This window comes from Bradyrhizobium sp. SZCCT0231 (genome assembly GCF_018130245.1).
Taxonomy (GTDB): domain Bacteria; phylum Pseudomonadota; class Alphaproteobacteria; order Rhizobiales; family Xanthobacteraceae; genus Bradyrhizobium; species Bradyrhizobium japonicum_F.
Genome location: NZ_JAFCKP010000001.1, coordinates 1,531,816 through 1,587,743, shown reverse-complemented (window position 1 = coordinate 1,587,743; position 55,928 = coordinate 1,531,816). Strand labels below are relative to the sequence as shown.

General features: G+C 64.2%; 54 protein-coding genes, 1 tRNA gene and 1 pseudogene (2 of these 56 only partly in view). 17 read left to right on the top strand and 39 right to left on the bottom strand.

Annotated features, from left to right (window positions below; all coding sequences use genetic code 11):
- From JQ566_RS07330 to JQ566_RS07310, 5 genes are all read right to left on the bottom strand, one after another.
- Positions 1-41, bottom strand: the 5' portion of a protein-coding gene (locus JQ566_RS07330; RefSeq protein ID WP_212371364.1) for a F0F1 ATP synthase subunit B family protein. Its footprint begins 445 nt before the window's first position; 41 of the gene's 486 nt are visible here — the first part of the coding sequence; the start codon lies at positions 39-41; its stop codon lies off the left edge, out of view.
- A 5-nt stretch (positions 42-46) separates the two neighbouring features.
- Positions 47-613, bottom strand: a complete 567-nt coding sequence (locus tag JQ566_RS07325) for a F0F1 ATP synthase subunit B family protein (RefSeq protein ID WP_212371362.1) — start codon at positions 611-613, stop codon at positions 47-49.
- A gap of 61 nt (positions 614-674) precedes the next feature.
- Positions 675-902, bottom strand: a complete 228-nt coding sequence (locus tag JQ566_RS07320; protein WP_018643436.1) for a F0F1 ATP synthase subunit C — start codon at positions 900-902, stop codon at positions 675-677.
- A 53-nt stretch (positions 903-955) separates the two neighbouring features.
- Positions 956-1,705 carry a F0F1 ATP synthase subunit A gene (locus JQ566_RS07315; protein WP_212371360.1) on the bottom strand — a complete coding sequence of 250 codons (750 nt, stop codon included), beginning with the start codon at positions 1,703-1,705 and terminating at the stop codon, positions 956-958.
- A 112-nt stretch (positions 1,706-1,817) separates the two neighbouring features.
- Entirely contained in the window at positions 1,818-2,192 is a 375-nt protein-coding gene (locus tag JQ566_RS07310) for an AtpZ/AtpI family protein (RefSeq protein WP_183246108.1), read from the bottom strand.
- Between the two features lie 359 nt (positions 2,193-2,551).
- Here JQ566_RS07310 and JQ566_RS07305 point away from each other — a divergent pair, with 359 nt between their 5' ends.
- Positions 2,552-3,067 carry a hypothetical protein gene (locus JQ566_RS07305; RefSeq protein WP_212371357.1) on the top strand — a complete coding sequence of 172 codons (516 nt, stop codon included), beginning with the start codon at positions 2,552-2,554 and terminating at the stop codon, positions 3,065-3,067.
- A gap of 156 nt (positions 3,068-3,223) precedes the next feature.
- Complete coding sequence (locus JQ566_RS07300) at positions 3,224-3,697, top strand: secondary thiamine-phosphate synthase enzyme YjbQ (protein WP_212371355.1); 474 nt, start codon at positions 3,224-3,226, stop codon at positions 3,695-3,697.
- Between the two features lie 164 nt (positions 3,698-3,861).
- Here JQ566_RS07300 and JQ566_RS07295 read toward each other — a convergent pair whose 3' ends face one another.
- The 6 genes from JQ566_RS07295 to JQ566_RS07270 form a co-directional block, all read right to left on the bottom strand.
- On the bottom strand, positions 3,862-5,487 hold the full coding sequence (locus tag JQ566_RS07295) for an MFS transporter (RefSeq protein WP_212371532.1): 1,626 nt from the start codon (positions 5,485-5,487) through the stop codon (positions 3,862-3,864).
- Between the two features lie 463 nt (positions 5,488-5,950).
- Positions 5,951-6,319 carry a hypothetical protein gene (locus tag JQ566_RS07290; protein ID WP_212371353.1) on the bottom strand — a complete coding sequence of 123 codons (369 nt, stop codon included), beginning with the start codon at positions 6,317-6,319 and terminating at the stop codon, positions 5,951-5,953.
- Positions 6,320-6,415: 96 nt separating this feature from the next.
- Positions 6,416-6,739 (bottom strand): hypothetical protein, encoded by a 324-nt coding sequence (locus tag JQ566_RS07285; protein WP_212371351.1) that lies wholly within the window; start codon positions 6,737-6,739, stop codon positions 6,416-6,418.
- The gene (locus tag JQ566_RS07280) at positions 6,736-7,056 is read right to left on the bottom strand and encodes a hypothetical protein (protein ID WP_212371349.1); all 321 of its coding nucleotides are present in this window, start codon (positions 7,054-7,056) and stop codon (positions 6,736-6,738) included. The genes JQ566_RS07285 and JQ566_RS07280 overlap by 4 nt, the downstream gene beginning before the upstream one ends.
- Before the next feature lie 145 nt (positions 7,057-7,201).
- Positions 7,202-9,181 (bottom strand): sodium:solute symporter family protein, encoded by a 1,980-nt coding sequence (locus JQ566_RS07275; RefSeq protein WP_212371347.1) that lies wholly within the window; start codon positions 9,179-9,181, stop codon positions 7,202-7,204.
- Between the two features lie 13 nt (positions 9,182-9,194).
- Positions 9,195-9,473 (bottom strand): DUF4212 domain-containing protein, encoded by a 279-nt coding sequence (locus JQ566_RS07270; RefSeq protein ID WP_212371345.1) that lies wholly within the window; start codon positions 9,471-9,473, stop codon positions 9,195-9,197.
- Between the two features lie 291 nt (positions 9,474-9,764).
- Here JQ566_RS07270 and JQ566_RS07265 point away from each other — a divergent pair, with 291 nt between their 5' ends.
- The 3 genes from JQ566_RS07265 to JQ566_RS07255 all read left to right on the top strand — a co-directional run bounded on the left by JQ566_RS07265 (position 9,765) and on the right by JQ566_RS07255 (position 11,821).
- Positions 9,765-10,373 carry a hypothetical protein gene (locus JQ566_RS07265; protein ID WP_212371343.1) on the top strand — a complete coding sequence of 203 codons (609 nt, stop codon included), beginning with the start codon at positions 9,765-9,767 and terminating at the stop codon, positions 10,371-10,373.
- A gap of 17 nt (positions 10,374-10,390) precedes the next feature.
- Complete coding sequence (locus JQ566_RS07260) at positions 10,391-10,963, top strand: exonuclease domain-containing protein (RefSeq protein WP_212371341.1); 573 nt, start codon at positions 10,391-10,393, stop codon at positions 10,961-10,963.
- 177 nt (positions 10,964-11,140) lie between these two features.
- Positions 11,141-11,821 (top strand): response regulator transcription factor, encoded by a 681-nt coding sequence (locus JQ566_RS07255; RefSeq protein ID WP_212371339.1) that lies wholly within the window; start codon positions 11,141-11,143, stop codon positions 11,819-11,821.
- Positions 11,822-12,189: 368 nt separating this feature from the next.
- Here the strand turns inward: JQ566_RS07255 and JQ566_RS07250 are convergent, their stop codons facing one another.
- Positions 12,190-12,402: a hypothetical protein gene (locus tag JQ566_RS07250; protein WP_036013403.1), complete on the bottom strand. Its 213-nt coding sequence runs from the start codon at positions 12,400-12,402 to the stop codon at positions 12,190-12,192.
- Between the two features lie 342 nt (positions 12,403-12,744).
- Here JQ566_RS07250 and JQ566_RS07245 point away from each other — a divergent pair, with 342 nt between their 5' ends.
- Positions 12,745-13,197, top strand: coding sequence for a DUF4279 domain-containing protein (locus JQ566_RS07245; RefSeq protein WP_212371336.1), 453 nt, complete (start codon positions 12,745-12,747; stop codon positions 13,195-13,197).
- 811 nt (positions 13,198-14,008) lie between these two features.
- Here JQ566_RS07245 and JQ566_RS07240 read toward each other — a convergent pair.
- The gene (locus tag JQ566_RS07240; protein ID WP_212371334.1) at positions 14,009-17,518 is read right to left on the bottom strand and encodes a hybrid sensor histidine kinase/response regulator; all 3,510 of its coding nucleotides are present in this window, start codon (positions 17,516-17,518) and stop codon (positions 14,009-14,011) included.
- A gap of 190 nt (positions 17,519-17,708) precedes the next feature.
- Positions 17,709-18,938, bottom strand: coding sequence for a 5-aminolevulinate synthase (gene hemA / locus JQ566_RS07235; protein ID WP_212371331.1), 1,230 nt, complete (start codon positions 18,936-18,938; stop codon positions 17,709-17,711).
- A gap of 326 nt (positions 18,939-19,264) precedes the next feature.
- Between hemA and aroQ the strand changes: the two genes are divergently transcribed.
- Positions 19,265-19,696, top strand: coding sequence for a type II 3-dehydroquinate dehydratase (gene aroQ / locus JQ566_RS07230; protein WP_028178139.1), 432 nt, complete (start codon positions 19,265-19,267; stop codon positions 19,694-19,696).
- A 59-nt stretch (positions 19,697-19,755) separates the two neighbouring features.
- Here aroQ and JQ566_RS07225 read toward each other — a convergent pair whose 3' ends face one another.
- The 4 genes from JQ566_RS07225 to JQ566_RS07210 all read right to left on the bottom strand — a co-directional run bounded on the left by JQ566_RS07225 (position 19,756) and on the right by JQ566_RS07210 (position 24,606).
- Positions 19,756-20,817 carry an MBL fold metallo-hydrolase gene (locus tag JQ566_RS07225; protein ID WP_212371328.1) on the bottom strand — a complete coding sequence of 354 codons (1,062 nt, stop codon included), beginning with the start codon at positions 20,815-20,817 and terminating at the stop codon, positions 19,756-19,758.
- A gap of 188 nt (positions 20,818-21,005) precedes the next feature.
- The gene (locus JQ566_RS07220) at positions 21,006-23,174 is read right to left on the bottom strand and encodes a methyl-accepting chemotaxis protein (protein WP_212371326.1); all 2,169 of its coding nucleotides are present in this window, start codon (positions 23,172-23,174) and stop codon (positions 21,006-21,008) included.
- Positions 23,175-23,334: 160 nt separating this feature from the next.
- Positions 23,335-24,060, bottom strand: a complete 726-nt coding sequence (locus JQ566_RS07215) for an outer membrane protein (protein WP_212371325.1) — start codon at positions 24,058-24,060, stop codon at positions 23,335-23,337.
- A gap of 225 nt (positions 24,061-24,285) precedes the next feature.
- Positions 24,286-24,606, bottom strand: a complete 321-nt coding sequence (locus JQ566_RS07210; RefSeq protein WP_212371323.1) for a hypothetical protein — start codon at positions 24,604-24,606, stop codon at positions 24,286-24,288.
- Positions 24,607-24,794: 188 nt separating this feature from the next.
- On the opposite strand from JQ566_RS07210, the gene JQ566_RS07205 reads away from it, so the two are divergent.
- Positions 24,795-25,079 carry a hypothetical protein gene (locus JQ566_RS07205; protein WP_212371322.1) on the top strand — a complete coding sequence of 95 codons (285 nt, stop codon included), beginning with the start codon at positions 24,795-24,797 and terminating at the stop codon, positions 25,077-25,079.
- Between the two features lie 34 nt (positions 25,080-25,113).
- On the opposite strand, the gene JQ566_RS07200 is transcribed toward JQ566_RS07205, so the two are convergent.
- From JQ566_RS07200 to JQ566_RS07170, 7 genes are all read right to left on the bottom strand, one after another.
- Positions 25,114-26,055, bottom strand: a complete 942-nt coding sequence (locus tag JQ566_RS07200; protein WP_212371321.1) for an AEC family transporter — start codon at positions 26,053-26,055, stop codon at positions 25,114-25,116.
- A gap of 292 nt (positions 26,056-26,347) precedes the next feature.
- Positions 26,348-26,557 (bottom strand): hypothetical protein, encoded by a 210-nt coding sequence (locus tag JQ566_RS07195; protein ID WP_080133401.1) that lies wholly within the window; start codon positions 26,555-26,557, stop codon positions 26,348-26,350.
- On the bottom strand, positions 26,554-26,730 hold the full coding sequence (locus tag JQ566_RS07190) for a hypothetical protein (protein ID WP_212371320.1): 177 nt from the start codon (positions 26,728-26,730) through the stop codon (positions 26,554-26,556). The genes JQ566_RS07195 and JQ566_RS07190 overlap by 4 nt, the downstream gene beginning before the upstream one ends.
- Before the next feature lie 354 nt (positions 26,731-27,084).
- Positions 27,085-28,704, bottom strand: a complete 1,620-nt coding sequence (locus JQ566_RS07185; protein ID WP_212371319.1) for an ABC transporter ATP-binding protein — start codon at positions 28,702-28,704, stop codon at positions 27,085-27,087.
- A 2-nt stretch (positions 28,705-28,706) separates the two neighbouring features.
- Positions 28,707-29,546 carry an ABC transporter permease gene (locus JQ566_RS07180; protein WP_212371318.1) on the bottom strand — a complete coding sequence of 280 codons (840 nt, stop codon included), beginning with the start codon at positions 29,544-29,546 and terminating at the stop codon, positions 28,707-28,709.
- On the bottom strand, positions 29,543-30,514 hold the full coding sequence (locus JQ566_RS07175; RefSeq protein ID WP_212371316.1) for an ABC transporter permease: 972 nt from the start codon (positions 30,512-30,514) through the stop codon (positions 29,543-29,545). Before JQ566_RS07175 ends, JQ566_RS07180 begins: the two co-directional genes overlap by 4 nt.
- A gap of 207 nt (positions 30,515-30,721) precedes the next feature.
- Positions 30,722-32,272, bottom strand: coding sequence for an ABC transporter substrate-binding protein (locus JQ566_RS07170; RefSeq protein WP_212371311.1), 1,551 nt, complete (start codon positions 32,270-32,272; stop codon positions 30,722-30,724).
- 216 nt (positions 32,273-32,488) lie between these two features.
- Between JQ566_RS07170 and JQ566_RS07165 the strand changes: the two genes are divergently transcribed.
- From JQ566_RS07165 to irr, 4 genes and pseudogenes are all read left to right on the top strand, one after another.
- Positions 32,489-33,127, top strand: a complete 639-nt coding sequence (locus JQ566_RS07165) for a TetR/AcrR family transcriptional regulator (RefSeq protein WP_212371310.1) — start codon at positions 32,489-32,491, stop codon at positions 33,125-33,127.
- Positions 33,128-33,396: 269 nt separating this feature from the next.
- Positions 33,397-34,070, top strand: a pseudogene (locus tag JQ566_RS07160) (DUF3313 domain-containing protein).
- A gap of 30 nt (positions 34,071-34,100) precedes the next feature.
- On the top strand, positions 34,101-34,670 hold the full coding sequence (locus tag JQ566_RS07155; RefSeq protein ID WP_212371309.1) for a DUF2147 domain-containing protein: 570 nt from the start codon (positions 34,101-34,103) through the stop codon (positions 34,668-34,670).
- A gap of 238 nt (positions 34,671-34,908) precedes the next feature.
- On the top strand, positions 34,909-35,388 hold the full coding sequence (gene irr, locus JQ566_RS07150) for a Fur family transcriptional regulator Irr (RefSeq protein ID WP_212371307.1): 480 nt from the start codon (positions 34,909-34,911) through the stop codon (positions 35,386-35,388).
- Positions 35,389-35,392: 4 nt separating this feature from the next.
- Here irr and JQ566_RS07145 read toward each other — a convergent pair whose 3' ends face one another.
- Complete coding sequence (locus JQ566_RS07145) at positions 35,393-36,940, bottom strand: winged helix-turn-helix domain-containing tetratricopeptide repeat protein (protein ID WP_212371306.1); 1,548 nt, start codon at positions 36,938-36,940, stop codon at positions 35,393-35,395.
- A gap of 133 nt (positions 36,941-37,073) precedes the next feature.
- On the opposite strand from JQ566_RS07145, the gene mddA reads away from it, so the two are divergent.
- A complete protein-coding gene (gene mddA / locus JQ566_RS07140) occupies positions 37,074-37,862 on the top strand; it encodes a methanethiol S-methyltransferase (RefSeq protein ID WP_212371305.1) in 789 nt (262 codons plus the stop codon).
- Positions 37,863-37,951: 89 nt separating this feature from the next.
- Positions 37,952-38,374 (top strand): GFA family protein, encoded by a 423-nt coding sequence (locus JQ566_RS07135; protein WP_212371300.1) that lies wholly within the window; start codon positions 37,952-37,954, stop codon positions 38,372-38,374.
- A 156-nt stretch (positions 38,375-38,530) separates the two neighbouring features.
- On the opposite strand, the gene JQ566_RS07130 is transcribed toward JQ566_RS07135, so the two are convergent.
- A complete protein-coding gene (locus tag JQ566_RS07130; protein ID WP_094895875.1) occupies positions 38,531-38,755 on the bottom strand; it encodes a hypothetical protein in 225 nt (74 codons plus the stop codon).
- 234 nt (positions 38,756-38,989) lie between these two features.
- Here JQ566_RS07130 and JQ566_RS07125 point away from each other — a divergent pair, with 234 nt between their 5' ends.
- Complete coding sequence (locus tag JQ566_RS07125) at positions 38,990-39,274, top strand: hypothetical protein (protein ID WP_212371299.1); 285 nt, start codon at positions 38,990-38,992, stop codon at positions 39,272-39,274.
- 137 nt (positions 39,275-39,411) lie between these two features.
- Here JQ566_RS07125 and JQ566_RS07120 read toward each other — a convergent pair whose 3' ends face one another.
- The 6 genes from JQ566_RS07120 to JQ566_RS07095 all read right to left on the bottom strand — a co-directional run bounded on the left by JQ566_RS07120 (position 39,412) and on the right by JQ566_RS07095 (position 46,897).
- Positions 39,412-41,349, bottom strand: coding sequence for a sensor histidine kinase (locus JQ566_RS07120; RefSeq protein WP_212371298.1), 1,938 nt, complete (start codon positions 41,347-41,349; stop codon positions 39,412-39,414).
- Positions 41,346-42,029: a response regulator gene (locus tag JQ566_RS07115; protein WP_212371293.1), complete on the bottom strand. Its 684-nt coding sequence runs from the start codon at positions 42,027-42,029 to the stop codon at positions 41,346-41,348. The genes JQ566_RS07120 and JQ566_RS07115 overlap by 4 nt, the downstream gene beginning before the upstream one ends.
- A gap of 117 nt (positions 42,030-42,146) precedes the next feature.
- Positions 42,147-44,810 carry a DUF2235 domain-containing protein gene (locus JQ566_RS07110; protein ID WP_249139213.1) on the bottom strand — a complete coding sequence of 888 codons (2,664 nt, stop codon included), beginning with the start codon at positions 44,808-44,810 and terminating at the stop codon, positions 42,147-42,149.
- 327 nt (positions 44,811-45,137) lie between these two features.
- Positions 45,138-45,371 (bottom strand): hypothetical protein, encoded by a 234-nt coding sequence (locus JQ566_RS07105; protein ID WP_212371291.1) that lies wholly within the window; start codon positions 45,369-45,371, stop codon positions 45,138-45,140.
- A 956-nt stretch (positions 45,372-46,327) separates the two neighbouring features.
- Complete coding sequence (locus tag JQ566_RS07100) at positions 46,328-46,630, bottom strand: hypothetical protein (RefSeq protein ID WP_212371289.1); 303 nt, start codon at positions 46,628-46,630, stop codon at positions 46,328-46,330.
- A 182-nt stretch (positions 46,631-46,812) separates the two neighbouring features.
- Positions 46,813-46,897: transfer RNA gene (locus tag JQ566_RS07095), tRNA-Leu, on the bottom strand.
- A gap of 155 nt (positions 46,898-47,052) precedes the next feature.
- On the opposite strand from JQ566_RS07095, the gene JQ566_RS07090 reads away from it, so the two are divergent.
- Complete coding sequence (locus JQ566_RS07090) at positions 47,053-47,595, top strand: disulfide bond formation protein B (protein ID WP_212371287.1); 543 nt, start codon at positions 47,053-47,055, stop codon at positions 47,593-47,595.
- Between the two features lie 97 nt (positions 47,596-47,692).
- Here JQ566_RS07090 and JQ566_RS07085 read toward each other — a convergent pair whose 3' ends face one another.
- The 6 genes from JQ566_RS07085 to JQ566_RS07060 all read right to left on the bottom strand — a co-directional run bounded on the left by JQ566_RS07085 (position 47,693) and on the right by JQ566_RS07060 (position 54,993).
- Positions 47,693-48,661, bottom strand: a complete 969-nt coding sequence (locus JQ566_RS07085) for an ABC transporter ATP-binding protein (protein WP_212371285.1) — start codon at positions 48,659-48,661, stop codon at positions 47,693-47,695.
- Complete coding sequence (locus JQ566_RS07080; protein WP_212371283.1) at positions 48,658-49,653, bottom strand: ABC transporter ATP-binding protein; 996 nt, start codon at positions 49,651-49,653, stop codon at positions 48,658-48,660. The genes JQ566_RS07085 and JQ566_RS07080 overlap by 4 nt, the downstream gene beginning before the upstream one ends.
- Positions 49,653-50,570, bottom strand: coding sequence for an ABC transporter permease (locus tag JQ566_RS07075; protein WP_212371281.1), 918 nt, complete (start codon positions 50,568-50,570; stop codon positions 49,653-49,655). The genes JQ566_RS07080 and JQ566_RS07075 overlap by 1 nt, the downstream gene beginning before the upstream one ends.
- Entirely contained in the window at positions 50,536-51,495 is a 960-nt protein-coding gene (locus tag JQ566_RS07070) for an ABC transporter permease (protein ID WP_212371279.1), read from the bottom strand. The genes JQ566_RS07075 and JQ566_RS07070 overlap by 35 nt, the downstream gene beginning before the upstream one ends.
- Positions 51,496-51,521: 26 nt before the next feature.
- Positions 51,522-53,312: a peptide ABC transporter substrate-binding protein gene (locus tag JQ566_RS07065; RefSeq protein ID WP_212371277.1), complete on the bottom strand. Its 1,791-nt coding sequence runs from the start codon at positions 53,310-53,312 to the stop codon at positions 51,522-51,524.
- 262 nt (positions 53,313-53,574) lie between these two features.
- On the bottom strand, positions 53,575-54,993 hold the full coding sequence (locus tag JQ566_RS07060) for a M20 family metallopeptidase (RefSeq protein ID WP_212371275.1): 1,419 nt from the start codon (positions 54,991-54,993) through the stop codon (positions 53,575-53,577).
- Between the two features lie 279 nt (positions 54,994-55,272).
- Here JQ566_RS07060 and JQ566_RS07055 point away from each other — a divergent pair, with 279 nt between their 5' ends.
- Positions 55,273-55,928 carry the 5' portion of a S1C family serine protease gene (locus JQ566_RS07055; RefSeq protein WP_212371273.1) on the top strand. Its footprint extends 316 nt past the window's final position, so the window shows 656 of its 972 coding nt (coding positions 1-656); the start codon lies at positions 55,273-55,275; its stop codon lies beyond the right edge, outside the window.

Sequence of the window (55,928 nt, the reverse complement as noted above, 5' to 3'; positions counted from 1 at the left end):
ACGAAGGCGACGGCGACCCAGGTTTCAGGATCGAAAAACATCTCGACTAACCCTTCAAGGACGCGTCAACGGCGGCATTGACCGACGCGGCATCCGGTATGACGCCGGTGAGCTGCTGCACGATCTGGCCTGCGGCATCGGCCGCGATGCCGCGGACGTTGCTCATGGCGGTCGTGCGGGTCGAGGCGATGGTCTTCTCCGCCTCAGCGAGCTTGGCCGCCAACTGCCCTTCCAGCGCCTTGCGTTCGGCGTCCGCCTGCGCATTCGCCTTGTCGCGGGATTCGTTGCCGATCGCCTGTGCACGCGTGCGCGCCGAAGCGAGCTCGCTTTCATAGGCCTTCAGCGCGGCCTCGGACTGGTCCTTCAGCGCCTGCGCCTCAGTGAGGTCACCCTCGATCTTGTTCTGGCGCGCTTCGATCGCACCGCCGACCTTCGGCAGAGCGAGCTTGGACACGATCACATAAAGCACGACGAAGAAGATCGCGAGCGACACCAGCTGCGAAGCAAAGGTGCTGCTCTCGAACGGCGGAAAGCCGCCACCGTGGTGACCACCGTCAGCCTCGGTGTGAGCGCCCGCCGCCGGACCTTTTGCGCCGCCATGACTCTCAGCCATGGAGTACTCCCGTTGCTGTCACGCGCCGCTTCGGATGAAGCGGCGCGAAAAGAAGTCGTTCTCAGAAAACGAACAGCAGAAGCAGCGCAATCAGCAGCGAGAAGATGCCGAGCGCTTCGGTCACGGCGAAGCCGAAGATCAGGTTGCCGAACTGGCCCTGAGCGGCCGAGGGGTTGCGTACGGCTGCGGCGAGGTAGTTGCCGAAGATCACGCCCACGCCGACGCCCGCACCGCCCATGCCGATGCACGCGATGCCCGCGCCGATAAGTTTTGCTGCTGCCGGATCCATTTTAGACTCCTTGGAAGAAAGATGGGGTTGTGGGTGGAAATTCCCCGGACCGCTCAGTGTCCCGGATGAATGGCGTCGTTGAGGTAGATGCAGGTCAGGATCGCAAACACATAGGCTTGCAGGAACGCGACCAGAATCTCGAGGGCGTACAGCGCGACCGTGAGCGCCAGCGGCAGCACGCCGCCAACCCAGCCGATGGTGCCGAGCGAGAAGCCGAGCATGGCGACGAAGCCTGCGAACACCTTCAGCGCGATGTGGCCGGCCAGCATGTTGGCGAACAGACGAATGCTGTGCGAGACCGGCCGCAGGAAGAATGACAGGACCTCGATGAACATGACCAGCGGCAGGACGTAGCCGGGGACGCCGTGAGGAACGAAAATCGAGAAGAATTTCAGGCCGTTCTTGGCGACGCCGTAGATCAGCACGGTGAAGAAGACCAGCAGCGCCAGCCCTGCGGTGACGATCAGGTGGCTCGACACCGTGAAGGTGTAGGGGATGATGCCGACCAGGTTCGAGACGCAGATGAACATGAACAGCGAGAAGATCAGCGGGAAGAACTTCATGCCTTCCGCGCCGGCCGTCGAACGGATGGTGCTGGCCACGAATTCGTAGGAGATCTCGGCGACCGACTGCAGGCGTCCGGGAACCAGCCGCGTGCCGCTGGCCAGCATCAGGATCGAGATGATCGCCACCGCCACCAGCATGTAGAGCGACGAATTGGTGAAGGCGATCGTGTGATTGCCGATATGGCCCAGGGTGAAGAGAGGCTCGATGTTGAACTGGTGGATCGGGTCGATTTTCATCAGCGCGGCATCTCTTGGTCTGCCGGGCGATGCCGGCTGGTCTCGGTCTGCCGGCCGGGCCGGCCCGTACCGGCAAGGCCGGCACGATCATTCCTCTCCTGTGCGGACCGACTTACGAGCCACCGCGCCTGTTTTGACCCGCGCCCGCCGATCTCACCACATTCACCACGCCGGCCACGAAGCCCAGCAGCAGGAACACGATAAATCCGAAGGGCGACGTCGACAGCAAGCGGTCGAACCCCCAGCCAATCCCCGCTCCGACAGCGACACCGGCGACCAACTCGGAGGATAACCGAAAACCAAGCGCCATCGCCGAGGCTCTGGCCGCTCTGTCCTCACCGTCACCTGCGGGTTGCTCGGTCTTGATCCGGCGGTCGCGAAATTCGGACAACCGCTGATCGAGATTTCCGAGCCGTTCGGAAAGCGCAGCTTCCTCGGACGATCTATCGCGATCTCCATTCTCACCGTGTCCCGTGCTCTGTGCCATGCGACAAAGACCCGAAACGCTGCGGCCAAATGGAAATTACGCCCGCCACCCTCAAAAGCCGCGCGGACCATACTGATGGCCCATAATCAAGTCAAGCCAAGTCACGATTGCGTCGCTTTCAGTCAAGTATTTGATTTATATTATGATATTGGCGCACGCGGCAGCGCTGCACACAGCGTGACGCCGCACCGCAGCAGGTCTACTCACGATCGGCGGATACAGCTGTCCTTTCGCCACACTGCCGGGATCAAAGAAGCCATCGCGTTCGTTTATTTCAGGGGCGGGTTTTTGGCGGCGGATTGCCCGATGGGGGTGTAGAATTGCCTGGAAGCCGCAGCAGCGCCCTGGCGGAGACAGCGATGAGACCAGCGATGTCATCCACAACATCATGGCTAGCGGCGGCTGCCGCGGTGGTGATCGTCGGCGGCGGCCTCGTGGCTGCGCAATCGGCGCCCGACGGCGAAAATGGTCGCTACAGCATGACACCCATCCCCGAGGGCGTGCTGCGGCTCGACACTCGCACCGGCACGGTATCGACCTGCACCAAGAACGGCGCCGGCTGGGCCTGCTACGCGGTGCCTGACGAGCGGACCGCACTCGACGCCGAGATCGGCAGGCTCCAGGCCGAGGTCGAGAGGCTGAAGGGGCAGCTCGCGGCGGGGCCGACGGTGTCGGGCAAGATCGACGAGGCGCTGCCGAAATCCGACCAGCTGAAGAAAGCCGAGCCGAAGGTCGCCGAGGGCGAACGCAAGATCGAGATCCCGCTGCCGAGCGACCAGGACGTCGATCGCGTGATGTCGTTCCTGGAGAAGGCTTGGCGGCGGCTGATCGACATGGCCAACCGCGTGCAGAAGGACGTGTCAGGGAAGATTTGACGGTCCCTTCGCGCGGTCAAGGCATTGAGCTCTTGTAGGGTGGGCAAAGGCGCTCTTGCGCCGTGCCCACCATGTTTCCACGATGACAAGAAGACGTGGGCACGGCGCTTTGCGCCTTTGCCCACTACGATAGCGTCCGGAGTTGAGGGATTTTTGATGGCATCAGGCAAATCCGTCACGCGTTCAGCGCCATCCTCGGTTCAGGCCACCACGATCGCATCGTCGCTGCTCACGGTGCAGACCCCCGGTCGCGGTTTCACCGACCTGACCAGCGAGGCAGCAAAATTCATCGCCGAGGCGCACGCGCGCGAGGGCGCGCTGACGCTGTTCATCCGCCACACCTCGGCCTCGCTGACGATTCAGGAGAACGCCGATCCCTCCGTGCTGGTCGATCTCACCACCGCACTGTCACGGGTCGCACCGGAGAACGCCGGGTGGACCCATGACACCGAGGGACCCGACGACATGCCGGCACACATCAAGACGATGGTGACGGGGACCTCGCTCCAGGTCCCGGTCCTGAACGGCAAGCTTGCGCTCGGCACCTGGCAGGCGATCTATCTGATCGAGCATCGCAGTCGCCCGCACAGCCGCGAGATCGTGCTGCAGTTCATCGGCAGCAATCAGTAAGCGCTCAAAACAAAACCGGCCGCGGAGACCGCGGCCGGTTCGTGTCGTCGATCGCTGCTAAAGCATGATCCGGAAAAGTGCGAAGCGGTTTTCCGGAAAGATCATGCGTAAACAACAACCTGAAGCGCGATGACGATTCATCCAAATCGCATCGCGCTTTAGGATCAGGTCGCCTTGATGTCGACCTCCTTGGTCTCCGGCAGGAACAGGAAGCCGATCACGACGGTGATCGCCGCGAAGATGATCGGGTACCAGAGGCCGGCATAGATGTCGCCGGTCGAGGCCACGATGGCGAAGGCGGTGGCGGGCAGGAGGCCGCCGAACCAGCCGTTGCCGATGTGATAAGGCAGCGACATCGAGGTGTAGCGGATGCGGGTCGGGAACAGTTCGACCAGCATCGCCGCGATCGGGCCGTACACCATGGTGACGTAAACCACGAGGACGAACAGCAGGCCGATGATCGCCGCCACCTGCGGGCGGAAGATGTCGAACGGATGCGCCATCTTCACGATGCCGGCGTCACCCGCCTTCGGATAGCCAGCCGCCTGCACCGCGGCGAGAACCGCCGGGTTGCTGTCCTTGGCGTTCGTGTAGGACACGTCCTTGCCGTTGACCACGACCTTCACGCCTGACCCGGCGGCGCCGTAGCTCGTCGAGTACTTGACGGACGACTGCGACAGGAAGGCGCGCGCAGTATCGCAGGGCGCGCTGAAGACGCGGGTGCCGACCGGGTTGAACAGGTCGCCGCAGCCCGCGGGATCGGCCACCACCTCAACCTTGACCTGCTCGATGGCCTTTTCCAGCGCCGGGTTGGCATTGGAGGTGATCATCTTGAAGATCGGGAAGAAGGTCAGCGCCGCGATCAGGCAGCCGCCGAGGATGATCGGCTTGCGGCCGATCCTGTCGGACAGCATGCCGAACACGATGAAGAAGCCGGTGCCGAGCAGCAGCGACCAGGCGATCAGCAGGTTGGCGGTGTAGCCGTCGACCTTCAGGATCGATTGCAGGAAGAACAGCGCGTAGAACTGGCCGGTGTACCAGACCACGCCCTGGCCCATCACGCCGCCGAGCAGGGCGAGCAGCACGAGCTTGCCGTTCTGCCAGTTGCCGAAGGCCTCCGTCAGCGGCGCCTTCGAGCCTTTCCCTTCTTCCTTCATCTTCTGGAAGATCGGCGATTCATTGAGGCGAAGCCGGATCCAGACCGAGACGCCGAGCAGCAGCACCGACACCAGGAACGGAATGCGCCAGCCCCAGGCGGCGAAGTCGGCTTCGCCGGTCGCGGTGCGGGTGAACAGGATCACCAGCAGCGACAGGAACAGGCCGAGCGTCGCCGTGGTCTGGATGAAGGAGGTATAGTAGCCGCGCTTGCCGTGCGGCGCGTGCTCCGCGACATAGGTCGCCGCTCCGCCATACTCGCCGCCGAGCGCAAGGCCCTGGGCGAGTCGCAGCGCGATCAGGATGATCGGAGCTGCGATGCCGATCGTCGCCGCGCTGGGCAGCAGGCCGACGATGAAGGTCGAAAGACCCATGATCAGGATGGTGACGAGGAAGGTGTATTTGCGGCCGACGATGTCGCCGATGCGGCCGAACACGATGGCGCCGAAGGGGCGGACCAGGAAGCCGGCGGCAAAGGCAAGCAGCGCGAAGATGTCGCGGGTTGCCGGCGGATAGGCCGAGAAGAACTGCGCGCCGATGATCGAGGCCAGCGATCCGTAGAGATAGAAGTCGTACCACTCGAAGACGGTACCGAGCGACGAGGCGAGAATGACGAAGCGTTCGTCCTTCGTCATGCCGGCGCTGGCAGGTGATACCGATGATGCAGTTATTGTCGTCATTCCGATTCGCTCCCGCTTGCTTTTTTGGATTCAAAACTGATCTGCCGCCATGCAGGCGCGCAATTCGTCGAGGGGACCACTTACATGCTTGCCGCGTCCGGCCCAATAGTACTTTCGACGCGAACCGACTTCTGGATGAGACGCAAGCGGCGAGTGCGCCTAAAAAATTGTCAGGAATCGGAAATTGCGGAGCTATCCTGTCAAAAAAGCGACGGGCTGCGGGAGTGAAATACCGTCGCCGATCTGCAGGCTCAGACTAAAGTCCACATGCTGAAAAACCCAGCGCGACGGTCAGATCAGACGGTCAGATCACCTGGGCACCAGCGCAATCCGGTGCGCAAACACCAGGCAGGTCTTCTGCAGTCTCTTGCATCAGCGTCGAGATTGTCTTCTTGCACATGCGACGGGCGGCTGGAGACTAAAGTCCAATGAAGGAGAAGACCAAAGCGACCGTCCACATCGCGATGGAGATGATCGCGGTCCAGCCCGCGAACAGGAGATAGGTTTCCCGCATGACCGCAGAGATCGTTTGCTGCGCATGAGCTTGAGGCGGACGGCGCTCCTTGGGAAGATAAAGCCACATCTCCGTCCGGCGGTGATCCTTGGTCCGAGCTTCGCGCGCCTTGAAAGCGAGCACGAGCGTCATTGTCATGCTCAGGAAACCTCCCGCCTGAAACGCGGCGCGCGGGAGGAAGGACAGGCCGATCATGACGCAGAAGATGGCCAGCGAGGCGAACCCGCATGCACGCAACACAATCTCATAGGCGAGACGGCGAACCTCTTCCATGGCCACTCCGTCGATCGAGTATGATCCGCCCCATCAGATCGAGAGACCGGCCCAGCGTAGCGCCGGCGCGGCCTGTCCTCAACTCTGCATCGGCCGCTACAGTCCGACCCTGAGAAAGTTCCCGACAGCCGGGAGCGCCAGAATTGCGGTGCCTGCAAGCCATATCCAGAGTGTGACCGTGCTCGACTCCGGAGCGCCGGTGACGCGCTCATAGATGGCGGCGGGAATGCCGCCAAGAATGACGGTGGCGGTCGAAACCATCAGCGATGCGAACATCAGCGTCAGCGACAGGCTTCCGAACAGCAATGGGCCCGCGAGCATCTGGACGTACACGAGCGCGAAGATCAGGGCGAGCTGGTTGAATATGCCGTTGATCATTCCGAAAAATGCAATTCCGATGAAGTAGAAATTGCGGCTCATGATGCCGCTCCGCCCAGCCGGGGAGCGAGATTGAACAGGAGCAATGTGTAGTGAAGCGCGACGCGCAGCCAGAACAGCCAGACGAAACCGAACAGCCAAAGCACCACCGGTGGCGTTACCTTCGGCGTCACTACCGCGAAAAGCACGATGACGGGATCGGTGATCCGGCAGAAGAATCGCCAGATGTAGTTGGGCGAGTCCGCGTCGACGAACAGACCAAGCAGGACCCGGCCCAGCAATGTGTACATCAGCGCGGCCAGAACAAAGTTGGGCAGGTGGAAGTACCAGTATGCGGCAAGCGAAGTCGCCAAATCCAAGCGCGTTTCTCCTTGCAGGCAATCCGAAGAGGCAGGCGCACAACAATGGCAAGGCCGATGCGTTCCGGCAAGGCGGACATTGCGGCCGCAAACAAGGACGGGGCCGCAAAGGGCCCCGTCCTACGTCATCAGGTATTGCGAAGCCTCAGGTGGTCTTTTCTTCGAGCACCGTCCTGCCTCGCGGCTTCCGGATGTCGTCGACAAAGGCTTGCATTTCCGCCGACGGTGCCCTGCCCATGAGACTGACAATGTAGATGACGGCGAAGCCGAGCGGCGCTCCCAACAATCCGCAGGCGATGTTGGTCAGGTCGAACCAGCCGACCTTGTTGGCCAGCGGGTGCGCGAGCGTCGGGAAGCTTTCCATGGCGTTGGGCAGCGCCATCGCCTTGGCAATATCGACCAGCGGCGCTCCCGTCAGCGGGCTGGTCAGCGACGTCATGCCGAAATACTTCACGCCCGCGCCCGGGAAATACCGCGTTGTCACGAGATAGAACAGGCACAGTCCGAAGCCGGCAATGATGCCGCAGATCGCACCCGTCGCCGTCGTGCGTTTCCACCAGACACCCATCACGAGGGCCGGGAAGTTGCCCGCCATTGCAAGCGAGAACGCCCAGCCGACCATGGCCAGGATGTCTGCCGGCTTGGTAGCGGCCGTCGCAGCCGCGACCAACGCGACGCCCACCAGAAGGACGCGCGCCACGGTGAGGCGGCGAATGGTGGGCGCGTTGGGGTCGATCATCTTGTAGTAGATGTCGTGCGACAACGCGTTCGCGATGGCGAGCAGCAGCCCGTCAGCGGTGGACAAGGCTGCTGCGAGACCGCCGGCCGCCACGAGACCCGAGATCACATACGGCAGGCCCGCGATTTCCGGCGTGGAAAGCACGATCACGTCCGTGTTGATCACGAAGTCTTGCAGCCGCACGACGCCAGGATGTCCGGCGATCGCCTTGCAGGCCGCGACGACGGCATCGATGCTGGCTGCGTTCTTGCCGCAGATCTGGATCAGCCCGAGTTCACCCCAGTTGAACAGCCATGGGCGAATGGCCGCCAGGTCCCTGCCGATGATGTTGGTATAGACCTCCAGCTTTGAAAAAGCCGCATAGGCCGGCGCCGAGAAGTACAGCAGGAAGATGAACAACAGCGACCATGCCACAGACTGGCGCGCCTCACGCACCGATGGGGTGGTGAAATAGCGCATCAGGATATGCGGCAGCGAAGCCGTGCCGACCATCATGCACATGATGATCGCGAAGAAGTTGAGCGGGCTATAGTTGATGAAGGGCTGGATATGCGGCTTAAGCGCCGCGGCTGTCGCCAGACCCGACGCCAGCATCCCCTGCTCTCGCGCCGTGATGTCCGCGATCGCCTGCCCGTAAGTGAGTTGCGGGATCGGAATTCCGTAGTTCTTGGTGGATAGAATCACGATCGGGGTCAGGTAGGCGATGATCAGCACGATGTATTGCGCGATCTGCGTCCATGTCACCGCGCGCATGCCGCCGAGCATTGCGCAAAGCAAGATGCCGACAAGACCGGCGAACACCGCGAGCTCGAACTGCATGCCGAGGAATCGCGATGCGATAAGGCCGGTGCCGTAGATCTGCGCCGTCACATAGGTGAAGGAGCAGGCAACCAGCACGATCACGCCGAGGAAGCGGGCGAAATTGCCGCCGTAGCGGAACGACAGGAAGTCGGGCACCGTATAGGCACCGAACTTGCGCAGATACGGTCCGATCAGGATCGACACCAGCACAAACCCGCCGGTCCATCCGAGCACCCAGGCGAGGCCGTCGTAGCCAAGCAGGAACAGGGTGCCGGCCATGCCGACGAAGGACGCCGCCGACATCCAGTCGGCGCCGGTTGCCATACCGTTGTAGAAAGCGGGGACGCGCCGGCCGGCGACGTAATATTCCGAGACCTGCGCGGTTCGCGTCATGATGCCAATAATGGCGTAGACCGCGAGCGTAAAGAACACGAACAGGTAGCCGAGGATCTTGTTGGGAACGCCGATCTGCTCGAGAATCGCAAGAAACAAGATGAAGCCGATGAACCCACCCGTGTAGGTGCCGTACATCTTGCCCAGATTCTTGATGAAGTCCGAGGTGTTGGTCGCGGCTTGTGTGGACATGATCTCTTCCCCCTTAATCGTCCTCAGCGAAATCGAATTCGCGGTCGATCCTGTCCTGCTGTTTCGCAAATACGAACAGCATGACCACGAACACGATGAGCGATCCCTGCGCTGCCATGTAGAAGCCGAGAGGAAAACCAAGGATCGGGATGGTGATCTTGTTGAGCGGCGCCACGAACATGTGGATGATGAAGCCGAAGAAGAACCAGATGCCGAGATGCGTGAACATCAGGCGCGAGGTCTTCGCCCAGTGTGCTACTTCTCTCTCTTTCAGGTTTGTCGAGTCGGTCATGGGTTGCAATTCCTCCCTCAGAACGCCGGCCAGCAAATGCCCCGGGATCGAATGGTTGAGGGGACTGCAATCCCATCAGTGCGGCGCCCCCCGCACCGCGGCTCCGCCGGTCTTGTGCCGGTTCGAAGTGATTGAGGCTAACACCGCAAATGGTCAGGACCGAATTATACTTTTGGCGGGTGGAGTTTGTTGCGACTGCTAACAGCGCTGCTGCATTGGAAACATTGAGCTTTGCAGGCGCGTGCTGAGGAGCGAAAGTATTCCCGGTCGGTTCGGCAGGATAAGACGGCAATGAGATTATTCGAGAAATTGTTTCGCCCCCGTCCGCCGATTCGCAGCCGGGAGGCGCTTGCCGACTTCATCGATGCACAGTCGGCGTTCATCGTACAAAAGGGAATCTACGAGTACTCGCGTGCCCGCTCCGGTCATTACGCCAAGGTCCTGTTTGCCGAGGAGGGGTTTGCAGGGGCCGTCGAACATGCGCGCTGGCAGGCCTATCCGCTTGGGCTTGCGATGGTCGGCGAGATGATCGATGGGGTGTTGCGCCCCCATGCCGGCATGCAGCGCCGGGCGGTTCTCAACCAGATGATCGTCCTCGTCCTCTCCGTTTTCGACCGTTATCCAGTGCCGACGTCGATTGGCGAGGTGGCCTGGCTGGAGGCCCGGCGCGAACTGGAGCACCGGCTCGACCTTGTCGGCGGCCATGCGCCAAAACGGGTAATGGACATCCCGGAGCCGTTGGCGGAGGCCTATTTCGCGATGATGCCGATCCACGAAAAGCTGCGCGGACGGGATTACGAGACGACGCGCAACTACCTGCGTGTCAGCCTGTGCAACATCCATGACGAATTGGTCGATCGCATCGATGCGGCTGCAGTGACCCGCGCGCTGCTGACGTAGGATCGGTCGGCCCCCCAATGCCCGGTTTGCCGGCCGGCATCGCGGTCCGGCCATCGGAGGGAAGGACAATGGATACGACAAGTGGTGCCGCCCCGCTTTTGTCGCTCGATGCCGTTGACATCGATGCCGAAACGACCGGGCTCGATCCACGCAAGGCCCGGGTGGTCGAGCTTGCCGGCGTGCGTCTGTCGGCCGGCAAGCTGGTCGATCGCGCTTCGTTTGTTCAATTGCTGCGGCCGGCCGATCAACCGATCCCCACCGAGACGACGCGCATTCACGGCATCGACGATGCGACGGTCGCGGAGTCGCCGCCATTTGTGATGGGCCGGTCGACGTCGCAACGACTCGCTGGTGTGAAGGCCGTGGTTGGCCGCGGCGAGACCGATCTCGATGCGCTCGACGAGGCCCATGGCGTCTTTCTGGAGTTGATCGTGGCGCAACAGATCGCGGATGTGGCGCAGGGAACGCCGCCCTCCAATGCGGTCTTGGTCAAGCGATTGTCGGCGCCCGACCGCGAGCGATTGAGGGCAGCGCTTGAAGCGGTCACCATGATCGATGACTTGACCCGAGACCTTCTGTTCAGGGATTGAGGAGATCCGTCGGTTTTTGCGCTGCAGCATCAGCCGGTTCACGCCTGTGATTAACTGCCTTGCGACTACGGCCGGAAGGTTGCCTTGCAAGACGGGCCCAGTCAGTGAACAATTGCTAATTGCTGCTTGATCAGCAACGAGTTGATATATGTCCCGATCTCTCGTCGTGCGGAACAGATGACTGCGACAGCCAATGCAAACACCCACCTCGTCATCGCCGATGACCATCCGCTGTTCCGCGACGCGCTGCGGCAGGCGGTGGCCGGCGTTCTGACCGCAGCCAGGATCGACGAGGCGGGGTCGTTCGAGGAGCTGACCGCGCTGTTGGAGCAGGCCTCGGACGTCGACCTGATCCTGCTCGACCTCTCGATGCCCGGGATCTCCGGCTTTTCCGGCCTGATTTACCTGCGCGCGCAATACCCGGCGGTCCCGGTGGTCATCGTCTCGGCCAGCGACGATAGCGCCACGATCCGCCGCTCGCTCGATTTCGGTGCGTCCGGCTTCATCCCCAAGCGGTTCGGGGTCGAGACCTTGCGTGACGCCATCCTCAAGGTGATGGAAGGCGACGTCTGGGTTCCCGCCGACACCGACCTGTCGGCCGAGGCGGACCTCGACATGACGCGCCTGCGCGACCGCCTGGTGACGCTGACGCCGCAGCAAGTCCGGGTCCTGATGATGCTGTCGGAAGGCCTCCTCAACAAGCAGATCGCCTACGAGCTCGGCGTCTCCGAAGCCACCATCAAGGCGCATGTCTCGGCGATCCTGCAAAAGCTCGGGGTCGAGAGCCGCACCCAGGCGGTGATTGCCGCCGCCAAGATCGCCGGCGGCCAGTGGAAGCAGGGCACGACGACGGGGTAGGGGCGTTTGCTCGCTAAATCGCGGATGTCCGGTCTTGAGGGCGAAGCGGAATCATTCGGCTCGTTCAGAGCGCGCCGGTTTTGACCCAAACCGGAAGTCGCCCCTCTTGGCCTATTCAACGGCATAAGGGTTGAGCTTCGGAACGCCCTGCTTCCAGTTCACCCATTCTTCGGCGTCACGGAGGGATGACTGGAAGAGCAAGCAAGACCCTTCGTCAACATTAGACTTCATTTTCAAGAAGCCGCGAGATTAGTGCAACGCACCGCCGTGGACGATTGGGCGAAGAATGTGATTTCCGTTTCTGGCCCGAAGCTGACGCTTAGAGGTGCTCGTTTAGTGCTCTTCTGACCCACAGCCGACTTTAGCGGTCAGTCTTTCATGCCATCCACACCTGGATGATCTTTGTTAATTTCGTCGTGAAGCATGGTGTCCATCCGAGCGATGATATCGCCAACCGATCTCCTCAATTTCAGAAACTCATCTGCTGGAGAGGCTTCTTTGGCGAGCATGAGCGCTAGGGATAATTCCTCGATGGCCCGCTCTACGTGCTGTTTCAATCGTGCAGCCGATTTCGCGTCCATAGAACCATCTCGCAGGAAGGGGCCTGCCTTGCAAACGGCAGCATACCCGCTTTTAGACCAAAACGCCTTTCAAACAGCTGGAGCGCTACTCTTCCGTTAATGGCCCGTGGCTGACTTCCGCTCTCGGCCGCGCAGGGTCTGCTTCCGAGCGCTGAGCGGAAAGCCATCGTGGTCACGCCGAGGGCAGCCTTTGACCCCATCCTGACCTCGTACCGATTAATAAAATTGTCTCATTTTGCGATCTGTTCGATTGATAAAGTGAGACTATTCAATCCGAGGGCGAGGAGCGTTTGCGGACGGCGGAGGTTAGATTGGAAGATCGAGACCCGGAACGACAGAAGATTGCCGTTCCGCCTTGTCAAGACAGACCAAGTCCTCACCCAGGTGGGCGGCGACGTCGACGAGGTAAACGTCACCCTCGCTCTCTACAGCGACGAACTAGAGCCTAAGGAGGTTAGTCGCGCTCTTGGCATTGAGCCCACCCATGCCCACCGTTGTGGTGAACACCTCAAGCCAAGAAGTCCGCCAGCGCGATCGGGGGCATGGCTCCTAACGGCGCGCGGTCGCTATGTTGAGCCGGCGCAGACAATCATTGATCGGCTGCTCAAGCAGCTGCCGACAGATCCAGCGGTGTGGCGCAACCTGCGGGCGCGGCACGACATTCAGTTCCGATTCGGGCTACACATGACGGGATGGAACAAGGGTTTTTCTATCTCGGTGGAGCAGATCACGCGCATCGCCGCGCTCGGAGCGAGCATGGAATTCGATATATACGCCTATGGCGAGGGCGAATAGCGTGTTTCTCTTATCTGATGTCTCCTTGTGGCCCAACCCGGACGTCCGATGATGGTCCGATTTTGCGCCGGTGTTGGAGGATGTGCGGACATCGAGTGCGCGTTCCTTCGCAGCAACGCGACCCAGCGCCCCCAAGCTGTTGCGTTGCCCGCGGGGCAAAACAGCAACGGATGGGTCAATCCGCCTCCACAAAGATATTCCGCTTTATAGAAATTCGGATTTTTCGTATGTATCGCTCATCCTGATCCGGCGAAAAGGGGCGGTCGTACGTCGTCACGAGCCGCGGATCGGGCTGCGGTGGACGTATGGCGCCGTCGCGGACGTGAGATGCAGGGCGGGGTGATGGATTGAGCCGAGCCCCGTGAGCGTTTCGCAAGCCGCGTTGTACGAACGGCGCCGTTGCGTAACGGCAAAACCGTGTGGTCCTGGCCGTCGTTGCTACGGTCAAGTCTTGCGGAGGCGGCATGGCGCCAACCGGCGCAATGTCGGCGAATTCCGTGAGGCGAGGGAGGCCAAAAGGAAAGTTCGGCTCCCGGGAGAGCACGGCATAAGCCGTCCGACCATCGCGCAGGGAAGGCCGTGTGTTCGGCTCCACCTGTATGCTGCTGTGCGGTTCTTCCTGCGTGTGCATTTCGCGCAGCGGACCGCGGGTGCGATGTCAGCACCCGGCCTTCCCTGCGCCCTTTCTTCCAAGAGGGCGTGACGCGAAGCGCAAAACTCGGGCGAAACGCGCCGCGAGAAGGCGAGGGCGCGTCTGTTGATCGAAACGAGACCTACCAAGCCGCGGCCCGCGTCTAGCCCCGTGTCCAGTTCACTCAGCCGCCACCATCTGCTGCGTGCGCCACTGGCCCAGCAGGGCGCGGAGCGAAGCCGGCTTCACCGGCTTGTTGAGCACCGTGATCTCATCGTCCCGCGCGGCGATCTGCACGGCGGGGCTGCGATCGGCGGTGATCAGGATCGCAGGGATGGCATCGCCGAAGCGGCGGCGGATCTCGCGGATGGCGGCGATGCCGTTGCCGCGATCGAGGTGATAGTCGACCAAGAGGCCGGTGACGCGCCGTCCGGCTGTTTCGATTGCGGCGATCGCCCCCTCGGGGTCGGCGACCGCGATCACCTCGGCATCCCAGGCCTTCAAAAGCGTGCGCATGCCGTCGAGGATCGCCGCATCGTTCTCGATACAGACGATCAGCGCACCCGAGATCGGCGTGCGCGCCAGCGGCGTTGCGCTGGTCACGGCCGCGGTGTGGGTGATCGCCTTCGCCGTCGGCACCATCACGGAGAATACCGAGCCGCCGCCGGCATTGGCCTCGATGGCGATGCCGTGGTTGAGCACGCGCGCCAGTCGCTCGACGATGGACAATCCCAGCCCCAGACCGCGCGCGATCCGCGCACCCTGCTCCAGGCGATGGAATTCCTTGAAGATCTCGCCGCGCTTGACCGCGGGGATGCCGACCCCGGTGTCATAGACGCAGATCTTGAGCGAGGCGCCGCGGCGGCGACAGCCGACCAGCACGCGGCCGCGCGGAGTGTACTTGATCGCGTTCGAGATCAGGTTCTGGAGCAGCCGGCGCAGCAGCAGGCGGTCCGACTTGACCGGGAGCGAGCAGGGCACGAAGGCGAGCTCCAGGCCCTTGGCGCGCGCGATTGGCGCGAACTCGATCTCCAGCGAACGCATCAGATCGGCCATCTTGAAGCTCGAGATGGAGGTCGTCATCGCGCCGGCGTCGAGCCTGGAGATGTCGAGCAGCGCGCCGAGGATTTCCTCGATCGCCTGCAGCGATTCGTCGATGTTCTCGACCAGCCGCGTCTCTTCGCCATTGTGCTGGCGCTCGACGAGGCTGGTGACATAGAGTCGCGCCGCGTTCAGCGGCTGGAGGATGTCGTGGCTGGCAGCGGCGAGGAAACGCGTCTTGGAGATGCTGGCATCTTCCGCCGCGCTCTTGGCCAGAGCCAGTTCGGAGTTCAGCCGCGTCAGTTCCTCGGTGCGGTCGCGCACGCGCTTTTCCAGCGTCGCATTGGCGCGCTCCAGCGCTTCCGCGGCTTCGAAGGTGGGCGTGACATCGGTGAAGGTGATGACGAAGCCGCCGCCGGGCATGCGGTTGGTGAGCACCTCGATCACCATGTGGCGTTCCGGCAGGCGTTCGAGATAGGGCTCGCTGTCGGTGGTGTAGGCGGCAAGGCGCAGCTCCAGCAGAGCCTCGCGCTCGAGCGGATCGTTCGGATCGCCCAGGCCGATGAATTCCAGGATTTCGCGCAATGGCGTGCCGAACTGGATGAGATGCAGTGGCACATTGAGGAGGTCACCGAACTGCCGGTTGGAGCAGATCAGTTGCAGATCGGCATCGAACACGGCGATGCCCTGGCGTACATGGTTGAGCGCAGTCTGGAGGATCTCGCGGTTGAAATGCAGCGCTGCGTGCGAGTCGTCGAGCAGCTTCAGTGCGGCTTTGGCGGAGACCGTCCGCTTGCGCAGCAGCAGCGACATCACGAGGCGAGACGAGGCCGCGCCGATCGAGGAGGCAATCAGGTGCTCGGCGTGTTGCAACAGCTCGAAATCGGCAGGTGCTCCGGGCTCCAGCCGCACGTTTCGCCGCGCCGCGAAGGCCTCGAAGGAATGCCGCGCGCGGTCGGGTCCGAGATATTGCGCCACCGTGGTCTGGATGTCCTGCACGGTGACGGTGGTGCGCCAGCGGCGGAAGCTCGGGGAGATCGGGGCGAGCGTATTGGGCACGAACAGATCGGCCTGCAACAGCTCGATGGAAGACGGCCGGCGCGCCAGCGACAGCAGCACATAGGTCAGGATGTTGAGCGACAGCGACCAGATGACGCCGTGCATCAGGGGCGGCAGGTCGGCGCCGAACAGCGCCTGCGGCCGCAGCGCCTCGATGCCGAACGGGCCGTGCTGGAGCAGCAGGATGCCCGACGTCGAGGAATCCATGAAGCTCGGGATGAACAGCGTGTAGAGCCACACCGCAAAGCCCACCAGCATGCCGCCGATGGCGCCGCGTGCGGTCGCACGCCGCCAGAGCAGCCCGCCGAAGAAGCTCGGGGCAAGCTGGGCGATGGCCGCAAAGGAGAGCAGGCCGATGGCCGCGAGCTGGGTACTGCCGAGCGCGCGATAGTAGAAATAGGCCATCACCATGATGGCGAAGATCGCGAGCCGCCGCGAGCGCAGCAGGAAGTTGCTGAAATCGGCACCGCCGGCGCGCCCCTCCGGCCGACGTTGCAGCACCAGGGGCACCACGAGGTCGTTCGAGACCATGATGGAGAGCGCGACGCATTCGACGATCACCATCGCAGTCGCCGCCGACAGTCCGCCGACGAAGATGGCGACGCTGAGCAGGTCGGCGTCGCCCTCCATCGGCAGGGACAGCACGTACATGTCGGGATCGGCGGCGCCGAATGGGAAGGTCACGAGGCCGGCGAGCGCGATCGGGATCACGAAAAGATTGATGGCGACGAGGTAGAGCGGGAACAGCCAGCGCGCGCGGCCGACCTCGGCATCGCTGGAATTCTCCACCACGCTGACGTGAAACTGGCGCGGTAGCAGCATGATCGCGCACAACGACAGCAGCGTCATGGTCAGGAAGTTGCCGATCGACGGGGAATAGTTGATGGCGCGCACCGCCTCCGGCGTCCTCATCGCGCGCTCGATCAGTTCATGCGGCGAGAACATCCAGAAGGTGACGAAGATGCCGGCGGCGAGAAAGGCGACCAGCTTGACGATGGATTCGGTCGCGACCGCCAGCATCAGGCCGTGCTGGTGCTCGGTGGCGTCGGTCTGCCGCGTGCCGAACAGCACCGCGAAGGCCGCCATCGCCAGCGTCACCATCAGCGCCATGTCGCCGAGGATTGGGATGTGGGAAAAGGCCTGACCTTCGCTCAGGATCGTTCCGAGCGAGGAGGCCACCGCCTTGAGCTGGAGCGCGATGTAGGGCACCGAGCCGATGATCGCGATCAGAGCGACGGTCGCCGCCACCGCCTGGCTCTTGCCGTAGCGCGCGCCGATGAAATCGGCGATCGAGGTGATGTTGTGGGCCTTGGCGAGCTGGATCACGCGCCGGAGCACGCCGGCGCCGAGCCCGATCATCAGGATCGGCCCGACATAGATCGCGAGGAAGTCGGTCGAGGTGCGGGTGGCGAAGCCGACCGAGCCGAAGAAGGTCCATGAGGTGCAGTAGATCGCCAGCGACAGCGGGTAGATCAGCCCGGAGGCGCGGCCGCGCCCGGCCGGCGAGCGGCGGTCGCCATGGCTCGCCACCAGGAACAGGAAGCCGATATAACCGAAAGCGGCGGCGATCACGCCCCAGTCGTGCAGCATGGTGAGCGCACTTCTCCCTGGGCGCTGCCAGCGCCCGATCTCATTTTCGCTGTAAACCTAGCGCGTTGAGCGGGCGCAAGCGACAGCGAAATGCCCGGCGGGGGGCGGGAACCGGGGGCGTCGTTAAGGTGCGAGCGAACGCTTACCCTCCCCTTGCGGGGCCCCTGGAGGGGGAGGGTGGAAGAACAACCTACTCCGCCGCCAGCGACTTCTGCTTGAGCGGCAGGCCGAGGCGGTCCCACACTTGCAGCAGCGCCTCGGCGAGCTGATCGATCAGGCCGTCGTCGTGATAGGGCGAGGGCGTGATGCGCAGGCGCTCGGAGCCCTTGGCGACGGTCGGATAGTTGATCGGCTGGATGTAGATCCCGTGCTCTTCGAGCAGGAGATCGGAGGCCTGCTTGCACTTCTCGGGATCGCCGACGAACAGCGGCACGATATGGGTGTCGCTCGACATCACCGGCAGGCCGGCGGCATTGAGGATCGCCTTGACGCGGGCGGCGCGGTCCTGGTGGCGCTCGCGCTCCCAGCTCGACGTCTTCAGGTGCCTGATCGCGGCGGTCGCGGCCGAGCAGACCGCCGGCGGCAGCGCGGTGGTGAAGATGAAGCCCGGCGCATAGGAGCGCACGGCGTCGATGATCTGGCCGTTGGCAGCGATGTAGCCGCCGAGACAGCCGAACGCCTTTGCCAGCGTGCCCTCGAGAATGTCGATGCGATGCATGACGCCGTCACGCTCGGCGATGCCGCCGCCGCGCGGGCCGTACATGCCGACGGCGTGGACTTCGTCGACATAGGTCATCGCGCCGTACTTCTCGGCGAGATCGCAGATCTTGGCGAGCGGCGCGACATCGCCATCCATGGAATAGAGGCTCTCGCAGACGATCAGCTTCGGCCGGTTCGGGCCGGCCGCTTTCAACAGCTCTTCGAGGTGCGCAAGATCGTTGTGGCGGAACACGACCCGTTCGCAGCCGGACTGGCGGATGCCCTCGATCATCGAATTGTGGTTGAGCTCGTCCGACAGGATCAGGCAGTTCGGAATGAGCTTTGCGATGGTCGGGATGCCGGTCTGGTTCGAGACATAGCCCGAGGTGAACAGCAGCGCGGCTTCCTTGCCATGGAGATCGGCGAGCTCAGCTTCGAGCTGGACCAGCGGATGGTGCGTGCCGGCGATGTTGCGGGTGCCGCCGGCGCCGGTGCCGACGCGGGTGGCGGTCTCGACCATGGCGCCGACCACCTTCGGGTGCTGGCCCATGCCGAGATAATCGTTCGAGCACCAGATCACGACGTCGCGCTTGCCCTTGGGCGAGTGCCAGACCGCGTGCGGGAACCGGCCGGCCGTGCGTTCGAGGTCGGCGAACACGCGATAGCGCCGCTCAGTGTGGAGACGATCGAGCGCGGAATCGAAGAACTGACTATAATCCATCGGCAAACCTGCAACGGAGCCCGGCCATGACGGCCGCTCATTTTTAGAGCTTTTCCAGCTCCAATGTCTATGCGCCAGCACACATTAGAGGCAAGGCGAGCGTGCCAATTGATAACCGCCGGTCCGGCGGCGATTGTTGATTTGGATCAAGCGCCTAACACGGACCTGCCGGTCGGGACCGGGGGTGCCGGGACGGCGGGGGCAGCCGTGGACATTTTGTCCATGGCGCGCCTCCATCCATGATGGCGGAACTGGTCGCGCCGACGCCATAGCCTTGCCCGGCTGGGCAGCGTTCGGTCGGACAGCCCATGCGAAAGGAAGCCCTGATGAAGCGCGTGATGATCCTCAACGGTCCCAATCTCAACATGCTCGGCATCCGAGAGCCGCACATCTACGGCACCACGACGCTCGCAGAGGTCAACGCGAGCTGCGAGGACGCCGCCGCCAAGCTCGGCCTCAAACTCGCCTTCCACCAGTCCAACCATGAGGGCGTGCTCGTCGATCTGATCCAGTCGGCGCGGCAGGACGCCGATGCCATCGTCATCAACCCGGCCGGTCTCTCCTTCACCTCGGTCTCGATCATGGACGCGATCAAGACATTCGAGGGTCCTGTGCTGGAGGTGCACATCTCCAACATCCACGCCCGCGACGAATATCATCGCCACTCGAAGATCTCGTTCGTGGCGACCGGCGTGATCTGCGGGCTGGGACCGTTCGGCTACGTCGCGGCACTGCACGCGATCGCGAATATGAAGTGAGGTGTTGGAGTCGGCGGTGGTCTGCTCCCTCGCCCCGCAAGCGGGGAGAGGCGAAAAAATCACGTCGTCCGAAACTGCAGCACGCCGTCTTGCATCTCGGCCGTCAGCCGGCCCTCGACGATCATGTAGTTGACGTGGGCGACCAGCTCGCCGGCGGCAAAGCCCATCTGGTGCTCGTCCAGCACGTGCTTGTTGAACACGACGGGCACCAAGGCGCGCGAGGTTTGCGGCATCTCGCGGCAGGCTTCCGCAATCAGGCGGCAGCGCTCTTCGTGGTGGTCGGCGAGCTGCTTGATGCGGGTCTTCAATCCGTAGAACGGCACGCCGTGGCCGGGCAGCACCAGCACGTCATAGGGAAGCGTCGTGGTGAGGCTGGCGAGCGAGGCCAGGTATTCGCCGAGCGAGTTCTGGTCGGGCTCGACTGCCCAGACGCTGACATTCGGCGAGATCTTGCTCAGCACCTGGTCGGCGGAGAGGAACAGCTTGTCGTCGGCGCAATACAGCATCACCTGATCGAGCGCGTGGCCGCCGCCGGTGATCACCTTGAAGCGGCGCGTGCCGATCACGACGTCGTCGCCATGCGAGATGCGGCGGTACGACGGCGGCAGCACCGAGACGCGCTTGAGATAGTCCTGGCCGCGGCCGAGCAGCTTTTCAGTGAGCGACTCGTCCATGCCATGGCGGCGGAAGAACAGACGCTGCGCCTCGCGCCGCTCCTCGGTGCCGCGGTTCTGGTGATAGACCGATTGCAGATATTCGACCTGCGACATCACCAGCGGGCAGTTGAAACGCTCGACGATCCACCCGGCGAGACCGACATGGTCGGGGTGGGAGTGGGTGACGATCAGGCGCGTGATGTTGACGCCCTGCAGCGGTCCATCGAACAACTTCGTCCAGGCCTCGATCGTCTCTTCGTTGCCGAATCCGGCATCGATCATCGCATAGCCGTCGCCGTCGGCGAGCAGGTAGATGTTCACGTGGTTGAGGCGGAACGGCAGCTTCAACCGCGCCCACAACACGCCGGGCCGCACCTCCACGACCTGTTCGGGGCCGGGGTGCTGTTCCCAGGGGTAGCGCAGGGCCTCGGCCGAGGACTGTGCGGTGTCGGTTTTTGAGCTCATGCTACCCGCTTAAACCCAGCGCGCGCGGGGCGCCAGCCGAAAAAGGATGCTAGGCGGCAACCGCATGGCGGTCATACCGGCGCGTTTTTCCGTAGCCCGGATGGAGCGCAGCACAATCCGGGGCCTCCGTGCTTCTGGCACGATCCCCGGATTACGCTTTCGCTCCATCCGGGCTACGGGACGGCGATTTACGCCGCCCGCATGTCGTTGAGGAACGCGTCGATCTCCCCGCGCAGCATATCGGCCTCGCGCCGCAGCGCGTCCGAGGCGCTCAGCACTTCGGTGGCCGCAGCGCCGGCTTCGGCGGACGCGGTGGAGACGCCGACGATGTTGCTGGAGACTTCGCTGGTGCCGCCGGCCGCATGCTGGATGTTGCGGGCGATTTCGCGCGTGGCGGCGCCCTGCTCCTCGACCGCGGCTGCGATCGTCGTGGTGACGTCGTCGATCTCGCCGATGATCCGGCCGATGCCCTGGATGGCTCCGACCGCGGAGGTCGTGATCTCCTGCATGCCGGCAATCTGGGTGCGGATCTCTTCCGTCGCCTTGGCGGTCTGGCTTGCCAGGCTCTTCACCTCGGAGGCGACCACCGCGAAGCCGCGGCCGGCCTCGCCTGCGCGCGCCGCCTCGATGGTGGCGTTGAGCGCGAGCAGATTGGTCTGCGAGGCGATGGTCTGGATCAGGTCGACGACGACGCTGATGCGGCTCGCGCTGTCGGCGAGGCTCTGCACGGTGGCGTCGGTCGATCCCGCTTCGTCGACGGCCTTCTTGGCGATCTCGGCGGAGGTCACGACCTGGCGGCTGATCTCCTGGATCGAGGAGGACAGCTGCTCGGTGCCGGCCGACACGGTCTGTACGTTGACCGACGTTTCCTCCGCGGCGGAGGCGACCGCGTTCACCAGTGCGTTGGACTGGTCGGCAGTGTTCGACATGCTCTGCGCGGTCGATTGCATCGAATTGGCCGACTGCGCCAGATTGTCGAGCGCGGAGCGCACCGTGCTCTCGAATTCGGCGATCTTCGCTTCCATGCGCGCGGCACGCTCGGCCTTGGCGATACGGTCCTTGTCCTGCTCGTTCGTCAGCGCGCGGGTCTCGATCATGCTTTCCCGGAACACTTGCAGCGTGTTCGCCATCACCGAGATTTCGTCGTTGTGGGTCTTCGAGCGGTAGATCTCGGTTTCGAGGTCGCCGTTCGCCAGCAGCTGCATCGACTGATGCAAGGCGCCGATCCGGCGCAGGATGTTGCGGCCGACATAGAGCCAGACGAACAGCGCCGAGCCGACCAGCATCAATGCGCCCAGCGCCAGCATGACTGACGTCGCGAGCGAAATCTCCTGCCGTGCCTGGAAGGTCGAGGCGTTGGTCTCCTTCTGCACGCCGTCGACGAGCTGCTGCACGCTGATGCCGAGGCCGACATTGAGCTTGCGGGTCTCGTCCAGGATGGTCTGGCCATAGTCGATGGAGTCGAGCTCCTTCTCGCGCAGATTGAACACGCCGGTCTTGCCGGTGCCGAGCGCGAGCAGCTTTTCCGCCGTCTGGCGCAGCATCTTGTTGCCCTCGTTGTCCGGCAGCAGATCGAGGTTCGAGCGCAGGCGCCCCTGTGCGGTCTTGAACTCCTTCTGGATGTCGTCGAGCTTGTCGCTGGTGCTCGCCGAAAGCGCCGCGCTCATGTTGGCGGCGGCGAGATTGCCGCTGGCGACGACGTTGCCGAGCTGACCGACGGTCTGCGCGGCGTCGGTCGCATCCGTGGCGGACAGGTCGGCTGAGCCGAGAATGGCGTTGACCCGGGTCTGCGCGTCCAGCATCGCCGGGCTCGCTGCACCGACGAACGCGCCCTGCGCGTTGCGAAGCGCATCATATTGCTTCTCATGGAGGGCGGCGATGTCGAGCCGTTCGCGGGCGGCCTTCGCCAGGCTCTGAGCCGCCTCGTTGATGCTCTTCATCGTGTCGCTGAGCCCGGAGACGACGCTCTTGTCGCCGCCCAGCTCGATGATCTCGTTGAGCTTCTGCTGCGTCTGCTCCTGCAATTCCCTGAGCTTCTTGGTGCGTTCATTGAGGGCGTCCTCGCTTTGCGCCGCAAGCAGGGCCGGTCCCTGCGCCGCAAGGCTCGCGCTCAGTGCCGACAATTGCAGGCTGGCGGAGAGGCGCGGAATGTCCCGTCCGCTGAGTTCGGTCATGCGTCCGCCGAGATTCTGCAGCGCCAGGCCGGCGCCGGCTGCGATCACGAGACCCATGCCCGCGATCACCGCGAAGGCCGCGAACAGGCTGCCGCGCACGCCCCATTTCGGCATTTTGAAACGAGGACGGAAACGGCCAAGGAAGCGGCCAAGAAAGCTGCGAAGGCCCAGACGGATCGCCATCGAAATTCCCCCAATGTTCTTCTGTTTGTGGCGGCAGTATCGGCAGCACCGGTTAAAAAGATCGCAATTTGCGCATTTGGTTGCGCATGTTCCGCAGGGCGAAAAAAGAAGGGCCGGCAACGAGGCCGGCCCTTGTGCGTGATAAGGTTTTGATAACCGATCAGTAGCTCGCCACAGCCGGGCTTGCCCAGTTGAAGCGGTAGTTGACGCCCGCCTTGAAGGTATGGTCGTCCGTGGTGAAGTTGCCGGTGCCGGCCAGCGGGCCTGCGGTGAAGTGCGCGTCGCCGAAATTGTAATACTGATACTCGGCCTTGGCCGACCAGTTCGGGGCGAACATGTATTCCAGGCCGGCGCCGACGGTGTAGCCGTTGCGGTGATCGCCATCGATGATGAAGCCGGTCGGCACGCCGCCGACAGTCACCTTCTCGTTGTTGTCCGAATAGGCGTAGCCGCCCTTCACATAAAGCAGGCCGGGACCCCAGGTATAGCCGACGCGGCCGGTGATCGAGCCGAGGCCGCGCTGGTCGTTGGTATAGGCGACGCCGCCCGGGAACACCGCGCCGACGCTGCCGGAGAGCCAGGAATACTGGCCCTCGACGCCGACCACGAAGTTCGGGTTGAGCTGCCAGTCCGCGCCGACCTGCACGCCGCCGAGGAAGCGGCCGTTGCCGTTGTTGCCGGTGGAGAGGCCGTTGAAATTGTTGTCGCTGGAGAATGCGCCGCCGAGATGGGCACCGATGTAGAAGCCGGTCCAGTTGTAGATCGGCGCGGCGTAAGCCGGCGCGGGCGCCTTGTAATAGTTGCGGTTACCGAGATCGGCACCGACGGCCGGTGCAGCAGCGCCCACTACGAGCAGCGCAACGGTCGCAAACAGAATCTTCTTCATCGTCTTGAACTCCAACACGTAAGGTCCCCGGCAGGCGCGCTTTGCGCGCCGTCGTTGGTTTTGCAGATAGCTCGCTTTTGACGAAAATGCTGTCACATGCGTGGCACAGCGACGGCCAACCTAACTTGTTGGGGGGTAAATGATTTTCGTGCTTAATGGCGGCTTAAGAAGTGGTGAAGGAAGGCTTAACTTCGCGCATCGCAGGTAACTTGCGCGCGCTTCTTGTTAACCAAGACGTCGCAGCACCTCGTCGCGCATCTGCGCGCGAAAGGCCGCGCGCTTCGCGGGCCGGTCTTCCTCGCGCACGTCATGACGATCGAAGATGTCGAACTTCTCCAGGATGGGATAGCGCTCGCTCGCCATCGCGAGCACGCGCAGTATCTTGGTCGCCTCCGGCGTCGGGCCGCTGACCTCCCAGCGCCGGATGGTGTCGGCGCCGCCTCTCTCCGGCAATCGGCAAAGCTTGGCCATGTCGGCCGCGCTGAGCTTGCGCTCGAGGGTATCGGAGAGGTCGTTGCGAAGCTGCTTCAGTTCGGCGCCGGTCATGCTGCTTGCGTCCAGGGAAGTCACTGAACGCAATGCACTAGCGCTGATTCGGGTCCATCCGAAGGCGGGGCGCGCCGCGCTCCGGCACTTTCGTCCGCGCACGGAGTTATGAACGGAGACCCCATGGAAATTTTCCGATGAATGAACAGTTGGCATATCGGGGCGCGCACCGGGCGAAAGGATCAGCCATGAAAACCATCAGACTCGCCATTGCCGCGCTCGTCGCCACCGGACTTCTCGCCACGCCTTTCGCGGCTGAAGCGAAAAAGGTCCGGTCGAGCCGGCATTACAGCACCGGTGTGGCGGCGCCGACCTATAGCGGTGTCGGCGTGTCGGCCGTGCAGCCAAGGGGGCCCTACGGGTCATCCGGACAGACGGTCGGCACCGTCACCGCGCCGTCGATCGGCTCGTACAATTGGCCCTCGGTCGGCGTGACCAACGCGGTCCCCACCTGGAGCAACACCACGAGATAGAGAGCGCTTCGGCGAGGTGGACGCCGCTGGCGGATCAACGCGTGCCGCTCGCCGATCCGGAGAGCAGATAGAGCGCGATCAGCAATGTCGCGACCGACAGCATCGTCGTGATCGAGACCGTGGCCGCGACCAGCTTCTCCTCGACCTTGTGCTCGTGCGCGAGGACATACACGGTTTTCGCCGTCGGTACGGCCGCGCAGACGACGGCCGCAGCCGTGTAGAGAGGGTCGAGGCCCGTGATGACGCAGAGCCCGTAGACGATCAGCGGCATGACCACCAGTTTCACCGCCGCGAGTGCAAACGCCGCCTTCAGGTTGGATCGCAGGCCCTCGACAGATAGACCAAGCCCGATGGCAAACAGCGCGCAGGGCGTGAGCGCGGCGGCGATCATGTTGAGATAGGCCGCGACCGGCGCCGGAATCGGCAATCCCGTTATCGCCCATGCGAGGCCAATGAACGTCGAAAGCACCATGGGATTGAGCAGGATTTGCTTTGCCAGTCCCGTAGAGAGCGCGGACGGACCGCGGGAATCGCGCTTTTCCAGCAGGATCACCGTGATCGGAAACATCACCGCGGCCACGAACACCGTCGCTACAGCTGCGGGCAGCACGGCGGGCTGACCGTAGATCGCATGCAGGATCGGCAGCGCGACGAACCCGGTATTGGTCATCGCGGCTGCCATCCCATGGATGGTGCTGCTGGCGAGATCGTGTTTGCCACCCGTGCGGACCGGCAGGAACACCAGGGCGAAGCAGATGAGTGAGCCGCCGCCGAATGCGAGCAAAAAGCGCCATTCCAACAGATTGCGCGCCGGCTCCTGGGCGATCGTGACGATCAGCAGCGCCGGCATCGCCACGTTGTAGGCAAAGTGGACCAGGGCATCGGCAAGCGAACGGGAGAGATAGCCAAGCTCGCCCGCGAGCCAGCCGGTGACGATGATCGCGAATACGGGAAGAACGAGGCTGGCGACCTCCATCCGGCTTCCCCCTTGCTGCCAATGACCGCAACAAGAGGTTACTCCGGGGATGGAGTGCCGTCACTGCCCAACGTTCAGCGAGGTGCAGGCTTAGTGGCGTGTCCCGGACGCGCGAAGCGCGAGCCGGGACCCAGGGGCTGCAGGACCCGGCGCTGCAGGACTCGGCGCTGCGATGGGCCCCGGCTCTGCAGCGCGCCGCTGCACCAGACGATGCTTCGCATCGCCGGGGAAGCGCTGCGCTGCGTCCCGGGGCACGAGAACGGCTTACTCCGCCGAAGCGAGATGTCCGGGCTTAGATTCCGCGGCCGGTCTGTTGACCGATCACGCAGCGCCATGCAGCCAGTCGCTCGGCCGGATGCTGGTTCATCCATTCGGCGAGTTGCGGCGCGCCCATCAGGCAGGACTGCACCGAGACTTGCGCAAAGTCCGACGTGGTGACGATCTGCTCGTGACAATTGGAGGGAGAGGCGAGGCTGCAAAGCACGGCGATGATTTTGATCACGATACGTTACCCCCGTCGCGGCCGATGAACGTGCGACCGATCGTGCGTTGGTCCTGCCCCTCGCCGGCCGGATCTGCCGGCGGGAAGATGCTGTCGTAGATGGCGCGCGCCTCCTGGATGAGGCGCGTTCGCTCGCGCTCGGACTTTGAGACAAATCGAATAACTTCGCCCATGGTGGCTCCGAATCTCAGCGAGTTGAGTCGTCATGAGATGACGTTAATCATTCAATTGTCATCTATGGTGCCGCCCTGGACTTTGAAGCGGCGCGGCGATCACGACCGGATAAAAAGCGCGTGACCGCGCCGCGCAATCTCAACGTCCCGGTGTTTCTCACGCGCTGGGTTGCAAGACCGTCCAACCCTTCATGTCAGTTGCGCAGCTTCGGCGGCCGAGCAAGCTGTCCCTACGTTCGTCAGCAAGGAAAGTCTCACGAAGCAAATGCCGCTGGATCGCATATGTTTCGTCTCTTGCAGCGTGCAAGTTTTTGGAACTATCTCGCAATCCGGCGAATCCGCCCGACCAGCCTCTCAGGCCGCCGGCGCTTGCTCTTTCCGCCCCGGCACCGCCGCGAGCAATTCGCGCGTATAGGCATGCTCGGGCGCGGCGAACAGCTGCGCGGTCGGCTTCAGCTCGACGATGGCGCCGCGTTGCATCACCGCGATGCGGTCGCAGATCTGGGCGGCGACGCGTAAGTCGTGGGTGATGAACAGCATCGACAGTCCGAGGCGCGCCTTGAGGTCTTCGAGCAGCTTCAACACCTGCGCCTGCACCGAGACGTCGAGCGCGGAGACGGCCTCATCCGCGACGATGATCTCGGGTTCGAGCGCGAGCGCGCGGGCAATGCCGATGCGCTGGCGCTGGCCGCCGGAGAACTCGTGCGGATAGCGCTCGAGTGCGCCGGCATCCAGGCCGACCATCTTGAGGAGATCGCGGGCGCGATCGAACGCCACCTTCGGAGCGGTCCCGGCTGCGATCGGCCCGTCGGCGATGATGTGACCGACCTTGCGCCGCGGATTGAGCGAGGCGAACGGGTCCTGGAAGATCATCTGGATGCGATGGCGCTCGGCGCGCAGCGCCTTGCCTGAAAGCGAGGTCAGGTCGGTCTCGCCGATCCGCACCGTGCCGCGGTCGGCTTCGATCAGCCGCATCACCAGGCGCGCGACCGACGATTTGCCGGAGCCGGATTCGCCGACCAGACCGAGCGTCTCGCCCTTGAGGATGTTGAAGTTGACCGCGCGCGCCGCATCGACACGGCGATCCTCGCGGAACCAGCCGCCTGATGTGACGTAGGTCTTGTCGAGCCCGATCACCTCGACGGCCCTGGCCCGGTCGTCGAGGGGCTTCCGCGGCGGCGGATCCATCGAGGGCACGGCGGCAAGCAATGCCTTGGTGTAGTCGTGCTGCGGCTCGTTGAAGACGGCCGTGGCGGGACCTTCCTCGACGACCTTGCCGTGCCTGAGCACCACGACCTGGTCGGCGATGTCGGCGACCACGCCGAAATCGTGCGTGATGAACATCACCGCCATGTTGCGGCTCTGCTGGAGGTTGCGGATCAGCTTCAGGATCTGCGCCTGCGTGGTGACGTCGAGCGCGGTGGTCGGCTCGTCCGCGACCAGCACGGCCGGTTCGAGCGCGAGCGCCATCGCGATCATGGCGCGCTGGCGCTGGCCGCCGGAGAGCTGGTGCGGATAGGCGCGCACGATGCGCTCGGGGTCGGGCAGGCCGACCTCGCGTGCCAATGCCAACGCCTTGGCGCGCCGCTCCTTCGGCGTGAGCAGGCCGTGTGCCTCGAACATCTCCGCCATCTGGTCGCCGATCCGCATCAACGGATTGAGCGCGGTCATCGGCTCCTGGAAGATCATCGCCAGCCGGCGGCCGCGCAGGTCGCGCCAGCCGTCGTCGTCGAGCTTGAGCAGGTCGCGGCCTTCGAACTGGATCTCGCCGGAGGCGACCGACACGGTGTCCGGCAGCAGGCCCATCAGCGCATGCGCGCACATCGACTTGCCGGAGCCGGACTCGCCGACCACGCAGACGATCTTGCCGGGCCGCAGATCGAGCGAGACGCCGTCGACGGCGAACGGACGCTCGGCGCCCTTGGGCAGCGCGATCCTGAGGTTCTTGATGGAGACGGCGGGTGGGGCGGTCATCGTCAGCGACCCTCCCGCGACAGGCGCGGATTGAGCGCATCGTTGAGGCCTTCGCCGATCAGGTTCAGCCCGAGCACCGAGATCAGGATGGCGATGCCGGGAAACACCGTGATCCACCAGGCCTGCCGGATCACGGTGCGGCCGGCGCCGACCATGTAGCCCCAGGAGATCAAATTGGGATCGCCGAGGCCGAGGAACGACAGCGAAGATTCCAGGAGGATCGCGGTCGCCACCATCAGCGAGGCCAGCACGATCACCGGCGACAACGCGTTCGGCAGGATCTCGCGCAGGATGATCCAGCTGTTGCTCTGGCCGGTGACCACGGCGGCCTGGACATATTCGCGCGTGCGCAGCGACAGCACCTCGCCGCGGACGAGGCGGGCGACCGGCGGCCAGCTCACCACCGCGATCGAGGCGACGATCGAATAGATCGAGGGCTGCAGGATCGCGACCAGCACGATGGCGAGCGCGAAGCTCGGAATGGTCTGGAAGAACTCGGTGAAGCGCATCAAGGCGTCGTCGACCTTGCCGCCGAAATAACCGGCCATGGCGCCGATCGGCACGCCGACGACCAGCGCGACCAGCGTGGAGACGAGGCCGACCAGCAGCGAGACGCGGGCGCCGAAGATCATGCCGGCGAACACGTCGCGGCCGAGCGCGTCCGTTCCGAGCGGCACGGTCGAGACCGTGAACGGCGGCAGGAACGGCCGCTGCACCATGCGCCAGGGCGAGTTCGGGAACAGCATCGGTCCGAACACCGCGACGGAGATTGCTAGCAGGAGGATGATGAGGCCGATGACGCCGCTCGGGCTCTTCAGCATCGATTTCCAGAACTGTTTCATGAGGCGAATTCGATGCGCGGGTCGACCAGGCGATAGACGAGGTCGGTGATGAGGTTGAAGATCAGCACCATGGCGGAGCAGATCACGAAGACGCCGAGCAGCAGGTTGTAGTCGCGCTGCAGCAGGGCGTCGTACATCAGGCGCCCGATGCCGGGCCAGGCGAACACGGTCTCGGTGATGACGGCGCCGCCGATCAGCGTGCCGGAATGCACGCCGGCGAGCGTCACGACGGGAAGCAGCGCGTTGCGGAGCACGTGGCGGCGCTGGATCACGGCATCCGAGAGACCTTTCGCACGCGCCGTCTTGACGAAGTCCAGCCGTTTCACCTCCAGCATCGAGGCGCGCGTCATGCGGGTGTAGGTCGCCATGAAGAACAGGCCGAGCGTCATCGCCGGCATGATCAGGTGTTTTGCGACGTCGACCGCATGGGCAAGGCCGGTAAGGTTGGCGCCGACCGTCTCGTAACCGAAGCTCGGCAGCCAGTCGAAGGTGACCGAGAATAGCAGAATGCCCATCAACGCCACCCAGAAGATCGGCATGGCGTAGAAGATCAGTGCGAACACGGTGATGCCGGTGTCGAGAAAGGTTCCGGCAAAGCGCGCGGCGAAGGTGCCGAACAGGATGCCGAGCATCAGCGAGATCGCGAAGGCGGTCAGCGTCAGCAGCAGCGTCGCCGGCAGCCGCTCGCCGATCAGCTTCGCGACCGGTGCCTGCTGGCGGAAGGAGAAGCCGAGGTCGAGGCTGACGACGCCCTTGACGTAGATGAAGAGCTGCTCGGGCAGCGGCTTGTCGAGGCCGAACTTCTCCCGGAGCTGCTTGACGAAGACCTGATCGCTGGCGCCGGCTTCGCCCGCCATCACGACCGCGGGGTCGCCTGGCGCCAGCCGGATCAGGAAGAAATTGAGGACGACGATCGCGAGCAGGACGATCACGCCCTTCAGGACACGCTGAGCGACGAAAGAGAGCATCTTAGAAAGTCATGTTGGTGAAGTGACCTGGAGCCACGAGGGCAGTGCGCTCCCTCGCCCCGCTCTTGCGGGGAGGGGGTTGGGGTGAGGGGCCTCTCCGCGAGCGTATCAGCAGTTGGACTCGGGGAGACTCCCCCTCACCCGAATGTGCGCTATGCGCACATTCGACCTCTCCCCGCAGGCGGGGAGAGGTGAAGAAGGAAGGGCTCACTTGTCGAGCCATGCATCCTTGAAGCCGTCATTGACCCCGATCCCCGTGGTGATCAGGTTCTTGACCTTGCAGCGCGTGATGGTCGGGAATTGCAGCTCCAGCATCCAGGCCACCGGCACGTCCTCGACCAGGATCTTCTGCGCCTTGTCGTAGATCTCCTTGCGCTTGGAATCGGGGGTGGCGATGGCGCCGTCGGCGAACAGCTTGTCGATCTCCGGGTTGGAATAGCCCTCGACGTTGTTGAACATCTGGCCCTTGGCGATGTTGCTGGAGATGTAGTTGCGCCCCACCCCGAGCGCGGGATCGCCGTACTGGTAGAGATAGGTGAAGGCGATGTCGTAGTCCCAGTCGCCGATCTTCTGGTTGCCGCCGGCAACGTCGGTGGCGATCGTCTCGATGGTCATGCCGACGTCCTGAAGGTTCTGCTTCACGGCTTCACCCCAGCGCTGCCAGGTCTCGCCATAGGCGAGCGGCAGCAGGCGGATCTTCTCGCCCTTGTAGCCGGCTTCCTTCAGCAGCGCCTTGGCCTTGGCCGGATCGTAGGGATACTTCTTCACGTCGTCGGTGTAGTACTTGATGGTCGAGGCCGACGGGCCGGTGGCGACCTTGCCGAGCCCGTTCCAGATCACGTCCTTGGCGAAGTCGCGGTCGATCGCATACATGATCGCCTGCCGCACCCGCTTGTCGGCGAGCGGACCCTGGCGGTTGTTCAACCACAGCCAGGCCAGCGGCGAGAAGAACTCCCAGCCGGCGCCGGTGACGCAGGTGTCCTTCAGCTTGGACAGCCGCGGCACGTCGAAATTCTCGACCGAGCCGCCGGGCAGCACGTCGACCTTGCCGGTCTCATACGCCACCGAGCGCGCGGCCGCGTCGGGGATGATCTGCCAGTAGATCTCGTCGAGATAGGGCTTGCCCTTCTCGTAGTAGTTCGGGTTCTTGACCAGGCGGATGAACGAGCCCTTCTGCCACTCCTTGAACATGAAGGGGCCGGTGCCGACAGGCGCGTTGTTGTAGGGATTGGTCTTCCAGTCGGTGCCTCCATAGAGATGCTTCGGCACCATCGGCATCGAGCCGACCTCGAAGATGCCGAGGAACGGGCCGAACGGCTGCTTCAGCGTGAACACCACGGTGTAATCGTCCGGCGCCTCGACCTTGTCGACCTGCGCCAGGTTGGTGCGGGCACGCGCATGGGTCTGCTTCAGCATCTCGATCGAGAACAGGACGTCGGCGGCGGTGAAGGGCTTGCCGTCATGCCAGGTCACGCCCTTCCTGAGCTTGAAGGTGTAGGTCTTGGCGTCCTCGCTGACGCTCCAGCTTTCGGCAAGCTCCGGCAGCGGCTCGAGCTTGGGGCTGTAGCGCAGCAGTCCTTCGAAGATGTTGCCCGACACCATCTGGGTCGGACCGTTCTGGACCAGCGCAAGCATCAGGCCGGGCGGCTCGGGCTGGATCACGGCATTGATCACACCCCCCGTTTTCGGCTCTTGCGCCAGCACCGGGGCCGTGAGGCCGCAAGCGAGGAGAAGACCAAGCAACACTCGTTTTGGCATGTCGTATCTTTCTCAAGCGAGACCAGCCGTAAACGCTTCGCGACGTCCTCGCGCGCAAAGCGACGGCCGGCCCATCCCAGTCCCCATCCGATATCGAGGCTCACACAGTCTCGTTCGGCGCCGCAAGATGAAAGTCTCGACAGTGTTCGCACAAAAAATGTACAGCGCGTCCTGTTTTCACTTGATTCATCCTCCTGTCACGGAGACAAGTCCGCCATGGACAACGCCACGCGCTCCGAACGGTCCCGCAACGCTGCGCTCGAAGCGGCCATCGCCATCATCGCGCGCGACGGGCCGGGCCGGCTGACGCTCGATGCGATCGCGCGCGAGAGCGGCCTCAGCAAGGGCGGGGTGATGCACCAGTTCCGCACCAAGGAGGCGGTGCTCAAGGCATTGCTCGAGCGACAGATGGCGCATTTCGAGGAGTTCTCGACTCATTATATGGCGAAGGTGCGCGCGACCTCGGCCAATCCCAATCTGGCGACCCAGCTTGCCACGATCAGGGAAGCGGCGACTACGCCGAATTCCGCCGCGCTGGCCCTGGTTGCGGCCATGGTCGAAAATCCCAGCCTGATGGCGCTGCCGCGCGAACTCGAGATGAAGAGGATGGCGGCGATCAGGGAAGAAGCCGCCGACCCGGATCTCGCGATGTTGCGCTGGGCCGGCGCGCTCGGACTGCTGCTGAGCTCGTTGTTCGGCATGTCACCGCTCAGCAAGGACGAGCACCAGCGGCTGTTCGCGCGCCTGCTCGACGACGGGCAGTGGACCGGCCTCGAACAGCCGGCCACGAAGCGCGCCGCAAAATCCGGAGCGGCATCGGCGGCAAAGGCTGCAACCCCGCGCAAGCGCGCCTGATTCATCGTTAACGAATTCCAACCGGACGCTGCCCAAAACCGCGCCTGCGGCCAAATGTGTCAGGTCGCCGTTTTGCGACTTTACAAACCAACTGGTCGGTTTTATAAATGGAAACACTGAGACGGCCCGAGGGATCCGAAAAGGCCCCGGACGATGCCTTGGGCCGGCAATGGTGAGCGCCGCAGCCGTGTCTGGTCCCAAGCGCGGCTGCGGTCGTCATTGCAATTTCAAAGGTTGGCCTTCCAAAGAAGCCGCAAGAGGAGTCTGGAATGGATCGCTCGATCGCCCTGCGCGGTCTGGGAACGCTGGTGCTTTGCGTCGCATCGGCCGGCTGTGCCACGGTCGCGCCCGTGCCCTATTCGGAGATGGCGTCCTCGGCCTACATGGCCCCCGACAAGTCGGACACCTCCGGCCGCGTGCCCTACCGCTATTCCACGCCGGTCGATTGGCGCTCATATAATGCTCATATAATAAAGTGATCCTCGATCCCGTCGTGGTCTATCGCGGGAGGGATCATCAGTTCGGCGACATGTCCGACAAGGACAAGGCGACGCTCGCCGCCTACATGCAGAATTGTTTCGCCGAGCGGCTGCGCGGCCGCTTCGCTCTGGTGCGCGAGCGCGGGCCGAACACGCTGCGCATCCGGCTGACGCTGACCGGCGCCGTCACCAACACGCCGGTGCTCGGCACGCTCTCCCGCTTCGACATGGCCGGCGCGGTCTACAACGGCGTGCAGGCGGCACGCGACGGCGAGGGCATGCTGACCGGCTCGGTCATCTACGGCGTCGAGATCTTCGACGCTTCGACCTCACGCCTGATCAGCGCCTACGTCACCAAGCAATACCCCGGCGCCTACGACATCAAGGCCAGCGTCGGCGCGCTCGCGGCTGCCACCGCAGGCCTCGACAAGGGCGCCGACGCGCTGATGGCGCAACTGAACTGACGCGGCCCCCGCTCAACGAAAGGCATGCAGATGAACCTTCTCCTTCGCTTCGTGCTGCGCGTCGCGATCACCGTCGCGATGATGATCATCGGTGGGCGCGCCGGCGCGGCCGCCCCGACCGACCCTAGCGGCACATGGCTCGTCGAGGACGGCCGCGCTCGCATCCGGCTCGAGCGCTGCGGCCCGGCGCGCGACCGCATCTGCGGCTTCATCGTCTGGATGAAGGAGCCGGCCGACAAGCGCGGCCAGCCCTATCGCGACAAGGAAAATCCTGATGCCGACAAGCGCGCCCGCACGCTGCTCGGTCACCAGCTCATCATGGGACTGCAGGCAACGCCCGAGGGACGGTTTGCCGGCGACATCTACAATGCCGAGGACGGCAAGTTCTATTCGGTGTCGCTTTGGCGCGAATCCGCCGATCGCTTGAAGCTGAAAGGCTGCCTCATCAAATTCCTGTGCCAGACCCAGACCTGGCAGCAGACCCTCGACGTGCTGCCCGGCCAGCTCGTCGGCCTGACCGGCGATCTCAATGGCCCGCGCGCCGACAAGGAATGGGCGGCCGTGCCGACCCCGAAGCCGATCCAGGTGAAAGCGAAATAGTGGGGTGGGGTCCGCGCGGAGCGCGGCCCGATGACAGGCTCCGCGAAGCAATCCAGAATCCGTCTCGCGGGGAGATTCTGGATTGCTTCGTCGCAACGGCTCCTCGCAATGACGGCGTGGAGGCAGTCGGCGCCAAATTTGATCCGGATCAAAGCCAGGCAGCCGCTTCTGCGATCGAATAGCAACTGGCGGGATGTCGTGTTGCGCGCGTCCTGGTTCTTTAGCCGTGGGACGATCGATGGACATTCAGGCCGTGAATATCCCTGCATGCAACGACAGCGGACCCGATGTCGTGGCGCCGGAGGTAGATCAGGGCGCGCGGCACTGCCTGCAATTACTGAGCAATGCCGGCCTGCGCCCGACGCGCCAGCGCCTGGCGCTCGGCCAATTGCTGTTCCTGGGCGGCCATCGTCACGTCACCGCCGAGAGCCTCTATGAAGAGGCGATGGCTGCGAACGCGTACCTGTCGCTCGCGACGGTCTATAACACGCTGAACCAGTTCACCGAGGCCGGCCTGCTGCGCCGGATCGCGGCCGACGGCCTCAAGTCGTTCTTCGACACCGACACATCCGTGCATCCGCACTTCTATCTCGAAGGCGAGGACGTGCTGGTGGACGTTGCCGAGGGCCTCGCCTTCATCAAGGTGCCCGAGGCGCTTCCCGGCCACGAGATCGCGCGGCTCGACGTCATCGTCCATTTGCGCCGGAAGAGAACGTAGCGCCTTACCGCAATCCCGCCCGGCGAAATCCCTCCAGATAGTGCTCGCGATCTCCGTCATTGGCCCACGGCAGTTGCGTCGCGATCCACTGCAGCGAGATGCCCGGTTGGGTGCGGCGGAGCTCGCCGAGTGCCAACTCGGCAAGCGCGCCGTCGCCGGTCATGCCGGCGGAGACGGCGAGAACGCGGTAGGCGCCGGTGAGGTCGCCCCGGTGGCGGATCGCCTCGCGCGCGAGCGCGATGGCCTCGCCATAGTGCCGCTCGGTGAAGCGCGCATAGGCGGCAATACCGTGATAGATCGCCAGTGACGGATCGCGCGGCGACAGCCGGATCGCCTTTTGCGCAGCCTCGAACGAGTCGTTGGAGCGTCCCGCATAGGACAGCGCCAGCGCGTAATAGCCCTGCACCAGCGAGAAGTTCGGATTGAGCGCGAGCGCCTGCTCGAACTCGGACAGCGCATCCGCAAGCCTGCGTGTCGAGAAGCAGACGCTGCCGAGCGCGGCATGGGCCCAGGCATCCTCATGGTCGCAGCGCACCGCTTTGAGCGCGGCGGCTTCCGCGGCCGGCGCAACCGCCGCCAGCTCGGTCCAGCCGAGATGCACGCCGAACATGTCGTTCACGGCCAGCACCGACAGCGCCTGACCGTAATTCGGATCGATACCGATCGCGCGCTCGAGCAGCGCCTTCGCGGCCTCGTGATCCTTCCGGGTCACGCGCCAATAGTGCGACAGCGCGCGCATCAAGAGGTCCCAGGCGTCCAAGCTTGCAGGCGGCTTGCGGTGGGCGCGAAAATTCTCCGCCGCGTGGATCTGCGGCTCGATCGCCGCGGCGATCGCGTTGGTGATCTCGTCCTGCACGGCGAAGACGTCGACGAGTTCGCGATCGTAGCGCTCGGCCCAGAGATGGCTGCCCGACACGGCGTCGTTGAGCTGCGCGGTGATGCGCACCCGGTTGTCCGCCTTGCGCACGCTGCCTTCGACGATGTAGCGGACGCCGAGCTCTTCGGCGATCTGCCTGATGTGGACCGCGCGTCCCTTGTAGGTGAAGGACGAGTTGCGGGCGATCACCATGAACCAGCGCTGCTTCGACAGCGCGGTGAGGATGTCCTCGCTGATCCCGTCGCCGAAATAGTCCTGCGCGGGATCGCCGCTCATGTTCTCGAAGGCGAGCACCGCGATCGCCGGACGGTCCGCCGCGCGCAGGAGAGTGGCCCTGGCTTCCGCCGGAGCGGGGGATGCTGCCACTTCTTCCCGGACCTCGCCGACGAAACGAAAGCCCTTGCGGGGAATGGTCTTGATCAGGCGCTGGGTCGCGCCGTCGTCGCCCAGCGCCTTGCGCACGGCGTTGATCCGGCTGTTCAGGGCGGAATCCGAGACGATGCGGTCGCTCCAGACCTTGCTGATCAGGTCATCCTTGCTGACCACACGCGCCCGTTGCGCGACCAGATAAAGCAAGAGATCGAACACTTGCGGCTGCAACGGAACGGCCGCCCCGTCGCAAGTGAGCTCCCGAAGGTCGCCGTCGAGCACGTTGTTTTCAAAGAAAAATCGCACGTTTCCGTCGTCTCAAGCAAAAATCAAAGTCGTCTCAGGCGAAAATCAACCCTCCGCGAAAGTCTCAGGGCGTCCGTTCCGGCATGGTGCGAAGACCAAACCGTGTCGATGCCTCGGCACAACGGAGCGTTCCATGACCCAAATTGATCACCAAGTTCATTCCATCGGCCCGGAGGTTGCGGGCTCTCGTATTTTCAAGTTCATCGCCTTTCTGTACGGAATTGCGGCATATCTCGTGTTTTTCGTCACCATTCTCTACGCCATCGGCTTCGTCATGGGGGTGATGGTGCCCAAGACCATCGATACCGGGGCCGAAGCGCCCGTCGTTCGCGCGGTCATCGTCAATCTGCTGCTGATGTCGCTGTTCGCGGTTCAACACAGCGTGATGGCGCGCCAACAATTCAAGGCGTGGTGGACGCAGTTCGTCCCCAAGCCGGTCGAGCGCTCGACCTACGTGTTGTTCGCGAGCCTGTCATTGCTCCTCCTGTTCTGGCAGTGGCGTCCGCTGCCCGCGGTCATATGGGAGGTCGAGAACCCCGATCTTGCCGTGACGGTGGTCACGCTGTCCTTCGCGGGCTGGGTGCTGGTCTTCACCTCGACCTTCATCATCAACCATTTCGAACTGTTCGGCCTGCATCAGGTCACCAATCATCTCGTCGGCAAGGACATGGAGCCGCCGCGCTTCAAGACGCCGCTGCTCTACAAGTTCGTCCGTCATCCGATCTATCTCGGTTTCATCATCGCGTTCTGGGCGGCGCCGGCCATGACTGCGGGGCATCTGCTGTTCGCGGCCGTGACCACGCTCTACATCTTCGTCGGCATCGCGCTGGAGGAGAGCGATCTCGTCGATCTCTTCGGCGACGAGTACCGGCAGTACAAACAACGCGTGTCGATGCTTATTCCCTGGCGCCGGTCGGTATAGTCTCGGCCTCGTCCCGCACGTCCACCGAAAGGAGGACGCGCGGGCCCCCGACGCGCGATAACGATCCTTCATAAAACGGAGACGTCCAAGTGAAACATATCGGAAATTGCTTCTGTGGCGCGGTCACGGTCGAGGTCACGGGCGCGCCGGAGGCGATGGGCTATTGCCATTGCCGCTCCTGCCGCTCCTGGTCGGGCGGACCGGTCAACGCCTTCAGCCTGTGGAAGCTAGAGGCCGTGCGCATCACCGAAGGCGCTCAGAATGTCGAGACCTTCGCCAAGACGCCGCTCAGCCAGCGCAAATATTGCAGGAAGTGCGGCGGCCATCTCATGACCAACCATCCGCCGCTCGGTCTGGTCGACGTCTTCACCGCCACCATCCCCACACTCGCGTTCACGCCCGGTGTCCACGTCAACTATGCCGAGACCGTGCTGCCGATGCGCGACGGCCTGCCCAAGCTGAAGGATTTTCCGGCCGAGTTCGGCGGCAGCGGCGAGATGATGCAGGAGTAGCGGCGGAGGGTGAGGCGATCCTCACTGCGAATCCGGTAAGGCGCCCGTGGGGTAGCCCATCCACAAGCCAAGGCCGAAGCTCCGCTTCGGCCTTCTCTCGAGAGGGCGGCAGAACGCCGCCCTCGCTGTCTTCTCCCCAGGGAGAAGGATGAACGACTAGCCTCCGCGCGATTCAACGACCTTGCGGCAGGAATCCGAGAGCTTCGACTTGTTCTCGCGCAGGCAGGCATTCATCTGCGGCGGCTTGCCGATATGTTCGGCGCAGAATTTGCTGGCGTCGCCGCGGCAGGCCATTTGCTCCTGGACCGATGGACCGGACTGTGCAGCAGCGGGCAGGGCGGCAGCAGTGAGCAGCAGCGCGGCAAGAACCGAAATCTTCATAAAGCACCTCTTTGGAAACGTCGTTGGTCCCGACCGGGATCACGCGGCCGGACCATCTCGCGAAGCCCAGGCGCGGGTCCATGCCATGTTCATGGCACCGGCCAGCCCTCCCGTCCGGGGGACCCCCATCTTCATGGCATGTATCCGCGCGCCGACTTTTGTCATTCAGGCTGCACCTCGGCTGCGAGACCCGGTGGTTGCACCGGGACGCCGAACGGGAAGCAGGAGAGCAAGATGTCGATGAGAGCTGGAGCGCTGAGCGCCGGGCTGACGATCATGGCCCTGGCGGGCGCGGCGATGGTGTCGCTGGGCACAAGCCCGGCGCAGGCGGTGGTCTATTGCAAGACCGTCGGGGTGCCGAAGGGTTGCGTGGTGCGGCCGACTGGCGCCGTAGTGGTGGGAGCGCCGGTCGCGCGGGCTGCCGTCGCGACCCCCGGTGTCGGCGCGCCCGGCGTCGGCGTGCGCGCCGGCACGCCGATGAATCGCGGCGGCCCGGTCAATCGTGTCGGCGTGCGCTGATATTTCCTTTCGATTGAATTGATTGCATCGCTTCGGGCCAACGGAGCCTGCGGACGAACACCCCCCGTCCTCCGCAGGTAAATTATCCGGCCCGTCCCCTCTCTCCGTGCGCCCCACACGTTCGGGGAGGGGGCCTTTCAGCCCGCGGCCATGTCGCTGTCGGGAAAACGCTGCGGCAATTGCAGCCGCACGCGCGTGCCTGAGGCGTCCGAGCTCAGATCGAGCACTGCGCCGCAGCGCGCGGCGCGGCTTCTCATGTTGCGCAGGCCGCGCGCGGTCTGGCCTGCACCCGCGGCCTCGCAATTGCCGGCCAGCGCAAAGCCGCTTCCGTCGTCGGTGACGCTGATCACGCCGTAAGGCCCCAGGCCGCCGTCATGCGTCTCGATGGTGACCGCAACGTGCCGGGCTTGTGCGTGCTTGACCGCGTTGGTCACGGCCTCGTCGAGGATGCGCACGATCTGGATGACGTGCCATGGCCTGAGCTCGGGATGCAGCGGCAGGCCCTGCGGCGTCGCCACGCGCCAGTCGAGCGCGATGTCGTGCGGCCGCAATTGGGCCGTGGCGCGCTCGCGCCAGGAGCCGAGTGCGAGCATCAGGTCGCCGCCGATGTCGTCCATGGAATCGATGACGAGGCGCAGATCCTTCAGCGCCGCGCGGGCGGCGTCCGTGATGGTCGCGCCCGCACTGCCGCGCTCGGACAGCGCGACGATGCTCACGAGCTGGCCGCCGAGGCCGTCATGCAGGTCTCGCATCAGGCGCGTGCGCTCGTTGGCGAGCGCCGCGGCGCGGGCGCGCTCCTCCTCGCGGGCAAAGCTCGCCTTCAGCCGCTCCTCGGCTTCGCGCACCCGCGTCACCAGCTGGCCGGCAAAGCTGTCGACCTGGTTCAACGCGCGGGCAAAGCGCCAGGTCAGCCCGGCGCCGATCGCGACCAGCATCGCCGAATAGGACAGGCGCGAGACGAAGATGCGATCGTTGCTCGCGATCTCGAGCACCGTGAGCATGTCCTGGACCCAGCAGACCAGCACGATGGTCACCGCGCAGCCGATCGTGAAGCTCGCCGCGTCCTGCCGTCGCACCACCGCGGTTGCGGTGACGCAGGCCATCAGGAACAGGCAGAGCCCGACGGTGGGAATGCCGAGCACCAGGAACAGGATGCGCGGCAGCGGCGGGCCTCCGATCAGCCCGACCACGAACACGAGGACGCCAGGCACGAACAGCAGCGTGCCGTAGCGCGGCCAGCGCCAGCCGAAGAACAGCACGCCGAACACGACGATCAGCGCGCTCTCGATCGGTGCGGACGCGAGCAGCACCGCGGCGAGCCGGGATACCGCGGCCGGCGGCACCGGCGGCGGCGCGAACGCCTGCACCACACCGAGCACCATCGCCGCGGCCAGCACGCCATAGACCGGTTCGTGGCGCCGCATCAGCCACATGATCGCGAGGATGACGGCCAGGATCGCCTGCCAGGCGGAGAACACCACCGGCAGCGTGACGAACAGCAGCGTGCGTGTCTCATAGGCCGGGCGCAAGGCGATATCCGGTCCGACATAGACGGTGTCGAGAAAGCCCTTGAGCGGTCCCCATACGAACAGCCGCACCGTGATCTCGTTTCCGCCCTCGTGCAGCAGCGAAGCGGGGATGGCTGCGATCTGCGGCGTGTTGCGGTCGGGCCGGTTGGCGTTGGCGTCGCGTCGGGAGTCGAGCACGACGACGCCGTTGACGGCGACCTCCACCGCGTTGCTGAAGCGCGGCAGGAACACCGACCAGCCCGAGGCCGCATCGCCGCTCCGGAACGTGAAGGCGCCGGTATAGAACGGTGGGTCGGCCAGCGAATAGCGCGACGGCGTGAAATGCGGCAGCGTCACGGGGCGCGTCAGGCCGTCCTCCCGCGCCGAGAAATCGCTCACCGCGTAGTCTTCGGGATCGCTCGGCTGCAGCAGCTGAATCCCCAGGATCGTGACGATCGCGATCAGGGCCTGGAGCAGCAGATAGGGCACGAGGCGCGAAGCCAGCAGCCGGCGCCGCGCGGGTTTGAGAGCCGCCTTCGCAGATGCCTTGGCCGCGATCTCGCTCACAGCTTGATCAGGCCCTGCTGCACCGCCTCGAACACCGCTTCGCTGCGCGTGTGCACCTCGAGCTTGCGATAGATGTTCTTGATATGGCCGGGCACGGTCTGCTTGGAGAGGCCGAGATGGCTCGCGATCTCGGCATAGCTGAAGCCTTTTGCGATGCCCCAGAGGATGTCGATCTCGCGCGGGGTCAGCTTGGCCGTGTTGAGCGCGGGGCCGGGCGGCGGCTCCGCCGAATTCTGTGCGGCACCTTGCGTTCTGCGCACGATGAAGCGGGCGATCGAGGCCGAGATCGGCGAATGTCCGGCGACCAGGTCGCGCACGGTGGTGGCGATGTCGGTGGGGAAGGCATCCTTGAGCAGGTAGCCGGTGGCGCCGACCGTGATCGCGGAAATCACGCTCTCCTCGTCGCCGAGCGCGGAGATCACCATGATCTCGGTCTCGGGAAAGCGCTGCCGGGTCTCGCGGATCAGCTCGACGCCGTGGCCGTCCGGCAGCCGCAGGTCGGTCAGCAGCACGCGCGGCGCACCGACGCTCAGGGCCTGCCGCGCCTCGCTGAGCGTACCGGCGCTGCGCACCTCGTAACCGGCCTTGACCAGCGCATCCTGGAGCCGCCAGCAGGTCGGCGCGTCATCCTCGACGAGGAGGATGGTGATGGCTTCACCCGTCTCGCCCTGTTCGGTCATGATCATCGTCCCGCGACCCGCGTGTCCCCCGCGGCGCGAGGCCAAGCTTAGCCGCAGCGAGGAGGGCGCGACACCCATAATCATGGGGGCGCGATGAAACGGCGCCCGGGTGGGCGCCTACTGCTTCGCCAGGGCCGGTTTATCGGTTGGCGTGTGCGGGCTTGGCAGTCGCTGCACGACGATGCGCGCGGTACCGGCATTGTTCTTGTAGAATTGATCGTATGGCCCCTGGATCGCGTCGAGCTTCGCCGGGCGCAACCAGGCCGGCAGCAGGGTCGGATAGATCTGGACGGCATCATTGACGTAGAAGAACAGATCGCCGGCGTCGGGCGCAACGAATTCCGCGACCAGCCGTCCCGACAGATACTGCCCCTCCCAGATCGTGCGCGCCGCAGGGTCTTTCGGCACCGGCTCGAAATCCCCGAGCTTGCCCACCGCGAGCTTGAGCGGATTGTCGTTCGGAAGCGCCTTGTATTCCTCGGTATCGTCGAGCCGGATGGGATACCGGCCCTTGCTCTTGTCGCCATCGTCCTCAGCTGGAATGGTCGGATGCATGCGTCTTGGCAATTCGTCGGCTGGCATGACGTTGACGGCCTCGAGCGGGATGTCGCTCATTCCCTTCGTGCCGACGCGAACGACAGGCTGGAACCAGTCGGCGCCGAACAGACGGAGAGTCGGCAAGGCGAGGTAATGACTCCCGAAATAGGTCTTGAAGCCGTTCGTCCCGCTCACGATGGTGCGGTCGAACCAGGGTTCTTCGATCTGGACCCAGACGCGATATTTGCGCCCCTTCTCGACTGCAAGGCCGCTCCACCAGCAGAATTCCTTCGTCGCAAACCGGCCGCGCGCATCGGTCGGCTCGTCGGACACCGGCATTCCGGAGTCCTGCCCGGACGTCGCGCAAACATTTCCGGTCGCGGTGCGGGCCGTGAAGACGCTGGTCGATGCAATGAGCAGCGCAGAGTAAAAAATGATGAACAGGAAAATCCCGGGCAGCACGAGCCGGGCGAAGAGCCAGCGGGCCGGCCCGGCATTCAATCGCATCCATCGGGCAAAGCCCAGCAGCAGGCCCGGACCGTCGACATGCTGCCGGCTTGCGATGCGGCGCGGCTCGCTCCAGGCCAGCCGCGCGCGTTCCTGGATGGTGTCGCGCAGCACCGTGTTCCTGCGCCAGATCAGATAGGTGAGGATCAGGACGAGCGAGGTGGCGAACGGGTAGTACAGCGTGATGTTCAGCCACGGTGCGGCATAGGATGGCAGCACGTTCCTGATCAGATTGGCGAGCGGCCCCAAGACGCCGCCGACGAGCCAATCGATGGTGGCGATGATGCGCAGAAGGAGGGTGCCTTGCAGGCCATTGTCCTTCGACACCCCGATCAGACTGCGCGCCGCCCACGGCCAGACGGCGATCACGCCGACCATGAACAGCAGCGAGAAATAGGCGACGCGCCGCCACCATACGGTGTCGCGCGTGAGCCTCGCCATTTCTGGGCTGGGCATGTTCATCAGCGCGAAGGCTTCGGCCTCCGTCTTGCGCCGTGGACCCTCGGCCTTCGCGAGATAGGCCCGCTTCATGTCTTCGCGCGTGGCGTCCGCCATCAGATTCAGCTTGCGGCCATCAGGCATCAGCACCAGTGAGTCCGCCGGAAGCATGATCGGCGCATAGGCGTCGCAGCCGAACAGCATGCGTTCGATGACGGCGAAGTGAACGACCGGCAGTCCGCCATTGACCTCGCCGGCGAGAACCGGGCGCGGCCCATAGCGGTAGAGCACGGCGGCGCCGCTGCGCGAGTCGTGCTTCGGTCCGATCGCCGATTGATATTCCTTGAAGTGCTCGATCTCGCCGTCCTGGAATCGGAGCTTGCCTTCGAGCCGGTTGGCCATCCAGACCAGCGGCACGAACGACAGCGTGGATTCCGGATAGCCGCCGCCGACGTCGGAGTGGACGCCGGCGAACCACACCTCCTCGACGGTCTGGCCGGCCGCCAGATGGCTCTGGTCGATCCGCAGCGGATGGAAGGTGGTGCGCTCGTCGTCCAGCGCCAGCGCATGACGGATGTGCTTCACCTTGCGCGAGGGCCGGTGATTGCGGAACGAGATTGGCCAGATCGCCCAGTCGATCGCGACGCGCAGCTCCTCGATCGGGACGCCGAAGGCCTCGACCGTGTCGAACAGTCCGAGGAATTCGATGTCGATGTCCTTGCGACCGTTCATCGCCGCGCGGACGTCGGCATAGGAGCGGTGCCCGCAGATCGAATGATAGAGATGAAGCAGGAGATCGCGGAACAGGCGGGCGATCCAGATCGTCGGCAGGCTCTTTTTCAATGGCACGGTGTCGCGACGGTATTCCCGCCACGCGGCCATCGCGTTGCGCTCCATCTCCTCATGCGGCACGGGAATGCCGTCGATCTCCGCGGGCACGAGGCCCTGGCTCGCGATCATGGACGCCAGCGTGCGCGCGGTGAAGGCGCCGCGGCTGAAGCCGAATATGTAGATCTCGTCGCCGGGACGCCAATTCCAGCACAGGAAGCGGTAGAGCTTGCGGACGTTGGAGGGCACGCCGAAACCGGTGGCGCCGTCGAGCGCGGCGAGCGGCGCCCAGCCGGCAGTGCCCACGCCCTTGATGTAGTGGGAGATCTGGTCCGGCTGGGTGTGGTCGAGCGCCTCGTAGAGACGCCAGACGCTGGATTCCTGGGTTGTGAACGCATTGCCCGTGCCGTCGGCGAACAGCACCAGCTTGCGTTTTGCCGGGGCGGCGTCGGCCGTCCCGCCGGTATTCATATCGCGATGTGGGTGTTCGCGGTGTGGGTGTTCCGGTTCGGCAGTATCATTAGTCCGCGCGCCATCATGAGGTGACATGGGCTTCTCCGGCAATTTCGCGGGAAAGCGCTTCGGGCCCCGCGTCGGGCTGCACTCCCCGCATTCAATCAATGGTTGCGTCATGAAATAAGATGTAATCTGTACACAATCCCGCTGAGGTAGCAAGCGGGAACGTGCCGATACGCCGCGGTCGGGCCTACGGCATGTCGCGAAGACATCTGTCTTGGTCTGCCATCTTCGATTTCAGTGAATAGGAACGCGGAGGGGCATCGCTGTGCCCAGCTCGACCTACAGAACGTCCACCCGCGGTGGCGGATAGCGCCGAGCCAGGGTCGACAGCGGCAGGTGCCGTTCGCCTTCCGGCAGCTCCAGATACGCCAGCACCAGCGGCCGCTTCCAATCGCCGACGCCGAAATCCATCGCCGCCCATTTCTGCGGCTCGGGCCCTTCGAGCCCCCGGACCCAGACGAAATAGCGGGGAAGGTCGTCGGCGTCCGCTTCCGTCGTGCGTCTTCTGGCCATCAAAGCTGTCCGCTGCATCCATCGTTTGCGAGAGGATATAGGGAGCGGCCGTGAGAAGTCGAATGCCTCGCGGCGGTACGGTATCTAATCCCTGTCGATAGTTCGACGCTCGAGCAGCAGGTACCACTTCGCTCCTGGGGGTCTCCGCGCCGACACGGCAGTCGGACGCGTAATCTCTCCTCCTCGTCATTGCGAGGAGCTCTTGCGACGAAGCAATCCAGACTATCTCCGCGGATGCATTCCTGGATTGCTTCGCTGCGCTCGCAATGACGATGCGGAGACACGCGGGGGCAAGAATGAAGCTATCGGGCTGCAAAAGATGATTCTCAGCCGGAACGAGGTCTGTCCGAACGCTCGCCGCTTCGTGACTCGAGAATTCGTATTGACCGAAATTCGGAAATATCGTATCTTTCCGGCATCCCGGCCCAAGGATAAGGGGCGTTTCGCGATCGTCACGATACGCGGGCCGGGTGGCGGTGGACGTGGAGTGCATCGGCGCGCCAGCAATTGCAGGGCGGGTTTGGCCCGTGAGCGGTTGAGCAGCGTGCACACGACCGGTGCGTTCCGCGTACGGCAAAAGCGTGTCGTCCTGACGCCCGGGGTCTGTGCGTCAAGAATTGCGGTGGTGAGGCGGCCCGACCGGGCACGCGCACCAGTCATCCGCAAGGCGACGGGGGCAATAGTGCATCGCTCCCCGGGGAGAGCGCGCCATAAGCCGTCAAACCACTGCGCAGGGAAAGGCCGGGATGTCCGGGCTGCCCTGTATGCCGCTGTGCATCTGTCTTCGCGCAATTTGCGCACAGCGGACCGCGGGTGCCAGCCGGCGCCCGGCCTTCCCTGCGCCCTTTCCAACGAAGGGGCGTCAAGAGAAGCACAAGACTCGGGCGTTATGCGCCGCGAGCCTGTACAGGCGCGTCTTGCAGTTGCTTGAAAATTGAGTTGTGCCCGCTCATCAATTATCGCCACAAGTCGCAGGTCGCCACGCGGTTGATGTCGGCGAGGCGGCGAGCGGCGTCCCCGTGCAGATCGAGGCTTTCGACCAGTGTCAGCAGGCGACGATAGGCACCATCGGCGACCTCGACCGGCAGCGGGGCTTCGTCGAAGGCCTCGACATAGCTGCCGACGACACCGCTGAGCAGGCGGCACAGGCCGCGCTGGGCGGGATCGTGCCGGCCGAGCGTCTCGAGCTTTTGCTGAAAGGTCTGGAAGGTCCGCAAGCCGTGGTGCTGCTGCGAAAGCCACGTATGCAGGTCGTTCATGTGAGCTCCTTCGAATTACGGAAGAAGCTACCGGTTTATACAGGGGGGATGCGGGGATGGCTAGGCCGCGTGACGTTGAGCCAGTCCGCCTTCGCCAAGGCTTAGGCGGGACAGCCTTCGCCGCTTCGCATGGATGGAATTGCGCTTGGCTTGCCCAGCCGTAGCTGCAAAGCAGCGAAGGCTGGTGCCCCTGGCCGGAATCGAACCAGCACTCCTTGCGGAACTCGATTTTGAGTCGAGCGCGTCTACCAGTTCCGCCACAGGGGCCCTCGGTCGGCCCTTGAGGGAGCGTCGCGAAGCCGGCGGACTATAGCCATGGACAAAGCGGGGTCAACCCGCGCCAAAGTGATCCCGGCCGTTCTCGACAGCCGCATGAGCCGGGGCTAGAGGCTTGGAGCGCCAGACATGCGAAAGAGGCTGCCGTGACCACCCAGAGTGCCGCCATACCTGCGTTCAAGCCGGGCGCCAAGAGCCCCGCGCTGGCCGCCTCGGTTCTCGTCACGCTGATCGCCATCGTCACGATCGCCGGCGCCTGGTTCTTCCAGCTCGTGCTGGAGATCCTGCCCTGTCCGTTGTGCCTTGAGCAGCGCTACGCCTACTACCTCGCGATTCCGCTCGGTGCGCTTACGGCGATTGCGGCTCGAAGCGGCGCGCCGCGGCCGCTGCTGCTGGCGGGGCTCGCGATCCTGGTGCTGGCGACGCTCGCCAATGCCGGCCTCGGCGCCTACCATTCCGGCGTCGAATGGGGTTTTTGGAAAGGGCCGACCGATTGCTCCGGTCCCCTCGTCAATCTCGGCAGCGCCGCTGATCTGCTGTCGAAGCTCGACACCGTGAAGGTGGTGCGCTGCGACGAGGTACAGTGGCGGTTCCTCGGCCTGTCGCTCGCCGGCTACAACGTGCTGATCTCGCTGCTGATGGCCGCGATCGCCGCATGGGGATTCGCGCGGACGGCAAAGCGCGCATAGCTCTCGTAGGACCTCCTACCCTTGGTCAAGGACGCCTATTCCCCTTGACCAAGGGTAGGAGGTCCTACGGGTTCATCATACTACGCCATTCATCATACTACGCCAGATGGCACGCCACGAAGTGGCCGCCCGCCCCTTCCTTCAGCACGGGCGCGCTTTCCGCGCAGCGCGGCTGGGCGATCGGGCAGCGGGTGTGGAAGTGACAGCCCGACGGCGGCTTCATCGGGCTCGGCACGTCGCCCTTGAGGCGGATGCGCTCGCGCTTGAGCTTGGGATCGGGCACCGGCACCGCCGACAGCAGCGCCCTGGTGTAGGGATGCTGCGGGTTGCGGTAGAGGTCGCTCGCCTTGGCGAGCTCGACGATGCGACCGAGATACATCACCGCGACGCGGTCGGAGATGTGCTCGACCACCGAGAGGTCGTGCGCAACGAAGAGATAGGTCAGGTTCAGCTCGGCCTGGAGGTCTTCCAGGAGGTTGATGACCTGGGCCTGGATCGACACGTCGAGCGCTGAGACCGGCTCGTCGCAGACGATCAGCTTCGGCTCGACCGCGAGCGCCCGCGCGATCACGATGCGCTGGCGCTGGCCGCCGGAGAATTCGTGCGGATAGCGCCGCATGTGCTCGGCCTTGAGCCCGACCTTGACCAGGAGACCCGCGACGCGCTCCTCGCGCTCCTTGGCGGAGCTCGCGAGATTGTGGATGGTGAAGGCCTCGCCGAGGATGGCGCCGACCGTCATGCGCGGATTGAGCGAGGCGAACGGATCCTGGAACACCAGCTGCATGTTCCGCCGCATCGCGCGCAGATCGTTGCCGCCGAGCTGGCGCACATCCTGGCCGTCGAAGGTGACCTCGCCGTCGGTCGGTTCGATCAGGCGCAGCACGCAGCGGCCCGTGGTGGACTTGCCGCAGCCGGATTCGCCGACGAGGCCGAGCGTCTCGCCGCGATTGACCGAGAACGACACGCCGTCGACCGCGTAGACGGTGCCGACCTGGCGCGACAGCAGGCCGCCGAGCACGGGGAAATGTTTCTTCAGGCCGCTGACGCGCAGCAAGGGTTCGCTCATGCCGCGCCTCCCAGACTGGTATCTCCCAAGTGACAAGCCATGCGATGGCCGGGCGAGACCTCGCGCAGCAGCGGCTCCTTCTCGGTGCAGACGTTCATGGCGAACTTGCAGCGCGGCGCGAAGCGGCAGCCGACCGGCGGATTGATCAGGATCGGCACCGAACCGCCGATCGCCTCGAGCCGCGTCTTATGCTCGCTGTCGAGGTCGATGCGCGGGATCGAGCGGATCAGGCCTTGCGTATAGGGATGGCGGGGGTTGCCGAAGAGCTCGTCGACGGGCGCCTCCTCCACCACCTTGCCGGCATACATCACGACGACGCGCTGCGCGGTCTCGGCGACCACGCCCATGGCATGGGTGATCAGCATCACCGCCATGCCGAAGCGTTCCTTCATGTCCTGCAAGAGGTCGAGGATCTGCGCCTGGATGGTGACGTCGAGCGCGGTGGTCGGCTCGTCGGCGATGATCAGCTTCGGCTTGCAGGCGAGCGCCATCGCGATCATGACGCGCTGGCGCATGCCGCCGGAGAACTGGTGCGGATAATTGTGCACGCGGCCTTCGGCGTTGGGGATCTGCACCAGCTTGAGCATCTCGATGGTGCGTTCCAGGGCCTGCTTTCTCGTCACCGCTTCATGCCGGCGCAGGCTCTCGGCGATCTGCTCGCCGATGGTGAGCACCGGATTGAGCGACGTCATCGGCTCCTGGAAGATGAAGCCGATCTCCTTGGCCCTGATTTCGTCGAGCTGATTGCTGGTCAGCGGCACGAGATCGCGCCCCTCGAAGATGATCTGGCCGGCCGCGATGCGGCCCGGCGGCATCGCGATCAGCTTCAGGATCGACATCGCGGTCACGGTCTTGCCGCAGCCGGACTCGCCGACGACGCAGAGCGTCTCGCCCTTGTTGATGGAAATATCGACGCCGTCGACGGCCTGGAGGATGCCGTCGTCGGTGGAGAAGTGGGTTTTCAGGCCCTTGATCTCGAGCAGCGGCGCCATCAGATCACCCGTCGCGCATCGAGCGCGTCACGCAGACCGTCGCCGATGAAGTTGATGGCGACCACCGCGATGAAGATCGCGCCGCCCGGAAACAGCGCCCAGTGCGGGCCGATGTCGAGAAAGTCCTTGGCATCATAGAGCAGCCGGCCCCAGGTCGGGGTGTCGGGCGGGAAGCCGAGGCCAAGGAAGGACAGCGTCGATTCCGCGATGATCGCGGCCGCTACGTCGATGGTGCCGGCGATGATCACCGGGCCGACCGCATTGGGCAGGATGTGCCGCACCACCTGCCGCACCGGACTGGCGCCGAGCGCGCGGGCCGCCTCGACGAACTCCTTTTCGCGGATCGACAGGAACTGCGCCCGCACGAGCCGCGCCACCGGCATCCAGCGCAGGCCCCCGATCACGAGCACGATCAGGATGAAGATGCCGCCCTCGGGGCCGAACACCTGCTTCAGCCCGTCGCGAAAGAGATAGATCAGCAGCAGGAGCAGCGGCAGCTGCGGCAGCGACAGGAACAGGTCGGTGAGCCACATCAGGCCGTGTCCGAGCGCGCCGCGCGACATGCCGGCGAGCGCGCCGATCAGGGTGCCGATGAAAACCGACACCAGCATCGCGGCGAGCCCGACCGCGAGCGAGATCCGCCCGCCATAGATCATGCGCGCGAGGATGTCCTGGCCGAGATCGTCGGTGCCGAAGGGATGCGCGAACGACGGGCCCTGCATGCCTGCGACGATGTCGATCTCGTTGATCTTGATGCGCCAGATGAAGGGGCCGACCACCACCGCCAGCACCAGGATGAGGAGCAGGAACGCGCTGAGCACGGCGAGCCGGTGGCGGCTGTAGCGCCGCCACGTCTCGCGCCAGGGCGAGTAGACGCCCCGCTCAGCGGAGGGAGATGCGAGGGTCAAGCCAGCCATAAAGGACGTCCGCGATGAGATTGAACAGCACGACGAGGCACGCGAAGACGAAGGTGACGGCCATCACCACCGGCGTGTCGTTGGAAAGGATGGAGGAGATCAGCAGCGAGCCGATGCCGGGGATGCGGAAAATCTGCTCGGTCACGATGGCGCCGCCGAACACCGCGGGCATCTGCAACGCGATGAGCGTCACGACGGGGATCATGGCGTTGCGCATCACGTGCTTGACGATCACCGTAGCCTGGCCGAGCCCCTTGGCCCGCGCCGTGGTGACGTAGTCGAGCCTGATGACGTCGAGCATCGCCGAGCGCACGAAGCGCGTCATCGACGCCGCCTGGAACAGGCCGAGCACCGCCACCGGCATGATGGCCTGACGGATCATCTCCAGCGCCCAACGGATGCCGGTGGCCTTGATGTCGGTGGTATAGACGAAGGGCAGCCAGTCGAGCGTGACCGAGAAGATCAGGATGAACAGGATGCCGGTGAAGAAGGTCGGCAGCGAGAAGCCGACGAAGGCGAGCGTGTTGGCGATCTGGTCGAACAGCGAATAGGGCTTCGTCGCGGCATAGACCCCGACCGGAATCGCGATCAGCAGCGCCAGGATCTGCGCCGAGCCGATCACGTAGAGCGTCGCCGGCAGGCGCTGCAGGATCAGCGTGTCGACGTTCATCCGGCTGACGAAGGAGAAGCCCCAGTCCCCGTGCAGCATGGCGTTGAGCCAGTGCAGGTAACGAAGGTGGATCGGATCGTCGAGGCCGAACTTGGCCCGAAGTGCAGCTTGCACTTCGGGCGGCACGTTCGGGTTGGTCGCCAGTTCGGAGAACGGATCGCCGGGGGCGAGCGCAAGCACGACGAACAGCACCAGCGAAATCGCCAGCAAGCTCGGAACGGCAATCAGGAGGCGACGCAGGACATACTGACTCATGGGGAAGAATCCCGTTTAGCCTGCGCTCATGCCTCCCGGTACCAGTCCTGGATGTTGTCGGTCTCGTTAGCCCAGCCGCTCAGCGCTGGCCGCAAGTTGTTGGCGGCGGCCTCGACCTTGAGGCGATGCATCACCGGAATGAACACGGTGTCCTGCCACAACAGGTCGTTGCATTTGATGTAGAGCGCGGCGCGCTTGACCGGATCAGTCTCGGTCTCGGCCGCAGCAATGGCGGCATCATAGTCCTTGTTGACGTAGCGCGGGAAATTCTGCCCCTGCCACTTGTTCTCCTTGGTAGCCACGTTGGCGGAGATGTAGCGGCGCATGTGCAGGGCCGGATCCGGCTGCGTCATCGGGATCTGGAATTCCTCGATGTCAGCATAGAACTTGGGGTAGGTGTCTGGGTTGGCAACGTCCGATGAGAAGAACACCGAGGCGACAACCGATTTCAGCTCCACATCGATGCCGGCCTTCTGGCAGGCCTGCTTGACGATGGCCTGGGTCTTCTGGCGCGGACCGTTCGTCGAGGTCTGGTACAGAAGTTTGAATTTCTTGCCGTCTTTCTCGCGGATGCCGTCCGCTCCGACCTTCCACCCGGCGTCGTCGAGCATCTTCGACGCCTTCTCGACGTTGAACTCCCACGACGTGTTCTTCGAGACGAATTTTTCGGGTCCGTTGAGGTAATTGGCGGTGGTGCGGCCGGCGCGACCATAGATCGCCTTCTTGACGGACTCGCGGTCGACGAGCAGGGCAAGCGCCTTGCGCACGTTCGGATCCGACAGGATCGGGTGCTTGGTCTTCATCGAGGACCGTTCGCCATCGATCTCAGTGTTCGGATCGGTGAAGTTGATGGCGATGAACTCGATGTCACCGCCGGTGGCATAGACGGTCTTGCCCTTGCCGCCCTTCTCCAGACGCAGCAGCACGTCGTCTTCGACCTGCATGTTCCAGGCGAAATCGAATTCGCCGGTCTGGATCACCGCGCGCGCCGCCGAGACGGCATCGCCGCCGCCCTTCATCTCGATGGTGTCGAAATGCGGACGGTTGGGCATGTGATAGTCGGGATTGAGCTCGCCGCGGACCACATCGCCCGGCTTGAACTCGACGAACTTGTAGGGACCGGTGCCCACCGGGGCCAGATTGTTCGGCGCCTCGCGGGACTTCGAGCCCTTGTAGTCGGCAAACAGATGCTTGGGGAGAACGCATCCATAAGCGCCGACGAACGCGTTGGCCCAGAACGGCGTCGGGGTCTTGAACAGGATGCGAATCGAAAGATCGCTGACCTTCTCGACCGTGATCTCACCATAGGTGCTGATGCTGACGGCAGCCGTGGCGGGATCGCTGGAGTATTGCCAGGTGAACACGAAGTCGTCGGCAGTCAGCGGTTTGCCATCGTGCCATTTGACTCCCGGCTTGATTTTCCAGACCACCGATTTGGCATCGGCGGCGAGACCGCCGTTTGCAACCGAGGGAATCTCTGCAGCGAGGATCGGGTTGAGATTGCCGTCGGCGTCCCAGCTCGCGAGCGGTTCGTAGAAAAGCCGCGATCCGTCCTGGTCCTTGGTGCCGGTGGCGAAATGCGGATTGAGCAGCGTCGGCCCCTGCCACCACAGCAACTTGAGAGGGCCGCCGCCCCCGCGCTTGGTCGGCTTGTAGACCGCGGGGCTCTGAGCCATGGCGACACCGCCGAGCGCGAGGATCTGGTTGGCCAAAGGTGCGGTCAGGCCAACGGCAGCCATGCGCTGGATGAAGGCGCGGCGATCCATCCGCCCGTCCTTCACCTGGCCGATCATCGAACGCAGTTCTTTATCCAGCATGGTTGTCCCCCGTCTGGTTCCCATAGTGATGAGGACGACCGTGAAGAGCTGGCCGCCCAATTGGCTGGCGGTAGATGGCACACCGAATGGGGTGCACGTCAACTGGGACCGTGTGTATGCAAACGGTCTTCTGGCTGTCCGTTGAGCAAAATTGCGTTCCGCAGCCCATCCGTTCGGCAATCCAGCATCAAAACGTGCTGGATTGCGCGCTGCACTGCGGAAAATTTGTTCGCTGCATCAGACGAAGTATCGAGGCGAAACTCTACGCCACGGACATGTCGAGCGGCGGCGCGACGTGATCCGGCAGCGGACAGACGTAAGGCGTCTTGGCGGTCCGCCTTTGAAGGTCCGCCTTGGCAGCCCTGATCAGCTCCGGTTCCGTCAGCGCCTTGATGCCGAGACCGGCCATTGCCTTGGCCGCCTGCACCATGGCCTTATGGGCATGCGGGCTCTTGCCCTGCGCCACCACCTGCCAGGTGTGGAAGGGCGTGCCGATCGCAACCGTGGGTGCGTGCACCTGCACGGTCGGCACCACCCAGCTGACGTCGCCGACGTCGGTCGAGCCTACAAGCGGGTTGCGCTTGGCATCGAGCGGCACCAGGAAGTCGGCCAGCGGCCGATCGGTCGGCTCCATGCCGATCGCGTAATAGACCGACGCGATGTCCTTGTCGCTCAGGGTCGCACGGATCTGGCTTGCAAAGCCCTTATCCGCATCGTCGAAATGCGGCGGCCCGAGCTCTTCCATCACCTGGTGCAGCGCCTGTTCCAGCGGCGCGTTCGGCAGAATGTTGGAGACAGCGGAGATGATCTTCATCTCGACCTTGGTCTCGGTCATCAACGCGGCGCCCTGCGCGATCTTGGACACGCGCTCGACCAGCTCGTTCATGCCGGGAAGGTCGCGGGCGCGGATCGAATAGCGCACGCGCGCATGGGCCTGCACCACGTTGGGCGCGATGCCGCCGGTGTCGAGCAAGGCGTAGTGCACGCGCGCATCGCTCGGCATGTGCTCGCGCATGTAGTTCACACCGACATTCATCAGTTCCACCGCGTCGAGCGCGGAACGGCCCAGATGCGGCGAGGCCGCCGCATGGGAGGTGCGGCCGGTAAAGATGAAGTCGGCGCGCGTATTCGCGAGCGACGGCGTCACCGCCACTTCCCAGAAACTGTGCGGATGCCAGGTGATGGCGATGTCAGCGTCCTCGAACGCACCGGAGCGCACCATGAAGGCCTTGGCCGCGCCGCCTTCTTCCGCAGGGCAGCCGTAATAGCGCACGCGGCCGGGCACCTTGTTCTCGGCCAGCCAGTCCTTCACCGCAGTCGCGGCAAGCAGCGCGGAGGAACCGAGCAGATTGTGACCGCAGCCATGGCCATGGCCGCCGGTCTCGATCGGGCGATGCTCGGCGACGCCCGCCTCCTGGCTAAGGCCCGGGAGCGCGTCGTACTCACCCATGAAAGCGATGACCGGACCGCCCTCGCCCCACTCGCCCATCACCGCGGTCGGGATGCCGGCGACGTTCTCGGTGATGCGGAATTCCTGATGACGCAGCTCGGCGAGATGTTCGGCGGCAGACCGCGCCTCGGTGTAGCAGACCTCGGGCATGCCCCAGACCCTGTCGCTGAGGTCGATGAAACGTGCCTTGATCGTGTCGATGCCACGCCAAATGTCGCTGCGGTTGTCCATGCTTCGATCCGTGATCCCTTGGTCAAACGAAGCGGCAATGGTTAGCAGCTTCGCTGTGCGGCGCCTAGCATCCCGCCGGACGGCAGCCATGCAGCCGGTGCCGGATCGCACGACGCCCCGTGCAAGAGGTGTTTCCGTGCCTTTCAAAGATTTCACGCGGCGTTCTGACGAATAGTTGGGAACGAGGCTTTCAAGACGGCCTGCTCCGGCCTAAATTATGCGTGCTTCGCGCGTCGTTCCGCCAGCCGCCGGAGTGATGCTCTCAGCCAGGAGAACTCCATGAGCACTCTGACCGAATGGAGAGTGCCGCCGGCGAACCAGCCGCGGGCGAGCGACTACGGTTTCGATCTCGACCGCGCGCTTGGCTCCGTCGTCGGCCTGCACGCCATCATCCCGCCGGACGCCTTCAGCGCCGAGACGCTGGGCACCGAACGCGCCGGCAACGGCGTCGTGATCGACGACGGCCTGGTGCTCACGATAGGTTATCTCATCACCGAGGCAGAGTCGGTCTGGCTGCACCGCGCCGACGGACGCGTGGTGGAGGGTCATGCGCTCGGCTTCGATTCCGAGACCGGGTTCGGACTGGTGCAGGCGCTCGGCCGGCTCGACATCGCGCCACTGCCGCTCGGCGTGTCGGCGGCAACCCGGATCGGCGACCGCGTCGTGGTCGGCGGCGCCGGCGGGCGCACGCGCTCGGTCGCGAGCCAGATCGTGGCCAAGCAGGAATTCGCCGGCTACTGGGAGTATCTGCTGGATGAGGCCATTTTCACCTGTCCCGCACATCCGAACTGGGGCGGCACGGCGCTGCTCAACGAACGCGGCGAGTTGATCGGCATCGGCTCGCTCCAGCTCGAGCGCGAACGGGACGGCAAGGCCGAGCACGTCAATATGATCGTGCCGATCGACCTCTTGAAGCCGATCCTGGAGGACTTGCG

Excerpts from the sequence above, each read along its gene's own strand:
- irr (WP_212371307.1), top strand. The coding sequence starts at position 34,909 with ATGGACATTCAGGCCGTGAATATCCCTGCATGCAACGACAGCGGACCC.
- JQ566_RS07210 (WP_212371323.1), bottom strand. The coding sequence starts at position 24,606 with ATGACCGGCGCCGAACTGAAGCAGCTTCGCAACGACCTCTCCGATACC.
- JQ566_RS07320 (WP_018643436.1), bottom strand. The coding sequence starts at position 902 with ATGGATCCGGCAGCAGCAAAACTTATCGGCGCGGGCATCGCGTGCATC.
- JQ566_RS07175 (WP_212371316.1), bottom strand. The coding sequence starts at position 30,514 with ATGCTCTCTTTCGTCGCTCAGCGTGTCCTGAAGGGCGTGATCGTCCTG.
- JQ566_RS07190 (WP_212371320.1), bottom strand. The coding sequence starts at position 26,730 with ATGGGCGAAGTTATTCGATTTGTCTCAAAGTCCGAGCGCGAGCGAACG.
- JQ566_RS07260 (WP_212371341.1), top strand. The coding sequence starts at position 10,391 with ATGCCCGGTTTGCCGGCCGGCATCGCGGTCCGGCCATCGGAGGGAAGG.
- JQ566_RS07270 (WP_212371345.1), bottom strand. The coding sequence starts at position 9,473 with ATGACCGACTCGACAAACCTGAAAGAGAGAGAAGTAGCACACTGGGCG.
- JQ566_RS07105 (WP_212371291.1), bottom strand. The coding sequence starts at position 45,371 with ATGGCCAGAAGACGCACGACGGAAGCGGACGCCGACGACCTTCCCCGC.
- JQ566_RS07275 (WP_212371347.1), bottom strand. The coding sequence starts at position 9,181 with ATGTCCACACAAGCCGCGACCAACACCTCGGACTTCATCAAGAATCTG.
- JQ566_RS07155 (WP_212371309.1), top strand. The coding sequence starts at position 34,101 with ATGAACCTTCTCCTTCGCTTCGTGCTGCGCGTCGCGATCACCGTCGCG.
- JQ566_RS07220 (WP_212371326.1), bottom strand. The coding sequence starts at position 23,174 with ATGGCGATCCGTCTGGGCCTTCGCAGCTTTCTTGGCCGCTTCCTTGGC.
- JQ566_RS07310 (WP_183246108.1), bottom strand. The coding sequence starts at position 2,192 with ATGGCACAGAGCACGGGACACGGTGAGAATGGAGATCGCGATAGATCG.
- JQ566_RS07240 (WP_212371334.1), bottom strand. The coding sequence starts at position 17,518 with ATGCTGCACGACTGGGGCGTGATCGCCGCCGCTTTCGGTTATATCGGC.
- JQ566_RS07200 (WP_212371321.1), bottom strand. The coding sequence starts at position 26,055 with ATGGAGGTCGCCAGCCTCGTTCTTCCCGTATTCGCGATCATCGTCACC.
- JQ566_RS07285 (WP_212371351.1), bottom strand. The coding sequence starts at position 6,739 with ATGAGCCGCAATTTCTACTTCATCGGAATTGCATTTTTCGGAATGATC.
- JQ566_RS07085 (WP_212371285.1), bottom strand. The coding sequence starts at position 48,661 with ATGAGCGAACCCTTGCTGCGCGTCAGCGGCCTGAAGAAACATTTCCCC.
- JQ566_RS07290 (WP_212371353.1), bottom strand. The coding sequence starts at position 6,319 with ATGGAAGAGGTTCGCCGTCTCGCCTATGAGATTGTGTTGCGTGCATGC.
- JQ566_RS07225 (WP_212371328.1), bottom strand. The coding sequence starts at position 20,817 with ATGAGCTCAAAAACCGACACCGCACAGTCCTCGGCCGAGGCCCTGCGC.
- JQ566_RS07265 (WP_212371343.1), top strand. The coding sequence starts at position 9,765 with ATGAGATTATTCGAGAAATTGTTTCGCCCCCGTCCGCCGATTCGCAGC.
- JQ566_RS07325 (WP_212371362.1), bottom strand. The coding sequence starts at position 613 with ATGGCTGAGAGTCATGGCGGCGCAAAAGGTCCGGCGGCGGGCGCTCAC.
- mddA (WP_212371305.1), top strand. The coding sequence starts at position 37,074 with ATGACCCAAATTGATCACCAAGTTCATTCCATCGGCCCGGAGGTTGCG.
- JQ566_RS07295 (WP_212371532.1), bottom strand. The coding sequence starts at position 5,487 with ATGACGAAGGACGAACGCTTCGTCATTCTCGCCTCGTCGCTCGGTACC.
- JQ566_RS07300 (WP_212371355.1), top strand. The coding sequence starts at position 3,224 with ATGGCATCAGGCAAATCCGTCACGCGTTCAGCGCCATCCTCGGTTCAG.
- JQ566_RS07100 (WP_212371289.1), bottom strand. The coding sequence starts at position 46,630 with ATGAACGACCTGCATACGTGGCTTTCGCAGCAGCACCACGGCTTGCGG.
- JQ566_RS07170 (WP_212371311.1), bottom strand. The coding sequence starts at position 32,272 with ATGCCAAAACGAGTGTTGCTTGGTCTTCTCCTCGCTTGCGGCCTCACG.
- JQ566_RS07180 (WP_212371318.1), bottom strand. The coding sequence starts at position 29,546 with ATGAAACAGTTCTGGAAATCGATGCTGAAGAGCCCGAGCGGCGTCATC.
- JQ566_RS07250 (WP_036013403.1), bottom strand. The coding sequence starts at position 12,402 with ATGGACGCGAAATCGGCTGCACGATTGAAACAGCACGTAGAGCGGGCC.
- JQ566_RS07205 (WP_212371322.1), top strand. The coding sequence starts at position 24,795 with ATGAAAACCATCAGACTCGCCATTGCCGCGCTCGTCGCCACCGGACTT.
- JQ566_RS07255 (WP_212371339.1), top strand. The coding sequence starts at position 11,141 with ATGACTGCGACAGCCAATGCAAACACCCACCTCGTCATCGCCGATGAC.
- JQ566_RS07115 (WP_212371293.1), bottom strand. The coding sequence starts at position 42,029 with ATGACCGAACAGGGCGAGACGGGTGAAGCCATCACCATCCTCCTCGTC.
- JQ566_RS07125 (WP_212371299.1), top strand. The coding sequence starts at position 38,990 with ATGTCGATGAGAGCTGGAGCGCTGAGCGCCGGGCTGACGATCATGGCC.
- JQ566_RS07305 (WP_212371357.1), top strand. The coding sequence starts at position 2,552 with ATGAGACCAGCGATGTCATCCACAACATCATGGCTAGCGGCGGCTGCC.
- JQ566_RS07065 (WP_212371277.1), bottom strand. The coding sequence starts at position 53,312 with ATGCTGGATAAAGAACTGCGTTCGATGATCGGCCAGGTGAAGGACGGG.
- JQ566_RS07070 (WP_212371279.1), bottom strand. The coding sequence starts at position 51,495 with ATGAGTCAGTATGTCCTGCGTCGCCTCCTGATTGCCGTTCCGAGCTTG.
- JQ566_RS07185 (WP_212371319.1), bottom strand. The coding sequence starts at position 28,704 with ATGACCGCCCCACCCGCCGTCTCCATCAAGAACCTCAGGATCGCGCTG.
- JQ566_RS07110 (WP_249139213.1), bottom strand. The coding sequence starts at position 44,810 with ATGAATACCGGCGGGACGGCCGACGCCGCCCCGGCAAAACGCAAGCTG.
- hemA (WP_212371331.1), bottom strand. The coding sequence starts at position 18,938 with ATGGATTATAGTCAGTTCTTCGATTCCGCGCTCGATCGTCTCCACACT.
- JQ566_RS07165 (WP_212371310.1), top strand. The coding sequence starts at position 32,489 with ATGGACAACGCCACGCGCTCCGAACGGTCCCGCAACGCTGCGCTCGAA.
- aroQ (WP_028178139.1), top strand. The coding sequence starts at position 19,265 with ATGAAGCGCGTGATGATCCTCAACGGTCCCAATCTCAACATGCTCGGC.
- JQ566_RS07130 (WP_094895875.1), bottom strand. The coding sequence starts at position 38,755 with ATGAAGATTTCGGTTCTTGCCGCGCTGCTGCTCACTGCTGCCGCCCTG.
- JQ566_RS07315 (WP_212371360.1), bottom strand. The coding sequence starts at position 1,705 with ATGAAAATCGACCCGATCCACCAGTTCAACATCGAGCCTCTCTTCACC.
- JQ566_RS07080 (WP_212371283.1), bottom strand. The coding sequence starts at position 49,653 with ATGGCGCCGCTGCTCGAGATCAAGGGCCTGAAAACCCACTTCTCCACC.
- JQ566_RS07215 (WP_212371325.1), bottom strand. The coding sequence starts at position 24,060 with ATGAAGAAGATTCTGTTTGCGACCGTTGCGCTGCTCGTAGTGGGCGCT.
- JQ566_RS07075 (WP_212371281.1), bottom strand. The coding sequence starts at position 50,570 with ATGGCTGGCTTGACCCTCGCATCTCCCTCCGCTGAGCGGGGCGTCTAC.
- JQ566_RS07060 (WP_212371275.1), bottom strand. The coding sequence starts at position 54,993 with ATGGACAACCGCAGCGACATTTGGCGTGGCATCGACACGATCAAGGCA.